The following is a 57,671-nucleotide window of genomic DNA, read 5'->3' on the forward strand; positions in this document are numbered from 1 at the left end:
ACCGCAGACCTCTAGTTTTAGCTGGCATTGAATTGTGGGGAGTCGACAGAAGCACTTGGCGAGGTCGTCAATCACTTGACCAACGGCTTGGCAACATGGAACCTCACCGATCGAGGGCGGCCGGGTCGTGTCGTCTTGCACGGGAGAGTCGCATTGGACCGTCGTACCTTCCTCACCTTGTCCGGCATCGGTGCTGCCGGGTTGCTGCTGCCGCACACGCGCCTGATCGCGGCCGAGCAGTTGCTCGCTCCCAACGATGCCGCGCGCAGCCGGCGCTTGTCCGATACCGCGCTGACCACGGCCAAGGCGGCCGGTGCCAGTTATTGCGATGTGCGCGTGGGCCGTTATCTGCGCCAGTTCGTGATCACCCGCGAGGCGCAGGTGGAGAACGTGGTCAACGCCGAATCCAGCGGGGTGGGCGTGCGCGTGCTGGCCGATGGCGCGTGGGGCTTTGCGGCCACCAACACGCTGACCAGCGATGGCGTGGCCACCGCCACGCGCCACGCGGTGGCGATCGCCAAGGCCAACGCGCGGCTGGGCGGTGCGCCGGTGCGGCTGGCGCCGGTGACGCCGGCCGGGCAGGTCAGCTGGAAGACGCCGATCAGGAAGAACGCGATGGAAGTGCCGCTGCAGGACAAGGTGGCGCTGCTGATGGACGTCAACGCGGCCGCGCTCAATGCCGGCGCCACGTTCGTGGCATCGCGCCTGTTTGCGATCAACGAGCAGAAGTATTTCGCCAGCAGCGACGGCTCCTACATCGATCAGGACGTGCACCGGTTGTGGCTGCCGTTCACCGTCACCGCGGTGGACAAGGCCAGCGGCACGTTCCGCACCCGCGACGGGCTGTCCTCACCGATGGGCATGGGCTACGAATATCTCGACGGCGATGCCGGCCAGAAGCACCAGCTGCCAGGCGGGCTGATCGGCTACGGCCACAGCTACGATGCGCGCGAAGATGCGATCGCCGCCGCCAGGCAGGCGCGCGCCAAACTCACCGCACCGTCGGTGAAGGCCGGCAAATACGATCTGGTGATCGACCCGAGCAATCTGTTCCTCACCATCCACGAGTCGGTCGGTCATCCGCTCGAGCTCGATCGCGTGCTCGGTTACGAGGCCAACTACGCCGGCACCAGTTTCGCCACGCTGGACAAGCGCGATGCCGGTTTCCGCTGGGGCAGCGATGCGGTGACCTTCGTCGCCGACCGCATCCGGCCCGGCAGCCTGGGCGCGGTGGGTTACGACGATGAGGGCGTCAAGAGCACGCAGTGGGAGCTGGTGAAGGACGGCATCCTGGTCGATTACCAATGCACGCGCGATCAGGCGCATCTGCTCGGCAAGACCGCATCCGATGGCTGCAGCTATGCCGACTCGTGGTCCAGCGTGCAGTTCCAGCGCATGCCCAATGTCTCGCTGGCGGCGGGCAAGACGCCGTTGGCCGTTGCCGACATGATCAAGAACGTGGAGCGCGGGTTGTACATCCACGGGCGCGGGTCGTATTCGATCGATCAACAGCGCTACAACGCGCAGTTCGGCGGGCAGTTGTTCTACGAAATCGAGAATGGCCAGGTCACGCGCCTGGTGGAAGACGGCGCCTACCAGATCCGCACGCCGGAATTCTGGAATGCCTGCAGCGCGGTCTGCGATCAACGCGATTTCCGCCTGGGCGGCTCGTTCTTCGATGGCAAAGGCCAACCCAGCCAGGTGTCGGCGGTCTCGCATGGGTCATCCACGGCGCGCTTCGACGGCATCAACGTGATCAACACCGCGCGCGCATTGGGTTGAGAGAAACTGGTCGGTCGAGGGCGCGGTGCCCCAGAGATTGAGCTTGCGCACCAGCATCGAACAGCGCGCATCACGCACTGCTCTTACCGCTCTTAACTGTGCACACCGATCATCTCGACAGGTCCTTGCCCGCCCACCGTCGCGGGACCGTGTGGCGGCATCCATGCCGCCACACGGTCCCGCAATCGGCAAGGACACCGCACCAGACAGTTGATCGGCTGTTTTTTTCGAAAAGCGTGTTGCTCGGCTTGCGGTGCGCAGGCGAGATGTTTGTAGATTGGGTTTTGGGGGCCGGTCTGTCGCTCGGCTTGCGATGGAAAAATGGTGAGAGGTTGAGCGAACGCCCCGTGATCCAACCAGAGCTCGTCATGCACTGCTTGCAAACACACACACCGACCATCCCGACAGGTCCTTGCCCGCTCACCGTCGCGGGACCTTACGCGGCATGGATGCCGCGTAAGAGCCTACAGGGACGTACTTGCAGCGTGTCCCGCGATGGTGGGCGGGCAAGGGCCCTGCAGCAAGCCCGCAGACCATCGCTTCGTTTTTAGCCGCCGTGGGCCATGTGAAACAACGACTGCGCGCGATGGCACACGCGCGTGCATGTCACGATCGCCAGCGCGAAAGGCATGCGTGGCATCGATCGTACTGCGTGGCAACGCGATGACGCAGCAACACACGCAGCCAGCCGCGCTCGCCACATGTGCAGGCCTGTTGTGCCACCGGGTTCATGCACGTGTTGCGTTTGCATGCCTACCCCTGCCGAAAGTCATTTGACGCAGCATTCATCGCCCGGCAAGAATCGACGATACGCGCAGATAGCGATCTGTGCGTCACCACATTACCTGCGCGCCGCGCGGGATCATTGGGGAGTTGCCGTGCAGCGACGTGATTTCCTGGCCCTGACCGGGCTGACCATGGGCGGGCTGATCGTGCCCGCCTACTTCGGCAAGGCCATCGCCGCCGAGCAGTTGGTGACGCAACTGGATGTGGGCCGCAAGAAGCGCCTGGCCGATGCCGGCCTCAACGCCGCGCGCCAGGCCGGTGCGAGCTATTGCGATGTGCGCATCGGCCGCTATCTGCGCCAGTTCGTCATCACCCGCGAGGACAAGGTGCAGAACGTGGTCAACACCGAATCCATCGGTGCGGGCGTGCGCGTCCTGGTGGCCGGCGCCTGGGGCTTTGCCGCCACCAACGCGCTCACCGAACAGGGCGTGGCCAGGGCCGCGGCGCAGGCCGCCGCGATCGCCAAGGCCAATGCCAAGGTGCAGGGCACGCCGGTGCAACTGGCGCCGACGCCGGGCGTGGGCGAGGTCAGCTGGAAGACGCCGATAAGCAAGAACGCAATGGAAGTGCCGATCAAGGACAAGGTGGACCTGCTGCTGGGCGTGAATGCTGCCGCCACCGCTGCCGGCGCCAACTTCGTCAACTCGATGCTGTTCGTGGTCAACGAGCAGAAGTACTTCGCCAGCACCGACGGCTCGTATATCGACCAGGATGTGCACCGCATCTGGGCGCCGCTGAGCGTGACCGCCATCGACAAGGCCAGCGGCAAGTTCCGCACCCGCGACGGCTTGTCCGCGCCGATGGGCCTGGGTTACGAATATCTGGATGGCGCCGCCTCGGGCAAGTTCGTCTCGCCCAACGGCGTGGTCAATTACGGCCTGTCCTACGACATGAAGGAAGACGCGATCGCCGCCGCCAAACAAGCGCAGGAAAAGCTCAAGGCGCCGTCGGTGAAGCCGGGCAAGTACGACCTGGTGCTGGACCCCTCGCACACCTGGCTCACCATCCACGAGTCGGTCGGCCACCCGCTGGAGCTGGACCGCGTGCTTGGCTACGAGGCGAACTACGCCGGCACCAGTTTCGCCACGCTGGACAAGCTCAAGGCCGGCTTCCAGTACGGCAGCGACAAGGTGCATATCCTGGCCGACAAGCTCCAGCCCGGCAGCCTGGGCGCGGTGGGCTACGACGACGAAGGCGTCAAGACCAAGCAGTGGGACCTGATCCGCGACGGCAAGCTGGTGGACTATCAAGCCATTCGCGACCAGGCGCATATCCTCGGCAAGACCGCCTCCGATGGATGCTGCTATGCCGACTCCTGGTCGAGCGTGCAGTTCCAGCGCATGGCCAATGTGTCGCTGGCCGCCGGCAAGACACCGTTGAGCGTGAGCGAGTTGATCAAGAACGTCGAAAACGGCATCTACATCATCGGCGACGGCTCGTTCTCCATCGATCAGCAGCGCTACAACGCACAGTTCGGTGGCCAGCTGTTCTACGAGATCAAGAACGGCGCGATCACCCGCATGCTCGAGGACGTGGCCTACCAGATCCGCACGCCGGAATTCTGGAACGCCTGCAGCGCGGTGGCCGATCAACGCGACTACCGCCTGGGCGGCTCGTTCTTCGACGGTAAGGGCCAGCCGAGCCAGTCCTCGGCAGTCTCGCATGGGTCGTCCACCGCCCGTTTCGACGGCATCAACGTCATCAACACCGCCCGCTCGCTCGGCTGACAGGAGAAACCCACATGAGCATCCTTACCGAAGCGCAGGCCAAGGCCATCCTGGACAAGGTCATCAAACTGTCCAAGGCCGACGAGTGCACCGCCACGCTCAGCGGCTCGATCGACGGCAATATCCGTTTCGCACTCAACAACGTGTCCACCAGCGGCATCGTCGACAACACCGACCTGCAGGTGCAGGTGGCGTTCGGCAAGCGCGTGGGCATCGCCACCATCAACGAGTTCGACGACGCCGCGTTGGAGCGCGTGGTGCGGCGTGCCGAAGACCTGGCGCGGCTGGCACCGGAAAATCCGGAATTCATGCCGGCGGTGGACAAGCAGACCTATAAACCCAGCCCCACCTTCAGCGACTCCACCGCCGCCATCGACCCGGCGTTCCGCGCGCAGGTGGCTGCTGATTCGATCGCGCCGTGCAAGGGCAAGGGATTGATCGCGGCCGGCTTCCTGGAAGATGGCCAGAGCTTTACCGCATTCGCCAACAGCAAGGGCAACTTCGGCTACCAGCGTGGCGCGCGTTTCGACTACACCTGCACCGTGCGCACCGAAGACGGCCGCGGCTCGGGTTGGGTAGGGCGCAACCTGAAGGATGCCGCCGACTTCAAGGCCGAGCAGGACATCCGCATCGCCATGCGCAAGGCCAGCGACTCGTCCGAAGCCAAGGCGCTGGAACCGGGCAAGTACACGGTGATCCTGGAGCCGGCGGCGGCGGCAGGCTTGATTTCCTTCATGATGCGCTACTTCGACGCGCGCATGGCCGACGAGGGCCGCAGCTTCCTGTCCAAGAAGGGCGGCGGCAACAAGCTGGGCGAGCAGGTCTACGACCCGCGCGTGAACATCACCGCCGACCCGTGGGACGCACGCGCAGCAGTGCTGCCGTGGGACGAGGAAGGCCTGCCGCGCGAGAAGATGCCGATCGTGGAAAACGGCAAGATCGCCAACCTGCAGTATTCGCGGTTCTGGGCGCAGAAGAACGGCAAGCGCGCGGTCGGCGAGCCGGGCAACCTGCTGATGGCCGGCGGCGACAAGAACATCGCCGAGCTGGTGCGCGGCACCGAGAAGGGCGTCCTGGTCACGCGGACCTGGTACATCCGCATGGTCGACCCGCAGACCGTGCTGCTGACCGGGCTGACCCGCGACGGCACCTTCTACATCGAGAACGGGCAGATCAAGTACCCGGTGAAGAACTTCCGCTTCAACGAATCGCCGATCATCATGCTCAACAACATCGACGAGTTGGGCAGGCCGGTGCGCGTGGCCGGCGATGAATCCAGCTACGTGATGATGATTCCGCCGATGCGGCTGCGCGACTTTACGTTTACCTCGTTGTCGGATGCGGTGTGAGTCGGAGCCGGGAATCGGGAGTGGGGAATCGGGAATGGGAGAGCGGAGCAAGCTCTTCGCGGCCCGATGGTTTTCCTGCACATCCCGTTCCCGGTCTACACACCCTGGCGGCGCCCGCGACGCGCCGTCATTTCCTTGGATTGCTGCTCGGTAGCGTCGCTGCGTTGGCGTTACCGCGGCGCGCGCGGGCGGCGGGCAACTACGATTTCTGGTTCACCCGGCTGCGTTACGATTCGGGCGATTGGGATGTGGATGCGCGCATGCCGTCCAACCTGATCACCTCGCTGATCGACTACACCCAGCTGCGCGTGGACCCGCAGGAGCACGTGCTGGACCTGGCCGATCCGCGCATGTTGCAGGCACCGTTCTGCTACCTGTCCGGGCACAAGCTGGTGGAGTTCAATCCGGCCGAGCGGCGCAACTTCGAGCGCTATGTGCGCAATGGCGGTTTCGTGTTCGTGGACGATTGCAATCACGATATCGACGGCCTGTTCGCCACCTCGTTCCAGGCGCAGATGGCGGCGATCTTCGGCAAGAGCGCGTTGCAGAAATTGCCCAGCAACCATCGTCTCTACAGCGCGTTGTTCAAATTCCCCGACGGCCCGCCGGCCACCAGTTTCGAGCTCAATGGCTGGGGCGACGATCTGGTACACGATTATCTCAGGGGTATCAGCATCGATGGCCGGCTCGGCGTGTTGTACAGCAACAAGGATTACGGCTGCGAATGGGATTACGACTGGCGCAACAAGCGGTTTCTGGCCGAAGACAACACCCGCTTCGCAGTGAACATCGTGATGTACGCGCTGACCAACTGAAACCGATCCGTAGGAGCGCGCTGGCGCGCGACGAGGCTTTATCGGTAACTCCGCATCGCGCGCCAGCGCGCTCCTACGCCAGCAGTCCCATAACGAGACTTCCCCCATGACTTCCCCCAGCGACGACATCCTTACCCGGCAGCTCTCCCAACTCGGCGCGTTGCGTGCGGCCCTGGCGCAGGCGGTGGTGGGCCAGGACGCGGTGGTGGAGCAACTGCTGATCGGCCTGCTGGCCGGCGGCCACTGCCTGCTGGAAGGCGCGCCCGGCCTGGGCAAGACGCTGCTGGTGCGCTCGCTGGGGCAGGCGCTGGAGCTGCAGTTCCGCCGCGTGCAGTTCACCCCCGACCTGATGCCCAGCGACATTCTCGGCACCGAGTTGCTGGAAGAGGATCACGGCACCGGGCATCGGCAGTTCCGGTTCCAGCAGGGCCCCATCTTCACCAACCTGCTGCTGGCCGACGAGCTCAATCGCACCCCGCCCAAGACCCAGGCCGCGCTGCTGGAGGCGATGAGCGAGCGCACGGTGAGTTATGCCGGCACCACCTATGCGTTGCCGGCGCCGTTCTTCGTGCTGGCCACGCAGAACCCGATCGAACAGGCAGGCACCTATCCGTTGCCGGAAGCGCAGCTGGACCGCTTTCTGCTGCATGTGCGGGTGGATTACCCCAGCGAGCAGGAAGAGCGCGACATCCTCAGCCAGACCACCGGCACCACCACTGCGCAGGTGCCCAAGGTGATGGACGCCGACAGCGTGCTGGCGCTGCAGCAACAGGTGCGGCACGTGCATGTGGGCGCGGATCTGCTGACCTGGATCAATCGCCTGGTGCGCGCCAGCCGCCCCGGCCCGCAGGCCAGCGAGGACGTGCGCCAGTGGATCAAATGGGGCGCCGGCCCGCGCGCCGGGCAATCGCTGGTGCTGGCGGCCAAGGCGCGTGCGTTGCTGCATGGCCGCTTTGCCGCCACCCGCGAGGATGTCACCGCGCTGGCCGCGCCGGTGATGCGCCATCGCCTGTTGCTGTCGTTCGCCGCCGAGGCCGAACAACGCAGCGCCGACGATGTGGTCGCCACGCTACTGCGCGCCGTGCCGTTCCCGGCGTGAGGCACGTAGCGGCGTGAGCGTGGACGTGCCGGCGCTGATTTCCGCCGAGCTGCGCAGCCGCCTGCGCGGCCTGCAGCTGCGTGCGCGGCATGCGCAGGGCGCGCAGGGGATCGGCCAGCACGCCAGCCGCAGCCGCGGCGCCGGGCTGGAATTCTCGCAATACCGCGCTTACGAACCCGGCGATGCATTGCGCCAGATCGACTGGAAGCTCTACGCCCGCTCGGACCGCTTCTTCGTGCGCGAAGCAGAACGCGAGAGTCCGCTGACGCTGTGGTTGTTGCTCGATGCCACCGCCTCCGCCGGCCAGGCCGATCAGGCGCGCCCGCACGACACGCGCCTGCAGGCGATGGCGACCCTGGCCGCGTGCGCAGCCGACGTCGCGCTGCACCAGGGCGACCGGGTCGGCCTGTTCGCCGTGCATGGCGGTGGCCTGGTGGCCGTGCCAGCCGCTGGCGGGCCGCGCCAGCGCGACCGGCTCTGGCTGGCCTTGCACGGGCTGCGCGCCGGTGGGCGCTGGCCGGGCATGGACGCCGTGCGTCCGCTATGGGAACGCATCGCCGCACATGCGCTGGTGCTGTCGATCGGCGATGGCTTCGACGAAGAATTGGTCGGCGCGCTGGAAAAACTCGCCGCCGCACGCCGCGAGGTGATGCAGCTGCAGGTGCTGACCTGCGACGAACGCGATTTCCCTTTCAACGGCGGGCATCGCTTCCGCGACCCGGAAACCGGCGAAGAACTGCTTGGCGATGGCGCCGCGATGCGCGCGGCGTATCTGCAACGCTTCGGCGCGGCCCAGCGCGCGCTGCAGGCGCGCTGGCAGGCCGCCGGCATTGCGCACGCGGTGCATTACCTGGATGCGCCACCGGATGCGGCATTGCGCGCGTTGTTTGCGCACGGTGCGCGGCGATGAGCCGGCGCACCGGCGCGACCGCCGCAGCGGAGGGGGCGCAGCGGTGAACCTGCTCCTGCTGTTCCCCGCCGGCCTGGCCGCGTTGGCCGCGTTGCTGCTGCCGTTGCTGATCCATCTGGCCCGACGCAGCGAACACCGCCCCACCGACTTTGCCGCACTGCGCTGGCTGCGCGCGCTGCCGCGCCCCCGGCACCGCGTTCGATTCGACGAATGGCCGCTGCTGCTGGTGCGCCTGCTGTTGCTGGCCGCCATGGCGCTGCTGCTGGCCGAGCCGGCGTTGCGCGAGCACCGGCAGGCGCGCCCGCGCATCGCGGTGAGCCCTGGGGTGGATCTGGCCGCTGCACGCACCCTCAACCACGCGGCCAACGCGCAATGGGTGTGGCTGGCGCCGGGGTTCCCGCCGGTCGATGCCGATGCGGCGCTTCCAGCTGCCGGCACCGCGCAGCCGGTCGGCAGCCTGCTGCGCGAACTCGATGCCAGCCTGCCGCCGGACACCGCGCTCAGCGTGATCGTGCCGAACCAATGGGGTCCGCTGGATGCGCAACGCCTGCAGCTGTCGCGCGAGGTGCGCTGGCAGGTGTTGCCCGGCCAGTCGCCGGCGGCCGCCGTGGCGGCCGTTCCACCGTTGCGGCTGCAGGCCATCGCCGACGCTCCCGCCGACCCGGCCCTGCGTTATCTGCGCGCCGTCCATGCCGCCTGGGCACTGCCCGGCGCACTGCCGGTGGGCACGCCCGCGGACGCCGCGCCGGCACGCTGGCCGGCCGGCACGGTGGTGGCCTGGCTGTCGCAGCGGCCACCGCCGGCACCGGTCATCGCCTGGGTCGCCGCCGGCGGGCAACTGCTGCTCGCGGCGCAGACGCCGGCCCCGCCCGCACTCGCCAACCCGCTGCAACCGCTGCTGCAGGATGCACACGGCGCCCCGCTGATCGACGCCAGCGCCGTCGGCCGCGGCCGCCTGCTGCGCTGGGCCGCGCCACTGCAACCGCAACAGCTGCCGGCGCTGCTGGATGCCGATTTCCCTACCCGGCTGCACGACGCGCTGCAGCCGACGCCCGCACCACAGCGCGCGCTGGCGCAGACCCAGCAGCCGCAACGCGGCCCCGCCATCCGCCTGGCCAGCGCCCCCTGGTCGCTGGCGCCATGGCTGATCGGCCTGGTGCTGTTGCTGTTTGCGATCGAACGCTGGCTGGCCACCGCGCCCCGCCGGGGCACCGCGGCATGAGCACGCCGGCGCTGCACCGCGCATGGCAGGCCGCGCGGCGACGGCAGGCCGCAGGCGTGCTGCTGTGCGGGCTGCCGCTGGCCGTGCTGCCGGCGCTGCTGGCGTGGCGCGCCGGTGCGCAGCTGGCGATCCTGCCTTTATTGCTTCCGGGCCTGCTGGTGCTGCTCGGCATGGCAGTGCTGGCGGCACGCCGGCTGGACCAGGCCTGGCTGATCCGCCGGCTGGACCGCGATGCGGATCTGGAAGACAGCAGCGACCTGCTGTTCGCCCCGCCCGGGCAGCTCGGCCCGTTGCAGGCCCTGCAACGCCAGCGCCTGCAACAGCGCCTGCGCAGCACGCCGCGCGATCTGCGCCCGGCCTGGCCGTGGCGGCGCGGCTGGCCGTGGGGCCTGCTCGGCCTGCTCGCCTGCGCCGCCGTGCTGCTGTGGCCGCACTCCGCCCACCGGCCCACGGCGGGCAAGGACCGGATCGCCGCCGCCGGTGCCGGCCCCGGTGCCCCCACGCTGGGTCAGGCGCGGCTGCACAGCACCCCGCCCGCCTACACCGGCCTGCCGCCCACCCGCCTGCCCGGCCTGGATGCGCGCGTGCCGGCCGGCACCCGGCTGCACTGGCAGCTGCAGGTCAACCCGGCCCCGCGCAGCGTGGCGCTGCGGCTCAGTGACGGCCGCAGCATCACGCTGGCCCGGCAAGGCAGTACCGATCGATGGCAGGGCCAGTGGGTCGCCGAACGCGCCAGCCTGTACCGCATCCTCATCGACGGCGCGCCGGCCGACCGCCGGCTGCACCGCCTCGACGTGCTGCCGGACCGCCCACCGCAGGTGCGCGTGCTGGCGCCCGAACAGAGCCTGGTGCTGTGGACGCCCGCCAATGGCGGCTGGACGCTGCGCTTCGAGGCCAGCGACGACTACGCGGTGGCCGCCAGCGCCGAGCTGCGCCTGACCCTGGCCCAGGGCAGCGGCGAGAACATCACCTTCACCACCCAGCGCCGCACGCTCAGCGGCAGCGGCCCGGCCCGGCAGCGCGGCTTTTCCACCACGCTGCAGCCGCAGGCGCTGGGCATGGCCGCCGGCGACGACCTGATCGCCCAGTTGATCGTCCACGACACCCGCCAGCCCAGGCCACAGGAAGGCCGCAGCGCCAGCGTGATCCTGCGCTGGCCACCGCCGGAGCAGACCATGGCCGCCGGCCTGGAAGCCAGTGTCAAGCAGACCTTGCCGGCCTACTTCCGCAGCCAGCGCCAGATCATCATCGACGCCGAGGCGCTGCTGAAGGAAAAACCGCGCCTGGACCCGGCCACCTACCTCAAGCGCGCCGACGCCATCGGCGTGGACCAGCGCCTGCTGCGGCTGCGCTACGGCCAGTTCCTGGGCGAAGAGAGCGAAGGCGCGCCCAAGGGCCCGCCGACCGCCGACGCGCCACCGACCAGCGACGCCCCGGCCGATGATCTACCCACCGCCGACATGCCCACCGCGGATGCACCGGCCGCCCCTGCGGCGGCGGCGCCCGCGCCCGCCCGGGACGAACACGGGCATGACGCGCACGACCACGACCACGCCGCCGCATCCGAGGCCGGCGCCGCCGCGCTGGACGACCACGACCATGCGCACGGCGACGGCGGGCCCGAACGCAGCGGCTTCGGCCAGGCGCAGGATGTGCTGTCCGAGTTCGGGCACACCCACGACCATGCCGAAGCCGCCACCTTGCTCGACCCGCAGACCCGCGCGCTGCTGCGCGCCGCGCTGGACCAGATGTGGCAGTCCGAGGGCGAGCTGCGCCAGGGCCACCCCGAGCGTGCCCTGCCGTTTGCCAACAAGGCGCTGGGCTTCATCAAGCAGGTGCAGCAGGCCGAACGCATCTACCTGGCGCGGGTCGGCACGCAACTGCCGCCGATCGACCCCGGCCGCCGCCTGAGCGGCGACCGCGCCGGCCTGGGCGACCGTGCCGCCGGCCTGGACAGCCGCCCGGATCCGGACCCGTCCGCGCTGCAGCTGTGGGACGCCCTCGGCGACCAGACCCCGGTACCGGACGCCACCCTGGCCCGCTACGCGCAGTGGCTGCAGACCCAGCAGGAGCGCCTGCAGGATCCGCTGGGCCTGGCCGCGGCGGTGGAAACCCTGCGTGCCGAACCCGATTGCGCCAGCTGCCGCGCCCAGCTACGCGCCCAGGTCTGGCGCACGCTCATCGCCCCACCGGCCCCGCTGCACCGCCGCGCCGCGCCGGACGCGCGCGGCCAGCGCTATCTGGATGCTCTGCGCCGGGAGCCGCAGCCATGATGCTGTTACTGCCCCGGCAGACGACAGTCGCCGTTGCCTGGCGCACCGTCGCGCCAACTCCAGCGCGCCCTGGATGTGGCGTACCTGGAGCCAGGCCATGAACCTCTCGCCACTTTTGCACGCCGGCAAGGCCCTGCGGTTGCCGCTGGCGATGGAGTGCTTGTGGCGGCCGGGTAGGCACGCCGCGCCGCCGCGTTGGGGTGGCCAGCGCTCTGCGGATGCACGTCGCCAGGAGCCGCAGCCATGACGCTCTCGCTGTCCTGGCTGGTCGGCAGTGTTTTGCTGCTGGTCGTGATGGTGAGCTGGTGGCGGCTGCTGCGCGCGCACGCGCGGCAACCCCATGCGCGCTTGCGCCTGTGGCTGTTGCTCGCCGCCCAGCCGCTGCTCGCCGGCCTGCTCTACCCGGTGCTGCTGCCACCGCCACGCGCCGGCAGTGCGAGCGAGCTGCATGTCGCGACCGCCGGCACCAGGGCCGGTCAGATCCCGGTGGAGGCCGCGCAGTGGGTCGCCTTGCCCGAAGCGCCCGCCTTGCCGGGCGTGACACGCATGCCGGACCTGGCCACCGCGTTGCGGCGTGCGCCCGGCACCACCGCGCTGGTCGTGCATGGCAGCGGCCTGCCCGCACGCGACCGCGACACCCTGCGCATCCCGGTACGGCTGGCGCTGACCCCGGCGCCGGCCGGCCTGGTCGCCGTCGCCACGCCGCCCCCGGTCGCGCCAGGCGAACGCATCGCGATCACCGCCCGCGTACAGGGCCTGCCGGGCGCGCGGGTGGAGTTGCTGGATCCGGCCGGGCAGGTGGTCGACACCGCCGCCGCCGATGCGGCCGGCCAGGTGCGTCTGCGTGGCCTGGCGCGCGCACCCGGGCAGGTGCTGTTCGCGCTGCGCCTGCGCGATGGCGCAGGCGCAGAACGCAGCCGCGTGCAGGTGCCGGTGCTGATCGCCGCAGCGCCGTCCGCACGCGTGCTGATGCTGGCCGGCGCCCCGCAGCCGGACCTGAAATACCTGCGCCGCTGGGCCAGCGATGCCGGCATACAGGTGCGCAGCCAGATCGCCGTCGGCCCCGGCATGCAGCTGGGCGAGGCGGCCGCGTTGGACGCGGCCAGCCTGGACACGCTGGACCTGCTGGTCATCGACCAGCGCCGCCTGCTGACCCTGGGCAACGCGCAGCGCCAGGGCCTGCGCGCTGCGATCGGCCGCGGCCTGGGCGTACTGGTCCGCACCGACGGCCCCCTGGATGCTGCCACTCGCGCCGCGCTCGGCGCGCTGGGCCTGGCGGTGACAGGCGGCAGCAGCAGCGCCGCGGTCGCCGCGCCACTGGCGCTGGCAGCGCCCGGCTCCACCAATCCCGCCGCAGCGCCAGCCGGCGCCACGCCACTGCCGGCCCTGCAACGCCGCGACCTGCAACCGCAGGACGCCGACGCCGTGATCGCCGCACGCGCAGACGACGGCAGCGCGTTGGGCTGGTGGCGCCAGCAAGGCCGCGGTCGCATCGGCATCGGCCTGGTCGAAGACAGCTTCGCCCTGGTCCTGGCCGGCCGCGGCGACCTGCATGCCGCGCTGTGGGCGCAGCTGTTCGGTGCGGTCGCCCGCGCCGGCGGCACGGCGCCCGCTGCGGTGCAGACAGGCTGGTCGCACCAACGCATGGCGCTGTGCGGTGTCGCCGCAGACGCACATGTCACCGACCCCACCGGTCACTCCCAGGCGCTGCTGATCGATCCCGCCAGCGGCGCCCGGGCCTGCGCCGCCTACTGGCCGACCAGCGCAGGCTGGCATCGTCTGCAGACCGGCACCGAACACCGCTGGCTCTATATCCGCGCGCCCGGCGATGCCTCCGCGCTGTACACCCAGCAAACCCGCGACGCCACCGTTGCGATGGCCGCCATCGACGCGCGTGCAAGCGTCGGCACGCCCACATCGCTACCCGGTACCCGCTGGCCCTGGCTGCTGGCCTGGCTCACGCTGGCCGCAGCACTGTGGTGGCTGGAACGACGCAGGCGCTGACTGCCGCAGCGCACGGCCATTTCATCAGCGCAGGCCCGCGTGTGGCGCGCTTTCCAGGGCCTTTGCACTCCACTGGAAACAGCGGCGCTGCAATATCAGCAATCTCTCGGCGACACATTCAACGCGACTGACGCGACCACACCCGGCAACAGTTGTTCGCCGGCAACGCCACGTCGTCGAGCAACTGCAAGCCCACCGACGCCGCCAACGCATCCACCGCTTCGGCATCGCGAATCCCCGATGCAGGGTCGCGCTCGCGCAACATCGCATCGAATGCGCGATTGCTCTGGCTGGTGAATTGGCCCTCGCGGTTGAACGGCCCGTACACCACCAGCAGCGCATCCGGCGCCATCACCGCCGGCAGCCCGGCAAACAACGCCTGCACCTGCGGCCAGCCCATGATGTGCAAGGTATTGGCACTGTAGACGGCGTCATAGCCGGCAGGCTCGCCTGCCTGCGCGGGCGGCAATGGCGGCGTGGGCGCCAGGCCCGTTGTCGGCGTCAACACTGCCTGCAATGCAATCGGTGGCGGCGTATTCGGCAGTGCCGCCTCGTCCAGCCACTGCGTCATTCCCGGCAGATGATCGGCATGATCGCTGGCCTGCCAGCGCAACCACGGCATTGCGGCCGCAAAATGCACCGCGTGCTGCCCGGTCCCCGCACCGATTTCCAGCACGTGATGTCGACCGGCAAGGTGTCTGCGCAGCACCTCCAGGATCGGGTCACGGTTGCGCGCAGAGGCTGGCGAAAAGGGTTTGGTCATGGAGAGTTCAACGCGCCGCAGGCAATGCCTCATACGCACGTCGCACCGCATCTTCGCCATAACGCCGCTCCAGCCGACGCACGATGAAGTGCCCGCGCGCCATCGCCTGGAAGTGGCGCATGAACACCGTATTGAGCGTTGCGCCGCTCACCGCACCGACCAGCGGCACCGCCTGCACGGCGAGTTTTTCGCCGACATTGACCGAGAACTTGGCCGCAACGCGCGACACCAGCGACACCAGCACCGGTGCGCCCTTGCTGGCAAACCCGTGCGCGGCAACGTAATGCGCCGCAGCGCTGAGTTGTTGCGCCATCGCGGCGCGGACCGCGAAGTAGCCCGATTCGGCGCCGTCGTCGCCGACGCTGCGCCCGCCATGCGCCAGCACTTCCAGACAGGCCAGTGCGGTTTCCGGATCGTGCAGCGATTCGCCCTCGGAACGGGCGATATCGGCGATGGAGCGCAGCATCACCGTGGTGGTCACCGGCAGTTCCACCACCAGCCCAGGCAGGCCGAAGAATCCGCCCGCGCCACCGGCCACAGCCACCGCCATGGTGTGGCGTGCGGTGGACGCGGGCTGCTGCAGATCGGTCTTGCCGCGCAGGCTCAGTAACGCCGATTTCATCGCCACCTGCAGCGCGCGGCGGGTGACACCGTCGATGCTGCGGGTGACCAGTGTCGGCAGCCGCCGGGTCATCAGGTTCTCGATCGGCGCGCCCAGCGCATTGGCCAGTCGGGCCGCCACGCCGGGGTTTTCCAACAGCGCGTGCGCGGTGGCCAGATCGCGTTGCGCGGCAACGTCCATCACCGGGATCGGAAGCGTCGTCATGCCTGTTCTTCGTCGTTGGGGGCTTGCGCCGATGGTACCCAGCGCCATGTGAGCGCCGGACGAGCGAACCCGGCAGTCAAAAAAAATCATTCTGCAACTGGCTGGCAAAATGGGCCATCATCGGGATTCACGTCGCCAATGCCGGTCAGATGAATCGTGCGATCCACCACAGCATCGTCATCGCGGCCGCGCCGGAAGTGGTCTGCGCCGCGTTGTCCGAGCCCTTGCAGCTGGCTTGCTGGTGGACGCGCGAGGTGAGCCTGGTCGAGGACCGGGTGCAGCTGGACTGGAGCCGGCAGGGCTGGCGGGTGGAGTTGAGCATCGACGACGGTGCCGACTACCGCCTGGTGCGCTGGCGCTGCCACGCCTCCAACATGCTCGATACCGACGCCTGGAAGGGCACGGTGATGCGCTTCGATCTGCATTCCACCAGCCAGGGCACGCAGGTGGAGTTCGAACACTCCGGCTATCGCGACTCGCCCTGCAAGGACGTCTGCGCGCGCGGCTGGCGCTTCTTCCTGGGCAGCAGCCTCAAACGCTATGTGGAAACCGGCGAAGGCATGCCCTCGGCCGACATGCGCAGCCCCGAGCGGTCCGACGGCGGCGGTGGCGTGCTGCGCTAGCGGCGGCAACTGCAGGTACGCATTGGCATTGCGGCGTGCACGGTCGCCACCGCTGTCTCGGACTCGCGGCCTTGCGCGCCGTCCGCCCCGGCGGAGCGTCGATGGCCCGGTCGCGCGCGCCGAGCCCGCTTACGCTGTCCGTGCCTGGCCGATGGACGGCGCCGTGCTGCCGGGCAGCTGCGCATCCACCGTCACCGGGCTGTCGGCGCGCAGCAGGGCGCGTGCCTCGGCATCGCTGGCCACCGCCGGCGGCGAGCCGCGCAGCGGCAGGCCGGCAGTTTCGCGCACGAACAGCATGGTCACCAGGCCGATCGCCGCCGCACCCATCAGGTAGTAGGCCGGCACCAGCGGGTCGCCGCTGCGCTCCACCAACCAGGCGGTGACCAGCGGCGTGGTGCCGCCGAACAACGACACCGACACGTTGAAGGCGATCGACAACGCGCTGTAGCGCACCGGGGTGTAGAACAGCGCCGGCAACGTGGACGGCATCGAACTGGTGAAGCACACCAGCGCCAGACCGAGCAGCATCAGGCCGGCGAAGATCAGCCCGTCATGGCCGCTGCCGATCAGCAGCAGGCAGGGGATGGCCAGCGCGAACAACGCGATGCAGGCGCCGATGATCATCGGCCGGCGTCCCAGCCTGTCGCTGAACAGGCCGCCGACGATGTTGAGCGGCATCATCACCAGCATCACCAGGATGATCAGCAACAGGCCCTTGCTCTCCGCATAGCCCATGGTGACGCTGAGATAGCTGGGCATGTAGGTCAGCAGCATGTAGTCGGTGACGTTGAAGACCAGCACCAGACCCACGCACTTGAGCAATTGCGGCCAATGCAGGCGCAGCATGGTCAGCAGGCCCTGCGCGGCGGTTGCGCGTTCGCGTTGTTCGGATTGCTCGGTATAGGCGCGAAATGCGGGGGTTTCTTCCAGTTTCATGCGCATGTACAGGCCCAGCAGCCCCAACGGGCCGGCAATCAGGAACGGCACCCGCCAGCCCCAATCGAGCATCTGTGCCTGGGTCACCGTCATGTGCAGCGCCGTCACCGTGGCGGCGCCGGCGATGTAGCCGCCCAGGGTGCCAAATTCCAGCCAGCTGCCCATCAATCCGCGATTGCGGTCGGTGGCGTATTCGGCAATGAAGGTCGCCGCGCCGCCGTATTCGCCGCCGGTGGAGAACCCCTGCAACAGCCGCGCCAGCAACAGCAGCGCCGGTGCCCACAGACCGATCCTGGCGTAGGACGGAATCAGGCCGATGCTGAAGGTGCCCAGCGCCATCAGGATCATGGTCGCCGCCAGCACCTTCTGCCGCCCATAGCGGTCGCCGAGCGGGCCGAACACCAGCCCGCCGATCGGCCGCACCAGAAACGCAACGGTGAAGGTGGCAAAAGTGGCGATCAGCTGCGCGGTGGGATTACTGGCCGGGAAGAACACCTGCCCCAGGGTCACCGCCAGATAGCCGTACACGCCGAAGTCGAACCACTCCATCGCATTACCCAATGCGGCGGCGCCCACGGCCTTGCGCAGCATGCCGCGATCCACCACGGTGACCTCGGCCAGTTGCAGTTGGCGGCGGCGCTTGAACCAACCGAAGTGCGAGGCAATCGCGCGGGTATCGTGCATGTGTTTCGTCTCCGTGTGCGGCCATCGCTGCCCGCTCGCCCTGGCAACGCACAGGACACGGCGCATCAGGCAGGCATGGCAATGGCACATGCACCGAGATGACGCCGGAGGCATTCCCGGACGGCCGCGTGGACTCAGCGACGCTGCGGGACAGACAACCAAGGGATGGGCAATGCCCAAGGGCTTGATCAGCCCGTTATGTTACTACAGCGCGCAGATCGCTGCAGCCGCGATACGGCGGCACTGCGAAAAACCGCTTGTTTCAAGGCATGTGGAGCATTCGGCGCGCACATCGCGCCCTCGGTGCACCGCACATTTGCCTGCCGCCTTGCGCGCCATCGATCAGGTGCGGTGCATGCTCACACCAGTTCCTCACCCAGCTGCGACAGCAGCGGTTGCAGATCCTCGCGCGTCTGCGGGCGCACTGCGCGCGCAACTTCCACACCGTCGCGCAGCAGGATGATGGTCGGCCACAACTTGACACGAAAAGAGCGGCCCAAGGGCCGCCCTTTTCCATCTTCGACCTTGCGGTAGTCGAGCGCCGCAACGCCACCCAGCAATTTCTGCAACAGCGGCTGGGCGGCGATGCAGTGGCCGCACCAGTCGGTACCGAACTCCAGCACCTGCAGACCGGCCTGTGCATCCACATCGCTACGTTCGGGCGCCTGGGTGGCGTAGTCGCGAACAAACCCCATCGTCTGACCGCTCCGTTGTGCTTACGACAATGCGCGCTGGATCTCTTCCAGCGGCAGGTTGGTCAGATCCTTGGCCAGATCGCCGACCAGGCGTTGTTGCGTTTCCTTGTGCAGCAACGGGCGAACGCGGCCCAGCGTGGTCGGGTCGGCCACCAGCACCAGATGCGTGTACTCGTGCTTCAGCGCACCATCGTTCAATGCATGCGACAGCTGCTTGGCAAAGGTCATTTCGTCCATGTCCGCCTCGCTGAGATCCTGCGGCGCCTTGCCGGCCGGGCCATCGTCGTCGACGTTCTGCACGTCGGTGCGCGCGTGCTGGCGCAGCACCACCTTGGCTTCGTTACCGGTGTTGGTGAACCAGCGCGCTTCACCGCCATCGGCCACCACCACCAACGCACCCTGAGGAATTTGCAGACTCATTCGATTCTCCTGATCAACAGCGGCGTTGCATGTGCAACGCCAGTCGGCCTCAACCTAGGTCAGAGGATGTAAGCGCCGCGCCTAGCCGGTGTCAGCGTGGCGTTAGCGTGGTGCAGCCAGCGGCGGCGGCGGCAGGCCCAGGTGCTTGCTGAAGAAACGCGCGGCCACCCGCAGCGCCTGCTGGCTCTCCGGCAGTGCGCTGGTGAGGTGGAAGGCGTGCCCCAGCCCATCCCACACATGCAGATCCGATTCACGGCCCAGATCCACCAGGCGCGCATGCGTGTACGCGGCATTGCTCAGCTCGGCCGCGCGCGTGGCGGTCAGAAACAGCGTCGGCGGGAACTGCCGCAGCACCGCATCGGAAAATACCGGCGACACCAGCGGATCGTGGAAGTCCACGTTGTCGCCGTAGTACAGGTCTTCCCAGATCGGCAACGCACCGGCCTTGTCCGGCAACAAGGCATCGTTGACTGCCGCCACCACGATGCGCGAATCGCCGCGGTAGCGCGCATCGCCTGCGGCGCAGAACAGCCCGGCCGCCGCCGGCATCGGCAACGTCTCCTTGGCGAACCACGCCAGCGATTCACCGGTGAGCACGCCGCCGGCCGAACAGCCGAACAGGCCGATGCGCTCTGGCGCATAGGTCTTGAGCGCGGCGCGATACACCGCCGCCACGTCCTCGCTGGCAGCCGGGAAATGGTGCTCGGGCCCCATCCGGTAATCCACCGCGACCACGGTCATGCCGGTCATCGCCGCCAGCGGAATGGCTTCCATCAACCCGAACGAGGCCGCGCTGCCCATCACGAAGCTACCGCCATGCAGTTCGATCAACAGGCGCCTGGCCTGCTCGGGCGTGCGCGTGCGCGGCTCCACCCGCAGCACCGGCACGCCGTTCCAGGTCTCGGGCGTGATCTCCACCGCGTAGCGCGTGCGCAGCTGCGCAATCACGCCTTCGGCCCAACGCTCGGTGTCGGCGCGGATGCTTGGCAATTGCTTGAGCAAGGTGGCGTTGTCGGCCTTGTCCAGCGGATCGACGCGGGCCACCCCGGCAGCCACATGCGCACGCGCAGCCGGGCTCAGATACTCCGACACCGGCAGGTCGAATGCGGGCACATGACGGATGCCATCGGGGGCGGATGCGGTGGCCGGTGTTGCCGGCTCGGCGGCGGTTGCGTGCATGCTGCACGCGGTGCAGGCCAACGTGAGCGCTAGCGTTTTGTTCAACCAATGACGTGTCATGCAGTGCCCTCCCAGGCAAGTCGAACCGGCGAGGATAGCGCCAGCGGACGGCGCAGATGATGTGCAGGAAGTCGTGCAGACACGCGCGTTGCATGTAACGACGCGATGTAACGCAAATGCTGCAACTACGCACACCGCAGCGTGCAATCAGGCCATCGCATCAAGCGTACGCAAGCGGTCGGCATCGCAGGCAGCGCATGTGTCGCTGTGCATCCGCGCGAACATCGCGGTCCCGCAAGCATCAGCACCGACACGGGGCGGTGCATCGCCGCCGGCACCTAGTCCAGCAGCATTGATGCATCGCACTCAGGCGGCAGGTGACGACGCCGCAGTTGGCAGGTGCTGCAACGCCTGCAACGTAGAGGTGGTCAGCGGCGACGGCAGCGCGTCCAGCGCGAACCAGCCGATGTCGGCAATCGCTTCGGGCTCGCGCCGCACGGCGTGCTCGCTGCCCTGGATCGCGGCCAGATACACCGGCGCGACCCAATGCTGCGGCGGCGTCAGGTCCGGCTCGAAGTAGCTGACGATGCACAGCACAGCCTGCAGTTGCACGTGCAGGCCGGTTTCTTCCAGCACTTCGCGCACCACCGCGTGTTCCACCGTTTCCATCCAGTCCACCTTGCCGCCGGGCAGGCCCCAATGACCTTGCTCGGGCGCACGCCCGCGCTGCACCAGCAGCAGGCGGCCATCGGCGCGGCGAATGAACGCGCCGCATCCAACGCGTGGACGAAGGTCGGTATCGATTGCGCTGGACATGGGCATCCCGAAGGTGTGGCGCCGTAGTGTCCCAGATGTGCGGCAGATAGGCGCCATCCCGGTGATCGGCAACGGGCTGACCGAATGGAGCATGGACGACGATCCGCGTTGCATCTGCGCCTTGTACGCCGGTAGCGACGGCCGACGATGCCGGCGCCGCTGCTCGATGCCGCTTGATCGATGCAGTGCATCGCCTGCGGGTTGTCGCGTAATGCGCAGGGCGATCGCGATCACGCTGCACTGCGTGCGTCACAAACCCATCGCATCCGGACATCCACGCACCGCATGCCGGGAAGCAACGTTTGGCCATGCGCCTGCGCGTCCGATAACGCTGCCTTAGCGCCCTGTTGGCGAGGATGCGTGCAGTCCGCGCCGCCACGGCGCGCCGTCTTGGAGGTGGGGATGTCTCGTATCGTGTTGATCGGCGGCCATGGCAAGGTCGCACGCCTGCTCACGCCCTTGCTGGTGCGTGGCGGGCATTCGGTAACCGCGCTGTTTCGCAATCCTGCGCACGCAGACGATGTGATTGCCGACGGCGCCACCCCGCAGCTGTTCGATATCGAACATGCCGACACCGCCGCGATCGCCGCGCAACTGGCCGGCCACGATGCGGTGGTGTGGTCGGCCGGCGCCGGGGGCGGCGATGCGGCGCGCACCTACGCGGTGGACCGCGATGCGGCGATCCGCTCGATGCATGCCGCCGAGCAGGCACGCGTGCGCCGCTACGTGATGGTGTCCTATCTCGGTGCCGGGCTGGAACACGGCATCGGCCCGGACGATGCATTCTTCGCCTACGCGCAGGCCAAGGCCGCGGCCGATGCGCACCTGCGCAACACCACGCTGGACTGGACCGTGCTGGGGCCGGGGCGCCTCACGCAAGAGCCGCCAACCGGCCGCATCACCCGCGACCCGGGCAGCGATGCCGACGGCGGCGTGTCGCGTGCCAACGTGGCACAGGTCATTGCAGCGGCATTGGCCACGCCGGCCACCATCGGCAAGACGGTGGGTTTCATCGACGGGCAGATGCCGATCCAGCAGGCCGTGTCGTCGCTGGAATGAACGCCAGGCCTATCGCAATGCGTGCGCGGAGCGCACAGTGGGCCGGTCTAACAAATTCCTAAAGGCAGCCTCGGCATAGTCGGGGACGCAGCCCATTGTGGAGGTCGCTCATGTCTGCATTTGTCACGCCACGCCGTGCCGGCATCCTGCCGCCGTACCTGCTGGACCATGTGGCCCAGGCGGCCCCCGAGCGTGCGCGTCAGTGCGCGCGGTCGTCGCGGCAGATCACCGCGCAGCTGCGGCAGCAGCGCGCGCTCGGCCTGCTCGCACGCGCCCGGACGCTGGCCGCCGATGCTGCAGGCACATCCACCGCGCAGGCGGTGCAGCGGCAGATCTACGACGCGCAGCAAGGCACCGCGCTGCCCGGCACCCTGGTCCGCGCCGAGGGCGCCGCCGCCACCGACGATGTGGCAGTGACCGAGGCCTACGATTATCTCGGCGCCACGCACGACTTCTTCCAGACGGTGTACGCGCGCAATTCCATCGACGGCGACGGCATGCCGTTGCTCGGCACCGTGCACTACGAGCGCGGCTACGACAACGCCTTCTGGAACGGCGAGCAGATGGTGTTCGGCGATGGCGATGGCGAGGTCTTCAACCGCTTCACCATCGCCATCGACGTGGTGGGCCACGAGCTGACCCACGGCGTGACCGAGCGCACCGCCAACCTGATCTACCAGGGCCAGTCCGGTGCCCTGAACGAGTCGATGTCGGATGTGTTCGGCGTGTTGATCAAGCAGTACACGTTGCGGCAGCAGGCAGGCGAAGCGGACTGGATCATCGGTGCCGGCTTGTTGATGCCCGGCATCAACGGCGTGGGCCTGCGCTCCATGCAGGCGCCCGGCACGGCGTACGACGACCCGGCCCTGGGCAAGGATCCGCAACCGGCCAGCATGGCCGGCTATGTCGACACGCAGGAGGACGATGGCGGCGTGCATTACAACTCCGGCATTCCCAACCACGCGTTCTATCGCGCGGCCGTGGCGATCGGTGGCTACGCCTGGGAGAAGACCGGCCGCATCTGGTACCGCGCGCTCACCGGCGGCGAGCTGGCCGCCAGTGCGGACTTCGCCACCTTTGCCGCGCTCACCGTCAGCATCGCCGGTACGGACTACGGCACCGGCAGTGCCGAGGCAACCGCGGTGCAACAGGCCTGGCGCGACGTAGGCGTGCTCGCATGAGTGCACAGCGTCCGCCGGTGGAGGCAGGCGTGACCTTGCGGCTGGCGCGCGAAGGCGGGGTGGCCGCCTTCCCCGCCATGCGGCGCGAACGGCAGCTGGTGATGGACGACCTGGACGATGCGCAGCGCCTGCAGCTGCGCACCCTGCTGGACCAGTGCCTGGTGCATGCCTTGCCGCGCCCGCAGGCCGGTGGTGGCGACCGCCGTTATTTCAGCATCGCCTGGGACGGTGCCAGCGAACCGCTGCGCATCCCCGAAGAACATGCGCCGGCCGCGATCGTGCGGCTGTGGAAGCAGGGCACGCTATAGCGCGGTCGCACTGCGATGCCGCCGCCCACGCCACAGCACGCGTGCCCATCGCCATCCACAAACGAAGACACCGCGCGATGCGCGGTGTCTGTCGATCGAAAGTGGTCCAACTGCGGATGCCTGCACCCTTTAAGCTGCCTAGATGCTCTAGGGCTGCACAGCTGGTGACGCATAGTGCAGTCCCCTGCGTTAGCGCCACGTGCAGCGCATTGGTCAACTTGAAGACACGCCGCTCGTCGCCGCAGTGCAGCACGTCGTTGTCGGTGCCCGGGGTTGACGGGCGGGTTTGGCCGGCAGCGCCGCGCCGCACGCCTGCATTGCCGTCAACACCGGCTTCGCGGATAGTCGCTGCACCGATCAGACGACTCCTGGACCTCCGTGATTGTGTTGCTGCTTGCTGCCGGACTCCTTGCCGGCTTGATACTCGCCGGTGTCGTTGCCTGGCTGCTGCTGCGCCATCGTGCGCAAACGACCGGCGCACCTGCCACGTCTGCCGCCGCCGGCTCCGGTGCGCATGCCGCACCAGCGGCGCGCGTCCCGGAGCCGGCGGCTGTGCACACGCAGTCGCACCAGCAGGCACAAGCGCATACCGCCGCTGCTGCACCACACCCGTTGCCGTCCGGGCCACCACCGATGCAGCCGCTGCTGCGCCGCATGTATGCCGCGGTGATGGACACCCCGTCGCTGGCCGAAGGCCACCTGCCGACCGACCCGGCCCAGGCCGCGGTGCTGGCTGCGGTCGGCAACGCGCTCGATCACGTGGATCTGCGCCCGCAGCTGTTGCCGCGCCGCCCGCAGTTGTTGCCGCAGCTGATGCGCGCGGTCAACGACCCGGACGCCTCCGGCCGCGGCATCGCCGCGATCATCGCGCAGGATCCGGCGCTGGCCGCCAACCTGTTGCGCATCGCCAACAGCGCGCTGTACCGCCCGCAGGGCGGCCCGCTGGAAAGCCTGGAGCGGGCAGTGGCGCATATCGGCACCGAGGGCGTGCGCCAGATCGTCGCCGCCGCCGTCATGCAACCGGTGCTGAGCCTGGAGGGCGGCCTGTACGCGCGGCTGCCGGCCGCCGTGTGGGACTACGCGCTGCGTACCGCCACCGCCGCGGCTGCCTACATGCGCGAGCGCGCCGGCGACACCCTGGCCGCGCAGCTGGCCGGCCTGCTGCAGGGCCTGGGCGCAGTGGTGATCCTGCGCGTGCTGCGCGATACCTATGCCGAGCGCCCCGGCGTGCCGTACAGCCTGGAAGTGGCCGCCGCGCTGGTCGAGCGCCATACCGCCAGTGTGGCCAAGACCATTGCCGGCACCTGGGAGCTGCCCATGCTGCTGAGCACCGCGCTGGACGAACAACGCCACGACCACGACGCCACCCTGCTGGCCTCCCCGCTTGGCTGCGCACTGCGCTACGGCAGGCTGGCCGCCGCCCTGTCCATGCTCGCCCGTCATGGCGCCGAGCATCAGGCGCATGCCCTGGACGTGTTATCCACGCTGGAACCGGACCACGAGGCCAACGCCGCGCTCTGGCAACGCCTGGTCGCCTCCAGCGTGGACTGAATCCGGCAGCCCTACCGCCGTCCTCAAGCACGCGTGCACTGCAGTGGGCGATCCACCCGCCAGCGCGGCCGGCGCCGGCACGCTACAGCTTGCGCGCAGGTCGCGCCTTGCACCGATGACGGCCGAGGCCGCAGTGCCCGAAGCCGGTCGTTCTGCCGCGCCTGCACCATGCCGGCCACGCGCAACGGCAGCGCAGTCGAATCCGTCACAACTCCGCACACCGACGCGGGACATCGCGCTGACCGCTTCGTAGAAGGTGTGCTGGCTTCGCCTGCCGGTGTCTGGCCGGTCGGCTGCGTGCTCAACACTGCGCGCTGGTCTGACCCGCTTGCTGCGTCGACACCTCACGATTGCACGCACATCGCAGTGCACGCCCGCAGTGGCGTCGTGCGGCCAGGCCTGTGCCGTCGTCACCGCACACGCAGCGCATCCCATTCGACACAGGTGCACCATGGCCCAGCGCAACGCCGGTATCGCACGACACCCACTGCTCTTGCTGTTTGGACTGCTTCTGGTTGTCCCACCCATCGCCAGCGCCCAGCAGACGCTGCCCTCGGCTGCCCGCAACGCGCCATACATCGACCGTATCGCCTATTCGTCCAGGCCCGAGGCAGGCCTGGACGCCGCCACCGCCAACGAGCGCTCCGCGCTGATGCACTACGTGTGGCGTGGCACGCGACAGACGCTGGCCTACAGCGTGCGCACCGGTCATCTGATCGCCAAGGATGCGGCCGGCCAACCGCAGGCCAGCATGTCGTATGTGGCCTATACCGTGCCCGCGCCTGCAGGCAAACCGCGGCCGGTGACGTTCTTCTACAACGGCGGCCCCGGTGCATCGGCGGCCCTGCTGCACCTGGCCTCGTTCGCACCCAAGCGCCTGGCCACCGCCGCCCCCAGCTTCGGCAACTGGCCCAACTACCCGATGGTCGACAATGCCGAAAGCCTGATCGCCAGCACCGACATGGTGTTCATCGATCCACCCGGCACCGGCTTGTCGCAGGCGATCCTGCCCAAGACCAACGCCAGTTTCTGGAGCAGCGATGCGGATGTGCAGGTGATGGGCGACTTCATCCAGCGCTATCTGCAGGTCAATCGACGCGCCGGTGCGCCGCTGTACCTGTTTGGCGAATCGTATGGCACCGCCCGCTCCACCATGCTGGCGCTGGCGCTGGAATCGGCCGGCGTGCCGCTCACCGGCATCATCCTGCAATCGTCGATCCTCAACTACTACGCCGACGCGCTGTTCTCCGGCGGAATGTATTACCCCGATTATGCAAAAGGCATGAAGTACAGCGGCGACACCATCGGCGGCTACTTTCCCAGCTACGCCGCGGTGGCCGCGTATCACAAGCAGACCGAGGTCAGCGCGAGCGACGCGTTCTACGCACTGCAGATGCGCGCCTTCGTCAGCGTGGTGCATGACGAGTTTCAGCGTTATGGACCGAGCTGGGTGCTGAGCCAGTACGGTTTCCCCAACCTGCTGGGTAAACCGGTGGCGCCCGGCGCCAAGGTGCTGGCGCGTTGGCAGCCGCTGTCCGGGCTCAGCACGCAGGCCTTGCAGGGCTATTTCGCGCCGGAGCCCTTCAACACGGCGTTGTTGGCCGATCGCACCATCGGCCACTACGACGGCCGTGTGAACCTGCCCGACAGCGATCCACGCCTGAAGAACGACAACGACCCGTCCGATATCCTGATCGAACAACCGTTGACGAACGCGGTGGCCCGTCAGTTCCCCGCGTATCTGGGTTACAGCGCGCCCAACGCGACCTATGTGTATCTCAATGAAGACATCGTCAATGCCTGGGACTTCCGCCACGCGGGCAGGCTCGCGCCCGACACGCTTCCCGACCTGCTCGGCGCACTGCGGTTGAATCCCGCACTCAAGGTGCTTGCGCTCAGCGGTTACCACGACCTCGTAACGCCGTTCTACAGCACGGAAAAACAGTTGGCGCGGCTACGCACCCTGCGCGATCTCACACCCGATATCCGCGTGCTCACCTATGCCGGCGGCCACATGATCTATCTGGACGACACCTCACGGCCGAAGATGCAGGCCGACCTCACCGCGTACTACGCCAATGCGCCGATCGCCGATGCCGTGCCGCTGGCGCTGCTGGATGCACCATGGCCTGACAACCGCGGCCTGCGTGCGGCCACGCCCGCCACCACCACGCCATGACCACGCCGCGCCCGCCCCTTGCGAGGAGGTATCCCATGCACCGTTCCACATTCCTCCAAGCATTACGTTACTGCACGCCGCTGTTCGCCTTGCTGGCTAGCGCTGTCGGTGCGCAATCGCTTCCCATGCAGAGCGTTTCGGCCGTCGGTCACAGCAACGGTGGCGGCGTCGACGGCCCATTCCGTCCGAAGTCCCAGCCCACCAGCGCCCCGCCCACCGCAGACAGCGTCGGCGACACGCTGGAGGCGCAGGCCCAGCAACGCATCGCCAGCAGCCTCGGCGCCAACGGCGCGCTGGCACAGCACAAGGCCATCACCAAGCAGGAGGCACAGGCGAACGGCCTGGGATTCGTTGCCACGCACTTCGAGCAGATCGATCTCACCCACAGCGGCCGGGTCACGTTGGACGACGTCAAGGCCTATGTGCAGCAGCGCCAGCGCTGAACCCGGCGGACGGCTGCGTTGCCCGCCACGGCCATCGCCGGTGGCGGGAATGCTGGCCGATGCCCACCACCGATCGCGATCGCGCCGCGCATGACGCAAGCGGTGTGGATCGAAATCCACAATCGCCACCACTAGACCTCGATCGCGATCATCTCCTTGACCCGCGCCGCCAGCAGGCTGACGCTGAACGGCTTGGCCAGCACCGCCATGCCCGGCTCCAGGTGACGGTCGTTCAACTGCGCGTGTTCGGCAAAGCCGGTGATGAACAGCACCTTGAGCCTGGGGCGGCCGACGCGCGCGGCATCGGCCATCTGCCGGCCGTTCATGCCGCCGGGCAGGCCCACATCGCTGATCAGCAGGTCGATCCGCACCGGCGACTGCAGGATGCCCAGCCCGGTGGCGCTGTCGCCAGCTTCCAGCACGGTGTAGCCCAGCTCTTCCAGCACCTCGGTGAACAGCAGGCGGATGGACGGTTCGTCGTCGACGATCAACACGGTTTCGCCGGCCAGCGAGGGCGCAAGTTCCAGCGTGGCGGTGCCGCTGTCGCTGCTGTCGTCGGCACCGGCATGCCGCGGCAGGTAGATGCACACCGTCGAGCCCTTGCCCACTTCCGAATGGATGCGCACCTGCCCACCGGATTGCTTGGCAAACCCATAGATCATCGACAGGCCCAGGCCGGTGCCTTCGCCGATCGGTTTGGTGGTGAAGAACGGATCGAACGCGCGCGCCACTACCTCCGGCGGCATGCCGGTGCCGGTATCGCTCACGCACAGCGACAGGTAATGGCCCTCGGGCATGCCCAGCTGCTGGCCCATCTCGCGGTCGATCCGGCGGTTGCTGGTCTGCACGCGCAGGCGCCCGTCGTCGGGCATCGCATCGCGCGCGTTGATGCACAGGTTGAGCAGCGCGTTCTCCAGCTGCGGCGCATCCACCAGGGCCAGCCACAGCTCGGCCGCGGCGATGTTCTCCACACATATGCCCGGCCCCACCGTGCGCTGGATCAGCTCCAGCATGTCGACCACCAGCCGGTTGACGTTGGTCGGCTTGGGCAACAGCGTCTGCCGCCGCGCAAACGCCAGCAAGCGGTGCGTCAGCGCCGCCGCGCGCGTGGTGGCGCCCTGCGCGGTGGCCACGTAACGCTCCAGCTCGCGGAAGCGGCCTTGCTCGATGCGCAGGCTCATCAGCTCCAACGCGCCGGAAATGCCCGCCAACAGGTTGTTGAAGTCGTGCGCCAGCCCGCCGGTGAGCTGCCCCACCGCTTCCATCTTCTGCGATTGGCGCAGCGCTTCTTCCACCGTCATCAGCTCGCGGGTGCGCTCGGTGACCCGCTGCTCCAGCGTGTCGCTCAACTCGCGCAAGGCCGTCAACGCGCGGTCGCGCTCTTCCGACAGCGCGTGGCGCGCCTCGATGTCGAGCAGCACGCCGGGAAACCGCAGCGGCGTGCCATCGGCGGCTTTTTCGACCCGGCCATTGGCTTCGAGCCAGTAGTACTTTCCGTCGCGCCGTTTGACCCGGTACTGGTGCGCGTAGGCACCGCCGCGGGCAATGGCTTCGCCAATGGCCGCACGTAGCCCCTCACGGTCGTCCGGGTGCACCGTCCGGATCACCTGCTCCAGCGTCAGGCCGGTACGGCTGGTGGACGGATCGAAGCCGAAGTTCTGCGCAAATGCCTCATCCACCGAAAACGCGTCGGTCGGCAGGTCCCAGATCCAGGTGCCGATGATCGCCCCGGCCGCCAGCGCCAGCTGCACGCGCTCGGCATTGCGGCGCGCCACGGTTTCGGCCTCGAGCGCACGATCGCGCTCGCTGGTGCGGTTGACCACCTCATGCACCAGATGGGTGTTCTCGTTGCTCAACATCGCATGCTGGATATCGCGGTTGCGATCGGCCGCCACCTGCGCGGTGGTTTCGATGGCGATATTCATCAGCCCCACGATGCTGCCGTCTTCGCCGCGGATCGGCGAGGCGGTGGCATTCCAGTAGGTCATCTCGCTGACGCCGTTGCGCAGCATCGGCAATGTAATCACTTGCTGCCCGAAGCCCTCACCGGTCTGCATCACCCGAGCGAATGCCTGCGCGATCGGTGCATAGGTTTCCTTCCACACCTCGGTCACCGGCTGGCCCAGCGCCTGCGGATGACGGTCGCCCATCGACTGCACGTACACGTCGTTGTAGAGCAGGCGCAGCTCCGGCCCCCACAGCACCGCACCGAGCAGGGTGGAATTGAGCACCACCGACAACGACGAGCGCAGCGACTGCGGCCAGGTCTCCGGCGCGCCCAGCGGCGTGGCGGCCCAATCGTGTGCGCGCATCAACGCGCCCATCTGGCCTCCCCCCGCAAGAAACTCCAGACCGACGGGCTCGATGGCGGGGGGCGCTGTGCTCACGTGACGGCATTGCCTGGCAAAAAGTGCGCGCATTGTGGCACGCAGCGGCCTCAGCAAGATGTGCAGGCGCGTGCGTGCGCCGCGGCCGCGCTGCGCGCGCGGCAGCTGTGCGTGCTGACGCGGGGATGACGGCATGCCCACGTCGCACTCACGTCCTGCGGGTACAGACTGGGCCGCAACATCCCCAACCGTACGAGGCATCACCGTGGACAAGAACCGTATCGAAGGTACCGCCAAGCAGGTCAAGGGCTCCATCAAGGAAACCGTTGGCCGCGTCACCGGCGACAAGAGCACCGAGCTGGAAGGTGCCGCCGAAAAGAACGTCGGCAAGGTGCAGAACAAGGCTGGTCAGGTCGCCGACAAAGTGCGCGACGCCTCCAAGTAAGTAAATCGAAGGAGTCAACTTCGATTGCATTGCAGGCGAGCGTCATGCCCGCCGCGCTGAAGCAGTGGTTTGGCCATCAGCGGTAACGCACAATGGCGCAGACGGTAAGGCCCACTTCGGCGAGAGATCGCACCAACGCCCCGACACGATCGGGGCGTTGGCGTTTGTGGGGGGTTTGATAAATTCGACTGTCTACCGACATCGCGGCGAGGCGAGTGAATCTCCGGTCGTCTGCGTCCCCGACCTTTATACGTTCCACTGCAAAGCGCAGCGGTGAGGTTCTGCCCAAACTAGCGACGCAGCTGAGATGAGCACGGCCCCCCGGACCAGCGACGTACTCACCGCCAACAGCTGAGGCCTGCACGATCAGCGCCGCCTTTTGTAGTCAGCCGCACTTCCTGTGATGATCCGCGAGCCGATATAGGTGCTACCTCAGGGTAATTGGATGAAGCGTCTCACGCTACTCGCCGCCGCACTTCTTTTCTGGACAGCCATGAGCTGGTCCATGCCGCCCTCACCGATCACAACACCAGCGCAAATCTTCAATCGCTGGCTCACCGCCTTCAATCAGGGCAACAAGCAAGAGTTGCGGACAGTCATTTCCACTTACAAGATCGACCGCAACGCGCAGCGCGATGTCGACCTGCATGCTTCCATGGGCAACTTCAATGTGCTGACCGTGAAATCAAGCAACCCGAAGAAAGTCGAAGTGATCGTGCAGGTACAGCCGAGCGAACGCGCGCTGCTGGTGACCGTTGAGCTGGATCAGACCGATCCGTCCGATGTGCGCCTTTTTCAGATCGAAGGCGTGGACATACCAGCCGAATATCGGCCCAAGCGTGTGCAGATTCCCGCGCTTGCGCAAATGGCAACACAGCGACTGAATGCACTGGTCGCCGCTGACACCTTGTCCGGCGCATTGGTCGTAGCCAAAGACGGCAAGCTGCTCTTGCAATGGCAGGGCGGATTGGCAGATCGATCGGCCGCGCTGGCAGTTACGCCGGAAACACGGTTCAGGCTTGCATCGTTGAACAAGATGTTCACCGCCGTGGCCGTTCTGCAATTGGTGGATGCCGGCAAGCTAACGCTTGACGGCACCATCAACGACTATCTCCGTGATTATCCTGATCAAGCCATCGCCCGCTCCATTACATTGCGCCAACTGCTCAACCACACCAGTGGCCTGGGTGAGATCTTCGGCGACGATTTCAGCAGCTATTCGCAGACCCTGAAAACGCATGCCGATTACATCAAACGGTACGGCGCCACGCCGCCAGAGCAGGTGCCAGGCAGTCAGGACGGCTATTCCAACTATGGCTACATCGTGCTTGGCGCGATCATCGAGGCGGTCAGTGGACAGTCCTATTACGACTATGTGGACCAACACATCTACCGCGTGGCAGGCATGGCATCGACAGGGTCGGAGCCGGAGTCGACGTCAATCTCAGGCCGGGCCATCGCATATACAAAACGAGAAGGTGCCTGGCAGGTAGAAACGGCGTCGCTGCCCTGGCGTGGAACAGCAGCCGGTGGTGGCTACAGCACGGTAGGCGACATGCTCAAATTCGGCGAAGCGCTACGCACGGGCAAGATCCTGTCGCCTGCATTACTGGAAGCGGCCACCTCGCCACAGAACCATAAGCACTGGTACGGCTATGGTTTCATGGTCAGTGGCCAGGGCGAAGAGAAACAATATGGGCACGAGGGCGGCGCGCTGGGCGCGAACGCCGCATTCGTAGTGCTACGCTCCAACGGCTACGTGGTGGTGGGTTTGAGCAACACCGATCCCGATACGATGGAGAACGTGGTGAACTACATTGCGCGGCGGCTGCCGCTGCAAGCGCAGCAACCTTGAAAGCACGCTGGCACCCATCATGGTGGTCTGGCATAAAGCCCGCGACAGTCGCCTTGGCACGCGCTCACACTGGCCGATAGGTCCGCGCCATGAACCCGCTCGGAAAGACCTTCGAGCCGATCAAGGTCAGTGGCACTAGCGTGGGCAGGTCGCTGAAAATCGGTGCGCCTCTGCCTAGCAATGCTGGTGCACCACGTCCATTGCACAGCGGCCAATGTCGCCGATGTGACGGTGATGCACACGTTGCTGCATGGCAAAGAAGACAGCGTGTTCGGCGACAGCGGCTACACCGGCGCGGACAAACGCGAAGAACTGCAGGTGTGCAAGGCTGCGTTCTTCATCGCCGTCAGGCCCTCGACGATGCAAGCCATCGGCAACAAACGCGAGCGTGCTCGGGAACAGCGTTGGGAGCACTTCAAGGCCAGCGTGCGCGCGCGAAAGTGGAGCATCCATTCCGGTGTGATCAAGCGCCAGCTCGGTTACACCGAGGTCCGCTATCGCGGCCTGGCCGAGAACACCGCACAAGTGCTGACCTCGTTTGCGCTGTCAAACCTGTGGATGAAGCGAAAGCAGTTACTGCCTGCTATGGGGAACGTGCGCCTTTAACCGGGGAATTCTCACGGAAAGCGCCGGAAATGGCGAAACTCCAAAGATCCAAACGCGACTCTCCGGAACGACGCGACATCCCACACTCTTAGGCCTCGTTGTTCAGACCTTCCCTAAGATTGAATTCAATTAAAATTTAAATTTAAATAGTAGAACTTGTAGGATTGAGCATTTCGTACCGCGAGATCGCGATTACCAGCCAGCGCCTTTGTTCCAGCATATGTGTAACCTGAAGGGGCATCAATCGTCCCGTCTACGATTTCGTCTGAAAAATGCGTGATTTCATGCAAAAATGTTCCCACTTGAGAAGATTCATCGTAAACCGTTGGAAATAGGGGCGACTCAAAGAAACGTGGGCATAGATTAACTTGATATACCATTCCAGGTGAGACCCAAGCTAAAGCATTCGGAGAAATGTTATTTTCCACTGGGTCGCATTGGCAAGTAATAGAAACCGGCGGCTTAGGGTTCGCTGAATCACTGGTTAATCTATACCATGTGGCGAATACCATATTATCGTTATATTGGTCGTCTGGAAGGTAGTCATCAGGATCCCCATGGACGCCAAACCAAGTCGTAAATCGCGCAGTCGGTTCAAACCACCTATCAACATATGGAGGTACATCGAAGGTCTGAACTTTCGTCTGCTGCCCGTATTCAGTAAGAGTTTCGTAAGCAATTGCGGTCGATTGCGGTATTACGTTTTGTTCCACATGCTGGACCTGAGCTGCGCTACAGGATGCGAATTCCGACTCAATCGTCTTGCGAAGACGTTTCTCCGGCGATGTCAATCCAGCATCTAGCTGCTTGCCAGCAAAAATCCTAACGTCATTTGAGGACGCTTCAAGCCACGATGCCCGAAGTGAGTCCCGAGATGCGTTCTTAAAAGCCTGTTTAGGTCTATTTAAATAAAGAGAGGGACTTCTCAAGCTGACCGTGTAATGCTCCCCTGGTTTGAGACGATAATTCAATTGAATATTTACGTCCACCGCCTTTTTCTGCTTTTGACCCACTTTGACATATACATCTTCTGGCGCGCCTTCCATGTTGACATAGATGCCAAAATAGGGGGCTTCGCTTCCGTCATCTGCCAAGACACGGAAAACATTGTTCATCAAAAGACCACTTTTATTGGTCTTTGGAAAAGACTGGTCTAAGACTTCAATGTCCTGATCACCCAGATTGGTAGCAACAACTCGTATACCCGTTTCACCCTGCTCATTACTTACTGCCTTATCGCGATTAACAGATTTAACTGCCTGTTCAATTTTAACATTCAACCGCCCCGCAGCCGATGCCGAGTGAGAGAAGATTGCTAATCCCACTACTGCCATTACTCTCCATGCACGCATTGCCGGCTCCTTGTTAGTAAGAAAGCTTTGTCGATTATTTATAATGTTGCGACGGTGCTTGAGCATAAAAGCATAGGTATAGCGCAGCGTCAACGGAGCCCGATTTATCCAGACACGATTTTAGATGGCCCGTGGATGGAGACGGTAGAATTCTCTGCTACCTCGTGGATGACAACGGTTCTCCTCGTGGTCAGGCTGGCCGGTGTGATCGCCCAGTGAATTCATCGAACTGGCCGTGATGCACCGCCAACCTGCGCAGCGCAGTGCGTTACTCACCCACCGCCGCGCGGCAGGCGGCCAGGGCGCGGCTGATGTGTTTTTCCACCATCTTGACCGAGATGCCCATGACGGCGGCGACTTGCGGGTAGGTGAGGCCGTCGAAGCGGTTGAGCATGAAGGCCTGGCGGCATTTGGGCGGCAGCGCGGGTAGCGTGTGGGTGTGCAGGTGCTGCAGGGTGCGGCGGGCGTCCACCAGCTGGTCCACCGCCGTGCCGGCGGCGGCGAGCGGTTCGCTGCCCTCCAGCGGCACATGGCGGGAGGCGTGCCTGCGGTGGCGCGTGCGCCAGTGCTCCAGCACCACGTTGTGGGCGATGCGGTACAGCAGCAGCTTGTAGCTGTGGATGTCTGGCGTGTTGCGGTAGGCCAGCAGGCGCAGCAGCGTTTCCTGGGCGAGGTCGGCGGCGGTGTGCGGGTCGCGCAGGCGCCGCCGCATGTAGGTGAGCAGCTCGGCCTGCAGCTGCACCACGGCCTGGTCGAAGCGTTCCCTGGGCGGCGCGCGCTCCTCGCGCACGTGCCAGCGCGTGGTGACGCGGCCAAGCGTGTAGATACCCGCCGCGGGCGCGCGGACCGGCAGCGCGCGCATGACGTAGGCGCTGCGGTGGCGCCACGGGCGGCTGCCGTAGCGCTCACCCGGCACCGCGCTTGCGGCGTGCGTGCGTGCCGCGACCGCCTGGCCGATGACACCGTGGCGGTCTGCACGCGACGCGCCGGTCATGCCCTCACTCATCATGCGACGTCTCCAGCAACGGGCCGGGCACATGCGGTGCGCGCATGCGCTGCGGCGTGATCAGCGAGGGTTTACAACGCTGATGACCAGCTCGCCATCGCGCTGGCGGATGTGCAGCTTGCTGCCGATGGCAAAGCCCAATTGTTCCAGCCAGCGGCCGCGCAGGCGCAGGGTGGGAATACGCTGGTGACTGTCGGGATAGTACCCATAGCCCACGGTGCACTGCTGCGGCGCACGCGGCCGGCCGGGCCGCCGCGGTGTGCGGGGTTCGGCGCGGGGTTCGGGGATGGGCGTACGCTCGAGGTAGCGCCGCGGCTGGATCGAGGGATCCAGCGAGCGCCAGACGACTTCGGTAGGCGGCGGCACCGTGGCGCGCTTGCGCGATGGCTTGGGACTGGACGTGGATCGACGCATGGCAAAGCCCTCCTTGACGAACAGGCCCCGTCGCACGACGCAACGGGATGTCGGGAGGCTAGAAACCGCACACAGACGGCAGGCGTTCTTCCCAAAGGGATGCGCATTCGCCGCTTTCCGACGCAAGTGTCACGCCGCTTACGCCTGCAAGAAACTGCAGGCACAAAAAACCCACCGGTCTGACGGAGGTGGGTGCCGCTGTGTGAGGAGTTTCTAGGCTCCTTGCAGCGAGATTGCTACGCGTTGGGTGGTGTGTCAACTGGTTGCAGCGACTCATTGGAGTGCTGCGCTTAGCCGGAAAATTCTTTTATGTAGGCGGCTTCTCCGCATCGGGACAGTCACCTCAACTTGACCCTGCCCTGCGCCACCCGCACACTTCCAGCCGGAGCCTAGAAACTCCCCACACAGCGGTACCCACCTCCGATTTCTGGTGGGTTTTTTGTGCTCGGCCATCTGGCCTGGCACTGCTCGGCGTTCTTGCGCCGGGAGGGCGGCGAATACAACACCCGCAAGGGGAATAAGCCCGCCGGCTGTGTGCGGTTTCTAGCCTCCCGGCATCCCGCTGCGTTGTGCAGCGGGAGCTGCCTCACGGCAAGGAGAGCGGCATGCACGACGAACCCGGCTACTGGATGTCCGAAGGCACGCAATACCACCTGCTACGCGTACGCGACCAACTACGCCTGCTCGCGACCCTGGCCACACCACGTACCCGCGACGAAGCCACGCTGGGGACGCCAACAATTCCACTGCAGCAATGGGCCCATTGCCTGCAGCACCTGGCCGAGCAGGTGGATGATGTGCTTGGAGATCTGGGCAGCTCACCCTAGCGACATGCCCGCGCGGACACAGCGCACGCGTCCGCATCTCGAAATGGGAATTACCACCGCTAGGTCCTGGCACGCCTGAGTTAAAACCAACCCTTGGAGTACATTTGGCCTGAATGCATTGCTAAGCGGGCGCGCGGCATTTGAAGTGAACATGCTCATCGACCGTTGTCGACATGAAGCTTCCTACGGGCGCGAACTGTGGGTCGGAATGCGTAAACGGGGTTGAGGCTAGCCACTCCACGAAGATCGATGTCGAAGCCAAGATAGCGTCACCTAACACCCATTTGACGAAACCAGGGTCTATGTCTAGGTGCTCTTTAGTGTCGCCGAGCATGACGACACGGGCTTGCTTTTCTCCATCCGGCGACGGAACGCTGACCACATCCCCGAGCCTTACTTCCGAGCCATCGTGATATCTCATGCTGCCGCCTAACTCCTAAAATAACTCGATCCAGGAACTAAGCTGAGTCTAGATGAACGCTACGCTGTTGTCTCAATTGGCTGCTGAAAATTCTCTCGGACTTCGCGCTGTCAAACTACCGGCGATACTCCTACAGGAGCTTCGCTAGGTAGCATATGCGGCCAGGATTTTAGCCTTTCTGCAGCAAGCTTTTCTTCCAAGTCCCGGAGCTCTTTGAGCCGCTCTCGCATGTAGGATTCTGGATTCCACTCTTTCGCTGGCCGGGTGGGCACACCGGTCGCAAGGCGGAGCTGTTTAGCAAGATCAGCGACCAAAACTCCTAATTCCGCGAAGCGAAGTTGTCGCTCAGCTATATAGCGGTCATAAGGCGGGTCATCGTACTCATTGACACCCTGAAGATGGTCTTTTACCTCATCGAGCTCAAGCGGAATGGAAAGAATCGTATACATCAGTAGTGGGTCGATCGACTTCCAATCGACTTTTACTTCATCCCATGAGAGTTCAGGAGTTTTAGTTTGCGTGAAATAGTATTCTTCGCCTGCATCAGTACGACCCGCTGGTCTACCGTACGCCGTTCCGTCGTCGCCCGCTACGCTCGCGCAGCCATGTATCAGACGTTCAAGCTGAATCAGCACAGTTGCTGCGAGGTAGGCAGCATCAGCCTTTCTTTCGCGCCTACGCTTCCAAATGTCTCCGAGTTGCGCGAGCAGCCAACCCATAACCACGCCGCCGATAATTTTTCCTAAAGCGTCCAAATTGCCCTCATTATCGTTATTTTATCGATGCCCATCACGGCCAGATTTATAAAGCATAAAGCAGGCCTTCTCTTCCATCAGCCCTAATCAGCTTCAACTTATATTTTGATATTGAATTATATTAGAGGATGCGGCTATTTGATGTTTGCCATTTTCTTATAGTGGCTTTCGTATCCGCAAATAGTAAATAACACCTTCAGCCCCTCCTTGAAAATTTCAAAATCGAACTCTTTGATATCAAATATATTTTGTCCCAGAGAGTGAGATTCACGATTCATATATCTGTTGAAAGCCTGGAATTTAGGGATGGACAGCTCCGACTTCTGAAAGACATTTCCGAAGCTACTTTTCTCAACAAATCCAAAAAAGTATTCAATGATGTTTCTCATGCAATTAGCGAGCAAGGCAGGGTGGTGGGAGGGATCATTTATTATCTGCCAATATGCATGGTAATCATTTTGGAGCTCCTCATATTTCATAGTCGATATCTGACTTCCAGTTCCGCTTTTGGTGACCCGGAATAAAGCTTGGTTGGCATCCCTGCCTTCCTTATGGATGTCCGTCAACTCGTAAAAAAAATAAAGGCTGTGCGTGAGTACAAATATTTGCTTAATTGCATTTGATTTGAACAGCCGATGAATTATAAGACGTCCAATATTAAAAATAAAAATGTGCGAAAGACTAGAGACTGGATCATCAAGGATAACGATCCTATCTCTAACTGTTTCGTCGGGAGATTCGATCCCCACTACTAGCTCGCAAAAATACAGAAAGGCAATGATTGTTTTTTCCCCTTCACTTAGCGTCTTAAATTCGCAGTTCGGGTGCCCTTCGCGAGCAAGTCTGTACAAGTGCTGCTCATGTTTTTGCAAAGAGAAATCAACTATTCCTATATTCACCAGCTCGCCATTAATCTTAGTGATTGCGTCGTCGATATTAACCGTCGACTTGCGCGCCTCTCTAATTTTCTCTGAGTTCTCAGCCAATTGGGAATTTAATAAAGAAGAGCTCTTATTATATGCCGCTAACACTTTATCTCTTTTTTCGTCGAACCCTTTAATGAGAGCGACGCCATGGTCGTATTCCCACCTCATTAAATTCCAAAATTTCTGGTTGATCTTGGTGAACTCTGCTTTCCGGTTCCCTAGCTTTTCATTCAATGCACTGACCCTCGCATTGACACTACCAACCAATATGTTTATTTCTTCAGCTAATTTGCTTGTTTCATACAACTCGACTGTTTCAGATGGGTTTTCTATTTTTTTATCAATCAGAATTATATTTTTCTCAATCTCAGCAACTATACTTTGATGCACTTTATCAATGCTTTGATCATAAAACTTGTTGCTTCTAAACGCAGAGTAATTTTGAATCGCTGCTACAGCGTCTCGATAACGAACGCTCACATCTTTCAGAACAGAGATTTTGTTTTCAAATGTCTTATCGAAACAAGCATTTAAATTCTCTAAAAATTTTGAGTCAATGGTTTTTTCTTGACAAAATGGACATGATGAAGGAGATGCACTTTTTTTATCGATGTATCGCTCGCCCTCTCTGACCCAGTCTGAATGTTTTAGCTTATTTATAAATTCGCCAAATTCGCCAGTTAACACTCCTAAAATTGGAATTTTGAAAGCCTCATGATTTTCCAGTTCCGCAACATTGAGTACAAACTTAGGTAGCAGCTCTTCTCGAGCTTCGGAATCAGCGCTTAGTAATCGGGCCTCTCCCTGTAGATCTTTGACGGTGTACTCTGGCGGCCGCCCTGAAAAATTAAATGATGATAATCGGTCGTACAATTTATCTTTATTTGTAAGCACACCCTCCAAACAGTAGTCCAGCACTCTATCTCCACCCGAGTACTTCCGCTTGATGTCGAATATCTTATCTATCGCTGTCTCTCTTTCCTTTTTAATTTTTGACAGATCCTCCATTTTCCTAAGATCATCAGCTGAAATTTTCCGAGATATATCGTCTATTGCCTCGGATGCGTTAGCTATGATCCTTTCAGCTTCCGAATTTTTCTTTGATAGGCTAAATATTCCCGGCACGCTTGATGATTCAAAGAAGTTTTCCCTTATGAAGTCTTCGTTAAAAACGATGAATTTTGCCCCCACCGCTCCTTGGAGTGAGCATTTTCTATAAATTACATCTTGGGGATTTCTTAGAAATCTACCAATGGTTGATTTTCCGGAACCATTTAGGCCGTAAACTAAGTTTACTTTTTTATCAGTAGTCAGAGAAGCTTCTTCCTTGAAAGAAGCGATTGAACTAAGCGAAACTTTTGTCAACATTTTTTAATCCCACCTTGGATTTTAAGATTAAAATGTGGTCGCGCTGCGCTCCGTATTAGGAAGAACATGCGTACCGCACGCCGTGTACGGCGAGTAAACTGAGCGAATGATCTCCGATAGCTGCGGATCATTAATCACAATACTGGTGCCGGGCCGCGGTTTCTTACCATTTTTGCATTGCACCAGAATCAGCGACCGTTTTTAGGCAGGATCTACAGTGGGTACCGCCCAAGCCGGTTTTTTCTAAGGCATAGCTTCGGTGGCGGACGGCTTCGCCCACCAGTGTTTCGAATTGGCGCCAGGCTTTGGCTACGAAGCCCCTTAGCCTGCTGCGCATGTCCAGCAATTTCCGGCGCTGGAACCCGCCGACAGATAAAGCGAGCGCGGCCAGGCAACACACGACCAATATCATATTTACGATGGATGTGACCGCTGCGTTGGTGCCCAAATTGAAACCTTGTGCAATTCGGCCGCTTTGTTGCGACACCAGCCATGGCACGCCGTCACTGGTGGTGAGAAAAGCGCTGACTCCCACAGCGAGCCCAAGCGTCCATGATAATGACCGCCCAGCAGTAAACTCGATACTTCCCCGGTTGCATCCCATGCATGAAACCCCCGTTCCAGTCTGCACCCTACCGTTATGTAGGGGTTTTGTCAGCGGGGTATCCGACATTTTGTGCCAGTGGTGTCATCCGCCGTGATTGCACGCACTGAAATCACTTGGGTAAGAGGCGCTCGTGCTTAGTCGAGCGCCTCCACCGATTTAATGCAGCGCTCGCTTATTTATTGCAGTGCTCGCTTGATTACTTCTTTTTCTTGTCCGGCGCTTGACTTAAAGCAGACGCGGCCGCTGTTTTTGAGTCCTTGCCGGTGCTGCCACTTTTCAGGACCTTGCTAGCCGCCTTTGCCGCCTTGGGGCCGGTTTTCTCGTTGGTCGCCATGCTGTGACCTCCTCGCCACCCGAATGGTGGCCAGGCGACGCTAGGCCGATTAAGTTGGCCGCACAAGTCTGGTTACAGCGCGCGATGCGGCAGATACAGCAAGACCATCAGCTTCAACCGCTTGCCGGTGTCTTCCGCAGACATCCGTAAAACGGGTTAGCCGTCCATTCGGACCTGCGGCCTTGGCGTTGCCATTTCCGCTTTCCTGAAATGAAAAAACCCGCGCAAGGCCGGCTGTTTCTGTCTGACTGCTACGGTGCAAGCCCGTAGCAATGAGGGTCAGTTGGTTGGGCAGGCATGCGATTGCGGCCAATCCTTCATGGGGCCGTTGGCTGCTTACGCTGGCACACGCACCGCGTCTGCCAGCAGAGCGCGCTGCTTGTGCAGATGCTGCCGGAAGCAACTCGCGTAGTCCTGCGCCACCGCGCCGATGACGCTGGGCCGGGCGGCCAGGGCGGCGCGCCATGCGCCGATGCGCGGCAGCCCTTCAAAGATGGGTGCACAGACCTGCGCAGGCAGCAGGCCGAAGTAGCGCAGCAGCGGGGCGAACACCACATCGACCATGCCGAACGTGGGGCCGGCGAAATACGGGCCCTGGCCCAGGGCCTGTTCGCGCTTTTGCAGCTTGCTGCGGAAGGCGGCGCTGGCGGTGTCGGCGCTGGCCTGGTCGCTGGCATTGAGGAATTGCCAGGCGTCGGCAAAGGTGGGCGCGGCGAACTCGATCCAGGCGCGTTGCTGCGCACGTCGAGGTAGTCGCAGAGCTGGGCGCGGTACGCGTCCGCGATGCCGAGCTTGTCGTACAGCGGGGTTTCCACCGGGCCGGGGCCGACCGCGAGGAGGCGGATGCCGCGCGCCAGCAGTTCGCTGCAAAGTGTCTTGGCCATGCTCAGCTACGCCGCCTTGGTGGCCGCATAGGCCGATGAGCGGGCCGTGCCCACATGCGCATTGATGGAGGTATTGAGCACCACCGAGGCGGGGTTGGCGAACACCGGCAGCAGCGGCTGGATGGAGAAGTCCGGGCCTTTGACGTTGATAGAGGTTATTCCAGCGGTCGTGGCGAGGGACGTTGGTACCTGGAAAACGTCTTGTGCAGTGACGCGGCACGCTCGTCGGCAACGACGTTTTCGATACCGCTCAACCCACGCGATGCGATGACGGCCGAGGCTTTTGCATCGCCCAGCAGGTAGGCCAGGCGCAGGTAGGCAAGGCTGTCGACCAGGTTCTTGTTTGCGGTGTCGCTGACGTACACGTCCGACAGCCCGTAGTACGCATACAGGTTCCCCGCCACTGCGGCCCGCCGCAGGATGCCGATGCCCTGATGGAAACGGCCCGCCAGTGCGGTCTTTTTGCCGTAGATCACCGTTGCGGCCTGGTTGCCTGCCTGGGACTCGGCCTTGAGCTGGTCCAGGCCCAGCGTTTCCAACCGGGCCAGTTCGTGTGCCGTCGGGTAGCCGTGGCGCAACAGCCACTGCGCTTCAGCATCCGAATTGGCGATCAACGGCCCACCGGCCGGGCAGGCATTGGGGCCCTGCGGGCAGAGATAGCGCCTTGCCTGCTGGCTTACCGAAGGTGGCTTGTTGGTGGCCGCCTGGTCGGGCGGCAGTGCGGCGGCGTTGCCTTGGGCAGTGGCGGGGCTGGATGCCGCCAGCGCAGATGTCGGCGTCTCATCGGTTTGCGCGGGTTGGTCTGTTTTTCCGCAGGCGGCAAGCGCAAGGCACAGCGCTGCCAGGGACAGGATCTTCTTGACGTGCATGGGCCATCCGTTGCGGGCTGCAGTGGTATCGCTTGATGTTGCTCGATCCTGGGCCGCGATGCGACTGCGTGCCTTGGTTGCGAGCCTGCGCTGGCATTCAACGCATAACGCCTGGCCTCGTCACCTGTCCCAATCGCGATGGAGCGCGTGCGCCGCCACCTGAATCCCATGGCCTCGGCCTGCGGCTCGGACCGGCGGTCTGCACGGCGCTTGCGGAAGCGGCAACCGGCCGTGGATGCGCGCCCTGGCCTGCGCGCAGTGCAGCAAAGCGGACGCGACAGCGGCCTTCAACCCCGCCTTTCGGCCCGGGAGCGCCCTGATCTTTGCGAAATCGGTCCGCTTGAGACGTTTCGCAACCCTCATCTTACTTTTCCAGTATATCGTGACTGGAGTCACACTTATTTGTGACCTGTGTCTCACTTGACTAAGAGAAGAAGGATCTGGCGATGGCCGACAACAGGATGGGGCTGCAGGCGCAGCAGCTGGGAGCGACCGCTGCGGTAGGTGAGCCCTGGGCTGCGCTGATTCCGGCGTTGACAAGGTTTGCAGGCGACGCGCGCCCGGCCGCGTTGCCTGGCGCAACTGCGCCAGCCACCGACGCCGTCAGCCTCAAGCGCCTGCTGCGCAAGGGTGCGCGCGGCCTGCTGCGCACCCTGCCCTGGCGGCACCAGGACCGGCTGTATTACCTGCATACGTTCGGGCGGCTGCCGGACCTGTATGCGCCCAAGTGCTTCAACGAGAAGATCCTCTACCGCAAGTGCGTGCACGGCGATTACCCGCTGTACCAGCGGCTGGCGGACAAGTTTGCGGTGCGCCCGTATGTGGCGGCCAGGATCGGTGAGGCGCATCTGATCCCGCTGTTGCTGGACTGCACCGACCCGCAGGAGCTGTTGGGTCTGCCGCAGTGGGGACAGACCGTGATCAAGGCCAACCACGGCGCGGCGATGGTGGAGGTGGTGCGCGATGAGCCGGATGCACAGCAGAAGCGCCGCATCATCGAGCGCTGCGGCCAGTGGCTGCGCACCGACTTCTCCGACATGGTGCGCGAGATCCATTACCGCGGTATTCCGCCGCGGATCCTGGTGGAGCGGTACATCGGCGATGCGCAGCAGGTGCCGGTGGACTACAAGTTCCACATGTTCCGGCAGGTGGACGGCAGTTTTCAGTACGTGCTGCAGGTGATCTACGGGCGCTTCGACACGCCGAAGCTGGGCATGACCTTCTTTGTCGGCAACCTGCACGAGGCCTTTCACCGCATCCGCGACGACGGGCGCGCACCGCCCTGCGCGCCGGCGTTGCTGGAACAGGCGCTGGAACTGAGCAAGCTGCTGGCAAGCGACTTCGATTACGTGCGGGTGGACTGGTATATCCAGCACGGGCAGATCTATTTCGGCGAGCTGACCTTTACCCCGGGTGCGGGGCTGGTCACCGGCCTGGACCGCGGGCTGGACCGGATGATGGGCGACATGTGGGTGCAGCGGCGTGCGCCGGTGCAGGCGGGGTTTCCCACGCAGGGCTTCGGGGCCGGGATGCAGTCGCCGGTGCGGTGAGTACAGTCATCGCACCATTGCCTGCGCGCCAAGACGCGCATGACCGACGTGCACGGGCAAGCGTTACATGCGCACGGCGGTTGCGGCCTGCCGCGCGCAGGCGCCATGCATCGCTTGCCAGGGTGTGATCGCGCCCACGCGATAATCCGCACCGACACCTGCACAGGCCGCCCGGTAACAACGTGAGCGCGCGCGCGTCGCCACGCTGCCGCACATCGGCCGGCCGCACCGCGCCTGGTGCGATGCGGCAAGGCAGCGGATACTCCACGCCCGCCGCCTGCGCTCACATGCGGCGTGGCCACGCGCCACGCGCACCTTTTTCCCCTACAAGGACGTCACCGTTGTCGTACGTTTCCCTACGCACCTTCCTGCCGCTCACACTGCTGGGCCTGCTGTCTGCCTGCGATGGCGGTGGCACGGCCACCCCCAGCGCACCGCGCCCGGAGTCCGAGCACTTCACCCTTGCCGATCTGCAGCAGCTTGGCTGCACGGTCGCCGCCACGCCCAAGCGCAACGTCCGCAAGATTCCCTTGATGGGCGAGGTCGATGGCTATGGCGTGACCAGCACCAGCGCGTGCGCGACCCAGCTGGTCAGCCTGCTGCAGCCGATCACCTACGAGGACGCGGTGTGGGAGGGCGCACGTACCGCCGCCGGCAACGTTGCCGACGAGCGCGGGTTCGAGCGCGAAAGTTACGAAGGCCGGCTCGGCGAGTACAGCGAGATCGAGGTGTTCAGCCACAATGGCAAGCCGGTGGGCTTCGAATACAACGTGCAGGCCCGGGGCACGCTGCATTCGGTGATCGTGCTCTCCGACAGCATCGCGCCGGACGCGGCGTTCGAGGCGGTGTTGAAGACCAAGTTGTAGGGCGTGAGCCTGACTGACAACCCTTAACTGGCGCCCCTAATCAATGATAAATTGGCTTCCACCTAATCATTAATTGGATAGCGTCGTGACGAATCTGGTCAAGCTGGCGACCGCACGCGCCCTGGTCGACGCCAGTGCGGTCAGGCAGGCATCAGTCATCGGGGAAGCCGGTGCCTGGACCGTGCGGTTGCAGACCCATAACCAGACCCGTGTGCTGGCCACCAAGGCGAATGCGCCGCGCCGGTTTGGCAGCTTCGAAAGTGCGTTGAAGGTATTGCGCGAGATGGGCATGCCATTGGACGTGCTTCACGTGGACGCTGCGCAGTGGGACGCCGAGGGCGGCAATGCGAAGCGCCGGCCTGACCGCTCCGAGGCGATGAAGGTCAAGGAGTTGGACGCACGCTATGCGGTGTCGCTACGCACCCAGACCGAGCATGCCCTGGCCGACCCCCGCCCCGCGCTCTCCAGCGCGCAGGCCAGGCAGCAGATGGAGACGCTCAAAACGCAACAACGTGCGGCGCTTGAGGCAGCCCTGGCTGTAAAGGACACGCGTGCGTGAGCGTGGCCTGGAAGCAGAGCGCGCTGGATGCGCGCACCGCATTGCTCGCCTCAGCATTGGCGCGCGCGATCGAAATCTCCGACCCGCAGATTTATTTTGCCGCATGTGAACAGGACGACCGGATCGAAACCGAGGGCGACGCGCTGGATGGTGCCGCCACCTATCACTCTGGGCCACTGCCGGGAACGCGTTTGTACACCTGCCAGGACGGCAGATATCTCTTGATCTACACACGCGACGGCGACGAGGTGCTGATCCTTGCCCTCGTACCTGCGCGCTCTGATTGGAAGCCGACGTCGCCAGGCGATCAATAGATCCATGACGTGTCGATGCTACCGAGCTAGGGCATACGCGACGGCGCAACGACATCGACAGCGCGCTACACCCCACCCAACGGCCGCAGGCACAACCAGATGGCGCACCAGTGCGACAATGCGCCGCCCAGCACGTGGGCGTGCCAGATGGCGCGGTTGTAGACCAGCGACTTGCGCACGTAGAAGGCGACGCCCACGGTGTAGAACGCGCCGCCGGCGGCGATCAGCCAGAGTACGGTGCTGTCCAGGCCGGCGACCAGCGGCTTGATCACCACGATGCCGGCCCAGCCCAGCAGCAGGTAGATCACGACCCAGAAGCCCTTGGCGATGCCGGGCAGGAACAGCTTGGCGAACACGCCGAACAGGGCCACGCCCCACACGCCCAGGATCATCGCCCAGCGCCAGGTGCCGTCCAGGGCGACCAGCAGGAACGGCGTGTAGGAGCCGGCAATCATCACGAAGATGCCGGCGTGGTCGAACTTGCGCAGCATCGGCTGGCGCTGCGGCGGGGCGAAGTTGTAGGCGGCCGAGCAGCCGAACATCACCAGCAGGCCCAGCGCGTACACGCAGGTGGCCAGCAGCATGGTCTGGCTGGCATGGGCGCGCCAGACCATCCAGGCGCCGCCGACAATGGCCAGGAACAGGCCGGCCGCATGCACGATCACATCGGCACGGCGGGCGGAGCGGGTCTTGTAGTGCGGAGCGGTGAGGCTGGGGGACACGGGCACGGCGGTTCTTCGAGAGGGGAGTGGGGCCGCGGCGTGCAGGGCAACGGCGACGCGGCGGGGGCAACAGAATACCCGGCTTGCTGAATCCGCTCAGTGACGCAGGCTCGCCGGTTCGGCGCTGGTCTCATACCCTGAGACACCTCCCCTGTCTCATGCCCCTCTTTGGGAGCCGCCGTATGCCTCCGTTCGCCCTCGCTCCCCGCACCGAAACCGCCGAACGCGCGCTGGCCACCACCGATGGCCGGCCCAGCCGCGATGGCGCATTGCTCACCGAGCGCCTGGAACGGCGTTACCACGACCGCATCACCGGCAGCTTCACCCTGCCCGGGCGCGAGGGCCGCTATGCGCCGATTCCCGCCGACGTGCCGGCCGCGCTGGCCGACGCCTTGCGCGCGCGCGGCATCGACCGGCTCTACAGCCACCAGGCCGACGCCTGGGCGGCCACCCAGCGCGGCGAGCATGTGGCGATCGTGACGCCCACCGCCTCGGGCAAGTCGCTGTGCTACACGTTGCCGGTGGTGAGCGCGGCGATGACCTCCGGCGCCAAGGCGCTGTACCTGTTCCCGACCAAGGCGCTGGCGCAGGACCAGGTGGCCGAGTTGCTGGAGTTGAACCGCGCCGGCGCGCTGGGGGTGAAGGCCTTCACCTTCGACGGCGACACGCCGGGCGATGCGCGCCAGGCGATCCGCCTGCATGGCGACATCGTGGTGAGCAACCCGGACATGCTGCACCAGGCGATCCTGCCGCATCACACCAAGTGGGCGCAGTTCTTCGAGAACCTGCGCTATGTGGTGATCGACGAGATCCACACCTACCGCGGGGTGTTCGGCAGCCACGTCACCAACGTGCTGCGCCGGCTCAAGCGCATCTGCGCGTTCTATGGTGCCAACCCGCAGTTCATCCTGTGCTCGGCCACCATCGGCAACCCGCATGCGCACGCGCAGGCCTTGATCGAGGAACAGGTGCATGCGATCACCGAGTCCGGCGCGCCCACCGGCGACAAGCACGTGCTGCTGTGGAACCCGCCGGTGGTCAATGCGGACCTGGGCCTGCGCGCGTCGGCACGCTCGCAGAGCAACCGCATCGCGCGCATCGCGATCAAGAGCGGGCTGAAGACGCTGGTGTTCGCGCAGACGCGGCTGATGGTGGAAGTGCTGACCAAGTACCTGAAGGACATCTTCGACCACGACCCGCGCAAGCCGCCACGCATCCGTGCGTACCGCGGCGGCTACCTGCCCACCGAGCGGCGCGAGGTGGAGCGCGCGATGCGCGCGGGCAACATCGACGGCATCGTCTCCACCTCGGCGCTGGAGCTGGGCGTGGATATCGGCGCGCTGGATGTGGTGATCCTCAACGGCTACCCCGGCAGCGTGGCGGCGACCTGGCAGCGCTTCGGCCGCGCCGGGCGGCGCCAGCAGCCGGCGCTGGGCGTGCTGGTGGCCAGCTCGCAGCCGCTGGACCAGTACGTGGTGCGGCATCCGGATTTCTTTGCCGATGCCTCGCCCGAGCACGCGCGCATCGCGCCGGACCAGCCGCTGATCCTGTTCGACCACATCCGCTGCGCGGCGTTTGAGCTGCCGTTCATTGCCAGCGAGCCGTTCGGGCCGATCGACCCGCTGGTGTTCCTGGAAGCATTGGCCGAGAGCGAGGTGATCCACCAGGAAGGCGACCGCTGGGAGTGGATCGCCGACAGCTACCCGGCCAATGCGGTGAGCCTGCGCTCGGTGGCCGACGGCAACTTCGTGGTGGTGGACAAGAGCGACGGCAAGCAGCAGATCATTGCCGAGGTGGATTACTCGGCCGCTGCGCTGACCTTGTACGAAGGCGCCATCCACATGGTGCAGAGCACGCCGTACCAGGTGGAGCGGCTGGACTGGGAAGGCCGCAAGGCCTATGTCACCCGCACCCACGTGGACTACTACACCGACAGCATCGACTACACCAAGCTCAAGGTGCTGGACCGCTTCGACGGCGGCGTGGCCGGGCGCGGCGATTCGCACCATGGCGAGGTGCATGTGGTGCGGCGCGTGTCCGGCTACAAGAAGATCCGCTACTACACGCACGAGAACATCGGCTACGGCCCGGTCAACCTGCCCGACCAGGAACTGCACACCACCGCGGTGTGGTGGCAGCTGCCGCAGGCCACGCTGGGCAAGGCGTTCGCGTCCAAACAGGATGCGCTGGATGGTTTCCTGGGTGCGGCCTACGCCTTGCACGTGGTGGCCACGGTGGCGGTGATGGCCGATGCGCGCGACCTGCAAAAGGCGGTGGGCAATGGCGACGGCGCCTGGTTTGCGGTAGCCGACCAGACCGGGCGCGGGCAACTGCGTGGCGTGGACGAAGGCGAAGAAGGTGCGGTGGAATTGCAGCAGGCGTTCGTGCCCACCGTGTACCTGTACGACAACTTCCCCGGCGGCGTGGGCCTGAGCGAGCCGCTGTGGCTGCGCCAGGCCGAGCTGCTGCAGCGCGCCGACGAGCTGGTGCGGCGGTGCGACTGCAGCGCCGGCTGCCCGGCCTGCGTGGGCCCGGTGCTGGCCGCGCATGAAGAAGGCAAGGGCGAGTCGCCCAAGTCATTGGCGTTGACCGTGCTGGCGCTGCTGTTCGATGCGGATGCGCCGTTGCGCCACGCCACCCAGGTGGACGAGGACCTGGCGCTGGACGTGCTTGCATGAGTGTGAGTGCGGACCGGCTGCGGCTGTTGCGGCGCCAGGCCGGGCACGCCGAGGTGCGAGCGCCGGTGGCGGCTGCGCAGGGCGTGGAGCCGCTGCCTGCGATGGATGCGGGTGGCGACGGTGTGGGCGGCGTGTCGCCATCGCACCCCGGTGCCGGCGCGCGTGGCGCGCCGCAGGCGACGGCACGGCAAGGCGCGCAGCGCGTTCCTGCCGAGGATGCCGCGCCGGCGGGAATGGGTGCATCGCGGTTGCAGGGTGCAGGGCGCAGCGGCCTCGCGCCGCCCTGCGCTGCACCGACAAGCGCGCGCGGCGGCCTGGACGATGAAGCCTCCGCGGTGGCGAGCGACGACGCCGCGCGTTCGTCTGCGCAGCCGCTGCGCTCCGCGGTGGTCACGCGTAGGCCGGGTGATGCGGTCAGCGTGAGCACCGTTGCAGGCAGCGCGCGCACGGGCGCCACCACCGCGATGGCTGCAGCGGCAGCGCCGCCGCAAGACCCGGCAACGCCAGTGCCTGCCAACGGCCCTGGCGTCAGCGCAGAACGCCTGCGCTTGCTGCGTCGTCAGGTGGGTGGCATGACACCTGCGCCGCGCAAGGACGATGCGGTGATGCCCACGCGGGCGCAACGTCAGCCTGCGCCGGGTGCCGCCTCGCCCGGCTGGCGCCCGGCAGTGCGCGCCGACACTGCACGGCATGTACAGGCAGCCGCCGCAGACACGGCGCAGGCCCCGCACACGCAGGACATCGCACCGGCCATGACGCGCCGCGCCTTGCAGGCGCCGGTTGCGGCACCGCCTGCGCGCGATACCTCGGCGTTTGCCTGGGTGGACCACGATGTGCGCCATAAGCCGGCCGACGCGGCAGCGCGCGTGCCGGCAGTACCCGCGACACCTGCTGTCCCCGCCTCCATCCCGGCACCGCAGCGACGCACCGATATTGCCGGCCTGCGCAAGATGATCGGTTTGCGCGAGCGTGCGGTGTCGGCGCATGTGCCCGTGCGTGCTGCCTCCACCGATCGGCATCTACCGGGCAACGAGATCGCGCCCGGCCTGCATCTGATCGAAGCCTTTCTGCCGCAGCCGATTCCGCACGAAGCCTTGTCATTGGCGTTCGCCAAACGCGAGGACGCGGTGGACCCGATGGATCTGCTGTTCTTCGACACCGAAACCACCGGCCTGGCCGGCGGCACCGGCACGCGCGCCTTCATGATCGGCGTGGCCGATTGGCACATCGACGATGCGCAGGGCAGCGGGCTGCGCGTGCGCCAGCTGATGATGTCCACGATGGCGGCCGAAAGCGCGATGCTGGACCTGTTCCGCAGCTGGCTGTCGCCGCAGACGGTATTGTCCAGCTACAACGGCCGCTGCTACGACGCGCCGTTGTTGAAGACGCGCTACCGGCTGGCGCGCCGTGGCGACCCGATCTCCGCGCTGGACCATGTGGACCTGCTGTTCCCCACCCGTCGCCGCTATCGCGGTACCTGGGAGAACTGCAAGCTGGCCACCATCGAACGGCAACTGCTGCGCGTGGTGCGCGAGGACGACCTGCCCGGCTCCGAAGCCCCGGCCGCCTGGTTGAGTTACCTGCGCGGCGGCAGCGCGCGCAACCTGCGCCGCGTGGCCGAGCACAATCATCAGGACGTGGTGACCCTGTCGCTGCTGATGCAGCGCCTGGTGGCGGTGGACGCGCAGGACCGCGAGGTGATTCCGCTGCTGGAGACGCCCTGATACACAGGCCGTCATCGATGGTGGCGCGGCCGCGCGATCATGGAGCGATGCCGATGGGGCGCAGCCTGCCCTCCTGACGACTGCGCGCTGCGTGTCGTTGACCGATGCGGCCACCCTGCGCTCGGGGAGGTCTGACGGCTTGACCGGCGATGCCTGCTGCAACGCGGTGGCGCAGCCACCCTGCAACACGACCGCCTTCGTCTGGCGAGTGAGTACCTGGCGCTGCGCAGCGGCTGATCGCCGCTCTGCTTCAGAGACGGCAGTCGTCATCCGCCAGGCTGCCACACGACACCACCGCCCGATACGTCATCGCCTGCTCGCCGCCTGCACGTGCTGCACAACCTCGGCGAGCAGCGGCCTGCGGCGATCAGCCGTCGATCTGCGTGGCCAGCCCCTGTGCGATCGCCTCGCGCATGATGCGTTGGGCTTCCTTGTCGGCACGGACGCTGGCGGCGGCCTGCTGGCTGGCCAGATCTGCCTGCTCGGTGGCGAGCGCCGCCTGCTGCCTGGCCAGCGCCTGCATCCGCTGTTGGGCGCCGCTGCGCTGCATGGCCTGTTCGGCCTGACGTACTGCGCGTTCTGCTTCCCGCGCCGCACGCTCGGCGGCCTGCTGTGTGCGCGCATCCGTGTCGAGCAAGGATGCATTGACGTGCTTTGCGGCCGCGTCGGCAGCACGTGCACCCAGCTCACCCATCTGCGCACCCAACTCGCCCTGCTGCTCGCCGAGCTCGCCCTGGCGCTCGCCCAGCGCGCCCTGCGCCTGGCCCAATTTGGTGATGGGCGCATACACCGCATTCAGGCGCTTGAAGGTGTCGGGATCGCGCACGACGTACTGCTTGCCATCCTTGCGGAACCACATCAGCTGGCCATCCTTGCCGGCCAGACGACGCACATGCTTGAGATCGTCCACCGAACCATTCATGACGCTGTCGTTGCCCTGCAGCAGCACGTAGGCATCGCGGTCGGGGTCATGCGACAGGTTGATCTGGCCGTGCGTGGAGGTGGTGGTGAACGTCTGGCTGGTGGATGACGCCGCTGCAGCCGGTGTGGCGGCGTTTGCCGGTGCGGCTGCAGCGGCGGCGGTGGCCGGTGCCACGGTGCTGGACACGCCGGTAGCTGGCTTGGCGGGTGCGGCCGCTGATGCGGCAGCAGCAGCCGGCGCGGCGGGCATCGCCACCAGGCGCAGCGGCAGCACGCCGGTGATGGCCACCGCGCCCAGGATCAGGGCCGCGCCAAACCGCGGGAACGAGGTCGGGTTCTGCAACATGAGCAATCTCCGTTTGAGGCTGAGGAAGGACGGCGAGGCGCTGGCCACGCCGCCATGCGGGCGCGGTGCCACGCCCAGTTGCAGCAACAGCTGGCCATAGTCGTGGCGGCAATGACGGTGGCCTGCGACCACCGCGGCATCGCAGGCGGCCTCGCGGGCAGTGGCGTATTCGCGCGCTGCCAGATGCACCAGCGGGTGGAAGAAGAACAGGTGCTGGGCCAGCGACGGCAGCAAGCCCCACCACAGATCGCGCCGACGCAGGTGGATCAGTTCATGCGTCAGCGCCATGTCCAGATCGTCGTCGGCCATGTGCGGCAGGCGTGCGGCGGGCAGCAGCAACACCGGTCGCCAGGGGCCGATCAACTGCGGCGAGGCGATCTGCTGCGACAGCCGTATGTCCGGCGGCTGCGACAGGCCATGTGCCTCTGCGGCCATGCGCAGTGCGGCGACCAGCGCACGATCGGTACACGGTGCGGCAGCGCGGACCAGGGCGCGGCTGCGTCGGTATGCGCGCAGTGTGCCGAGCGACATCACGGCAACGCCGGCAACCCACAGCGCGGCCAGCCACAGCGCCCAGGACGGGCCGGTTGCTCCCTGCAGCACGTCTGCGGCGCCCGCGCTGGCCACCGCGCTGGCACCGGATGCAGTGGCATTGGCCATCACCATCGGCGCAAGGCTATTGCCGGCAATCAAGGCAGGCGTGGACGTGGATGCGGGCAACACCGGCAACTGCAGCGGCGCGTTCCACAGCAGGCCGACCACCGCCTGCACTCCCACCAGCCACCACAGCCAGGTCTGCGTGGTGGCGGGCAGTCGCCGCACGCTGCGGCACAGCGCCCACACCGCCAACGCCAGCACCGCGGTCTGCACGCTGGTGGCGCCAAGTTTCCATAACAGCGATTCGATCAGTGGAGACATGGCTTAATCCTCCTTGCGCTGCGATTGCAGCTTGGCGACCAGTGCTTCGAGCTCGGCCAGTTCGCTATCGCTGACCTCGGCGCGCTGCGACATCCACGCCACGAACGGCGACACCGAGCCCTGCAAGGTCTTCTCCACGAACTGCCCCACCGCGCCACGCACCACGTCGTCCTGGCCGGCGGTGGCGCTGTAGCGGTACATGCCATCCACCTGCTTACGGCGCAAAAAACCCTTGGCGCGCAGCCGCTCCATCATGGTCAGCACGGTCGAGCGCGCCAGCCCGCGCGGCTCACCGAACGCGGCCGCCACTTCGCCAACGCTCGTGTGCCGTTGTTCTTCGATGTGTTGCAGCAGGGCCAGCTCCTGGTCCCCGATGGTCTTGCCACGCATGCCGCTCTCCTTGACTACAGTTGTCGCTACCGTAAGCGTGACGACAGCTGTAGTCAATAGGTCGGATGGCAGGGGACCAGTACGGATGAAGGACTGGGCGGCGGAGTTAACGACTGCTATCGGCTTCAGGCATCGTTTCCCGGACTTCGTCGCCCCCCAGCTCACTTCGTCAGATCGCGTGCCCTCTCGTGCGCCTGCTCAGCTATCTTGTGGCGGGATCTACAAACGCGTTGCAGATGGGCCCCAGATCAAGACCTACAAGGAAGTGCGGGTACATGAAACGCTGGCTGTTTGTCGCTTTGCTCACCCTTTCGTTCGCGGCGCAGGGCGTTGTCGTCCGTGCCGATGTTGACGACTCAAAATATCGAATCGATCAATCGGCGTTTCCGGCTCTGGCGGACATGCCAGGCGAGGGGCATGGCGTCCTCATCGCGCCAAAGTGGGTCATCACCGCCGCACACGCGGCTCCCATGGAAGGCATGGACGCGGAGGTGGCCATCAACGGGAATGCCTACAAAGTTGCTCGGGTATTCGTCCACCCCGGCTACAAGCGCATGCCCGACGCATTGGGCCAAGAAGCGTTGAAGTCGGGCGACCCGTCAAGAATTCACGCCTTTCTGGCAAGTTCGGATGACATCGCGTTGATCGCGTTGGACGCGCCTGTCGAGCAAGTTGCACCGGTCGCTCTCTATCGAGGCAGCGATGAGGTCACGGAAGTCGCCATGTTTGTAGGAAAGGGGGCGACCGGCAATGGCATTGAAGGGCAGATTCCCAACTCTCCACATCGTGGCGCGCTGAGGCGGGCGTACAACGCCATTACTGGCGCCAACGACCGCTATCTCTGGTATCGATTCGATCCCCCCGCACAAGGCCTGCCACTCGAAGGTGTGTTGGGAAGCGGTGACAGCGGCGGCCCCCTCGTTGTGCAAGGTCGGGGCGCTTGGCGACTCATCGGGCTGGGATCGTGGATCACGGCCGTTCCGGAACACGCGCTAGAGGCTGGCTTCTATGGGCAAATGGTCTACAACGTGCGCATCTCGCGATATGTCACCTGGATCGATGACGTGATGTGCGCGACAGATGGAGCCTCCTGTGCGGGGAACTAGCCAACGCGGCTGCCCTTAGCGCGTGCCAGGAAGAAACCATAGCGACGAAGCCGCCTGCCTTCACATGCGCCACCGGGCCAGCGCGCATGATCACAACCTCTAGCGGCGCATATGCTGCACAGGTCACGTCTCGATGCCGCCACAGCGGAAGGCTTCTGCGTTCTCCCTCTGGTGGCAGTCGATTACGCAGCCAGCAGCCACACTGCACCAGTCTCCGGTCGATCCAGCGCCACAAGGCGCGGCCCTGTTCGGCGACGAACAGATGCAAGCGCTGGGACAGGCCCTGGCGCAGGCACATGTGCTGCATACCGGGCCCACGCGCGAACTGCTGCTGGCGCAACTCAAATCCAACCAACGCTCGCTTGGCAGCACTGCCGCGCGATTGACCGAGATGGCCGCCGACGGGGTGCAATTGCACCCGGCCGGCGAATGGTTGCTGGACAATTATTATCTGGTCGAAGAACAGATGCGCCTGGCGCGTCAGCATCTTCCGCCCGGTTACAGCCGGCAATTGCCACGCTTGCGCACGCCCACCTCGGTGGGCCTGCCGCGCGTCTATGAGCTGGGCCTGCAGGTGGTGGCGCATGGCGACGGGCGCGTGGATGTCGTCACGCTGAGCCGTTTCATCGCCGCCTACCAACAGGTGGCACCGCTCAAGCTCGGCGAGTTGTGGGCGATTCCGATCATGTTGCGGCTGGCGCTGATCGACAACCTGCGCCGCATTGCCGACGACATCATGCACGATGGACGCGACAGCAGCCTGGCAGCGCATTGGGCGGCATTGCTCAACGACACTGCCGCCACCCAGCCCAAGGATGTGGTGGTGGTGGTGGCCGACCTGGCGCGCTCGCAGCCGCCGGCGACCGGTGCATTCGTGGCCGAGCTGACGCGCGGCATCCAGGGCCGTGGGCCGGTGTTGTCGATGGCCAGCGCCTGGGTGGAGCAATGGCTGGCAAGCCAGGGCCACAGTGTGGAAGCGCTGGTGCACGCCGAAAGCCAGCGCCAGGCAGCCGAGCAGGTCTCGATCAGCAACAGCATCGGTAGCCTGCGGTTCCTGGATGAAATGGATTGGCGCGACTTCGTCGAGGCCATGAGCGTGGTCGAGCAGCGCTTGCGCAAGGATCCGGCCGACGTCTACGCACGCATGGATTTCCACACCCGCGATAGCTACCGGCATGTGGTGGAACAGCTGGCGCAGCGCCTGGAGCGCGACGAGCCGGCCGTGGCCGAGGCGGTACTGCAGTTGGCGGCGCACGCCGATGCCGCGACGCCGGTAGCCAGCCACGTGGGCTATTACCTGGTGGATGCGGGATTGCCGCGGCTGCGTGCCGCGCTGCGCGACCCAGCCGCGTCAGGTCTGCCGACACCACCTCGCCCACGCGCGCGTCGCGTTGCGCTGCCGGTCTACCTGTTGCCGATCGCCGCGATCGCATTGCTGTGGACCGGCGTGCTGCTGCAGGGCGTGAGCGCAGTGCCGCCAACGCTGTGGTGGATCACCGCCGGCATCGCACTGCTGGCCGCCAGCGAGCTGGGCATTGCGCTGGTCAACTGGGTGGCAACGCTGTGGGTGCGCCCACGGCCGTTGCCGCGCATGGATCTGCGTGCCGGCATCACGCCCGATTGCCGCACGCTGGTGGTGATGCCGAGCATGCTGGCCAGTCACGAGGCCATCGACGAGCTGGTCGGTGCGCTGGAGGTGCATTACCTGGCCAACCGCGACGCACAGCTGTACTTCGCGCTGCTCACCGATTTCCTCGATGCCGGGCAGGCAGTGCTGCCTGCGGACATGGCGCTGGTGGCGCATGCGGCGCAGCACATCGACCGGCTCAACGCGGCCTATGCCGATGCGCACGGCGATCGTTTCTTCCTGCTGCACCGCGCACGCCAGTGGAACGCTGGCGAGGGCTGCTGGATGGGTGCAGAGCGCAAGCGCGGCAAGCTCGAAGCACTCAACCGCCTGCTCTGCGCCGACGACGTGCGGCAGCAGGCAGCCAGTGAATTCCTGCAGGTGCATGGCGATGTGGCCGCGCTGGTGCAGGTGCGCTATGTGATCACGCTCGACAGCGACACCCACCTGCCACGGGATGCGGCACGCGCACTGGTCGGGGCGATGTCGCATCCGTTGAATGTGCCACGCATGGATGCATCCGGGCAGATCGTCGAGGCCGGTTACGGCATTCTGCAGCCCGGCCTGGGCACCGGCATGAGCGAGGGCGGCGAATCGCGGTTTGCACGCATGTTCGGCATCGAGCCGGGCATCGACCCGTACACCCGCGTGGTGTCGGACGTGTATCAGGATCTGTTCGGCGAAGGCTCCTTCATCGGCAAGGGCATCTATGCGGTGGCCACCTTCGAGCAGGTGCTGGCCGGCCGCTTCCCCGACAATCGCGTGCTCAGCCATGACCTGCTGGAAGGCTGTTATGTGCGTGCCGGGTTGCTCAGCGACGTGCGGTTGTACGAACGGCATCCGCAACGCTATGCCACCGATGCCAAGCGGCGCGCACGCTGGGTGCGTGGCGACTGGCAGTTGTTGCCATGGCTGTTGCCGTGGGTGCCCGACCGTGGCGGCCGACGCGCGCGCAATCCGCTGTCGTGGTTGTCGCGCGGCAAGTTGCTGGACAACCTGCGCCGCAGCCTGGTGGCACCGGCCGCCTTGGGTTTGTTGTTGATCGGCTGGCTGTGCTCGCCCACCCCCGTGCGCTGGACGCTATGGCTGCTGGTGCTGTGGCTGCTGCCGGGGTTGTGTTCGGCACTGTATGCGCTGGCGCATCCGCCCGAGGGCCTGGGACTGCGCCATCACGCGCGCCAGGTCGGGATGGGGCTGCGTCAGCACCTGCTGCGCACCGGCGTGGTGCTGGCCTGCCTGCCATTCGAAGCGGGGCTGCAGCTGTCGGCGATCGCCCGCACGCTGGTGCGAATGGCGATCACCCGGCGCCACCTGTTGCAGTGGG

Annotated in this window: 47 protein-coding genes (1 of these 47 running past the window's edge); 28 read left to right on the forward strand and 19 right to left on the reverse strand. The window is 65.2% G+C overall.

The genetic code is table 11. The features are described 5' to 3' along the window. Positions 1 to 153: 153 nt before the first annotated feature. From XaplCFBP3123_RS18085 to XaplCFBP3123_RS18130, 9 genes are all read left to right on the forward strand, one after another. Positions 154 to 1,782, forward strand: a complete 1,629-nt coding sequence (locus XaplCFBP3123_RS18085; protein WP_172453354.1) for a TldD/PmbA family protein — start codon at positions 154 to 156, stop codon at positions 1,780 to 1,782. Between the two features lie 878 nt (positions 1,783 to 2,660). Continuing rightward, the gene (locus XaplCFBP3123_RS18095) at positions 2,661 to 4,295 is read left to right on the forward strand and encodes a TldD/PmbA family protein (RefSeq protein ID WP_172453355.1); all 1,635 of its coding nucleotides are present in this window, start codon (positions 2,661 to 2,663) and stop codon (positions 4,293 to 4,295) included. A 14-nt stretch (positions 4,296 to 4,309) separates the two neighbouring features. Then, on the forward strand, positions 4,310 to 5,644 hold the full coding sequence (locus XaplCFBP3123_RS18100) for a TldD/PmbA family protein (protein WP_104535296.1): 1,335 nt from the start codon (positions 4,310 to 4,312) through the stop codon (positions 5,642 to 5,644). Continuing rightward, positions 5,641 to 6,459, forward strand: a complete 819-nt coding sequence (locus XaplCFBP3123_RS18105) for a DUF4159 domain-containing protein (RefSeq protein WP_104535297.1) — start codon at positions 5,641 to 5,643, stop codon at positions 6,457 to 6,459. The genes XaplCFBP3123_RS18100 and XaplCFBP3123_RS18105 overlap by 4 nt, the downstream gene beginning before the upstream one ends. A gap of 106 nt (positions 6,460 to 6,565) precedes the next feature. Continuing rightward, positions 6,566 to 7,558 (forward strand): AAA family ATPase, encoded by a 993-nt coding sequence (locus XaplCFBP3123_RS18110; protein ID WP_104535298.1) that lies wholly within the window; start codon positions 6,566 to 6,568, stop codon positions 7,556 to 7,558. A gap of 13 nt (positions 7,559 to 7,571) precedes the next feature. Next, positions 7,572 to 8,468: a DUF58 domain-containing protein gene (locus XaplCFBP3123_RS18115; protein ID WP_104535299.1), complete on the forward strand. Its 897-nt coding sequence runs from the start codon at positions 7,572 to 7,574 to the stop codon at positions 8,466 to 8,468. Positions 8,469 to 8,511: 43 nt separating this feature from the next. Further along, positions 8,512 to 9,690, forward strand: coding sequence for a BatA domain-containing protein (locus tag XaplCFBP3123_RS18120; RefSeq protein WP_172453356.1), 1,179 nt, complete (start codon positions 8,512 to 8,514; stop codon positions 9,688 to 9,690). Further along, entirely contained in the window at positions 9,687 to 11,963 is a 2,277-nt protein-coding gene (locus XaplCFBP3123_RS18125; protein WP_172453357.1) for a hypothetical protein, read from the forward strand. The genes XaplCFBP3123_RS18120 and XaplCFBP3123_RS18125 overlap by 4 nt, the downstream gene beginning before the upstream one ends. Before the next feature lie 243 nt (positions 11,964 to 12,206). Then, positions 12,207 to 13,967 (forward strand): hypothetical protein, encoded by a 1,761-nt coding sequence (locus XaplCFBP3123_RS18130; protein ID WP_104535301.1) that lies wholly within the window; start codon positions 12,207 to 12,209, stop codon positions 13,965 to 13,967. Positions 13,968 to 14,085: 118 nt separating this feature from the next. Here XaplCFBP3123_RS18130 and XaplCFBP3123_RS18135 read toward each other — a convergent pair whose 3' ends face one another. Both XaplCFBP3123_RS18135 and XaplCFBP3123_RS18140 read right to left on the reverse strand, forming a co-directional pair. Further along, entirely contained in the window at positions 14,086 to 14,730 is a 645-nt protein-coding gene (locus XaplCFBP3123_RS18135) for a DUF938 domain-containing protein (protein WP_104535302.1), read from the reverse strand. A gap of 7 nt (positions 14,731 to 14,737) precedes the next feature. Continuing rightward, positions 14,738 to 15,532, reverse strand: coding sequence for an EcsC family protein (locus XaplCFBP3123_RS18140; protein WP_104535408.1), 795 nt, complete (start codon positions 15,530 to 15,532; stop codon positions 14,738 to 14,740). A 173-nt stretch (positions 15,533 to 15,705) separates the two neighbouring features. On the opposite strand from XaplCFBP3123_RS18140, the gene XaplCFBP3123_RS18145 reads away from it, so the two are divergent. Next, on the forward strand, positions 15,706 to 16,179 hold the full coding sequence (locus XaplCFBP3123_RS18145; protein ID WP_104535303.1) for an SRPBCC family protein: 474 nt from the start codon (positions 15,706 to 15,708) through the stop codon (positions 16,177 to 16,179). A 129-nt stretch (positions 16,180 to 16,308) separates the two neighbouring features. Here the strand turns inward: XaplCFBP3123_RS18145 and proP are convergent, their stop codons facing one another. The 5 genes from proP to XaplCFBP3123_RS18170 form a co-directional block, all read right to left on the reverse strand. Further along, positions 16,309 to 17,799, reverse strand: a complete 1,491-nt coding sequence (proP, locus tag XaplCFBP3123_RS18150; protein ID WP_104535304.1) for a glycine betaine/L-proline transporter ProP — start codon at positions 17,797 to 17,799, stop codon at positions 16,309 to 16,311. A 359-nt stretch (positions 17,800 to 18,158) separates the two neighbouring features. After that, positions 18,159 to 18,494 carry a thioredoxin family protein gene (locus XaplCFBP3123_RS18155; protein ID WP_016902953.1) on the reverse strand — a complete coding sequence of 112 codons (336 nt, stop codon included), beginning with the start codon at positions 18,492 to 18,494 and terminating at the stop codon, positions 18,159 to 18,161. Positions 18,495 to 18,515: 21 nt separating this feature from the next. Continuing rightward, on the reverse strand, positions 18,516 to 18,914 hold the full coding sequence (locus XaplCFBP3123_RS18160) for a host attachment family protein (RefSeq protein ID WP_016902952.1): 399 nt from the start codon (positions 18,912 to 18,914) through the stop codon (positions 18,516 to 18,518). Positions 18,915 to 19,016: 102 nt separating this feature from the next. Continuing rightward, positions 19,017 to 20,093: an alpha/beta hydrolase gene (locus tag XaplCFBP3123_RS18165; RefSeq protein WP_253254249.1), complete on the reverse strand. Its 1,077-nt coding sequence runs from the start codon at positions 20,091 to 20,093 to the stop codon at positions 19,017 to 19,019. A gap of 366 nt (positions 20,094 to 20,459) precedes the next feature. After that, positions 20,460 to 20,915 carry an NUDIX hydrolase gene (locus XaplCFBP3123_RS18170; RefSeq protein ID WP_104535305.1) on the reverse strand — a complete coding sequence of 152 codons (456 nt, stop codon included), beginning with the start codon at positions 20,913 to 20,915 and terminating at the stop codon, positions 20,460 to 20,462. 396 nt (positions 20,916 to 21,311) lie between these two features. Between XaplCFBP3123_RS18170 and XaplCFBP3123_RS18175 the strand changes: the two genes are divergently transcribed. From XaplCFBP3123_RS18175 to XaplCFBP3123_RS18200, 6 genes are all read left to right on the forward strand, one after another. Beyond that, positions 21,312 to 21,968: an SDR family oxidoreductase gene (locus XaplCFBP3123_RS18175; RefSeq protein ID WP_104535306.1), complete on the forward strand. Its 657-nt coding sequence runs from the start codon at positions 21,312 to 21,314 to the stop codon at positions 21,966 to 21,968. A gap of 110 nt (positions 21,969 to 22,078) precedes the next feature. After that, positions 22,079 to 23,149: a M4 family metallopeptidase gene (locus XaplCFBP3123_RS18180; protein ID WP_104535307.1), complete on the forward strand. Its 1,071-nt coding sequence runs from the start codon at positions 22,079 to 22,081 to the stop codon at positions 23,147 to 23,149. Beyond that, positions 23,146 to 23,457, forward strand: a complete 312-nt coding sequence (locus XaplCFBP3123_RS18185) for a protealysin inhibitor emfourin (protein ID WP_104535308.1) — start codon at positions 23,146 to 23,148, stop codon at positions 23,455 to 23,457. The genes XaplCFBP3123_RS18180 and XaplCFBP3123_RS18185 overlap by 4 nt, the downstream gene beginning before the upstream one ends. A 378-nt stretch (positions 23,458 to 23,835) precedes the next feature. Next, entirely contained in the window at positions 23,836 to 25,008 is a 1,173-nt protein-coding gene (locus tag XaplCFBP3123_RS18190; RefSeq protein WP_104535309.1) for an HDOD domain-containing protein, read from the forward strand. A gap of 451 nt (positions 25,009 to 25,459) precedes the next feature. After that, positions 25,460 to 27,187 carry a S10 family serine carboxypeptidase-like protein gene (locus XaplCFBP3123_RS18195; protein ID WP_104535310.1) on the forward strand — a complete coding sequence of 576 codons (1,728 nt, stop codon included), beginning with the start codon at positions 25,460 to 25,462 and terminating at the stop codon, positions 27,185 to 27,187. 35 nt (positions 27,188 to 27,222) lie between these two features. After that, positions 27,223 to 27,630: a 2-oxoglutarate dehydrogenase gene (locus XaplCFBP3123_RS18200; protein ID WP_104535311.1), complete on the forward strand. Its 408-nt coding sequence runs from the start codon at positions 27,223 to 27,225 to the stop codon at positions 27,628 to 27,630. A gap of 131 nt (positions 27,631 to 27,761) precedes the next feature. Here the strand turns inward: XaplCFBP3123_RS18200 and XaplCFBP3123_RS18205 are convergent, their stop codons facing one another. Next, the gene (locus tag XaplCFBP3123_RS18205; RefSeq protein ID WP_104535410.1) at positions 27,762 to 30,017 is read right to left on the reverse strand and encodes an ATP-binding protein; all 2,256 of its coding nucleotides are present in this window, start codon (positions 30,015 to 30,017) and stop codon (positions 27,762 to 27,764) included. Positions 30,018 to 30,222: 205 nt separating this feature from the next. On the opposite strand from XaplCFBP3123_RS18205, the gene XaplCFBP3123_RS18210 reads away from it, so the two are divergent. The 3 genes from XaplCFBP3123_RS18210 (at position 30,223) to XaplCFBP3123_RS18225 (ending at position 32,863) form a co-directional block, all read left to right on the forward strand. Continuing rightward, complete coding sequence (locus XaplCFBP3123_RS18210; protein WP_104535312.1) at positions 30,223 to 30,402, forward strand: CsbD family protein; 180 nt, start codon at positions 30,223 to 30,225, stop codon at positions 30,400 to 30,402. Positions 30,403 to 30,847: 445 nt separating this feature from the next. Then, positions 30,848 to 32,257: a serine hydrolase domain-containing protein gene (locus tag XaplCFBP3123_RS18215; RefSeq protein WP_104535313.1), complete on the forward strand. Its 1,410-nt coding sequence runs from the start codon at positions 30,848 to 30,850 to the stop codon at positions 32,255 to 32,257. A 234-nt stretch (positions 32,258 to 32,491) separates the two neighbouring features. Continuing rightward, positions 32,492 to 32,863, forward strand: a complete 372-nt coding sequence (locus XaplCFBP3123_RS18225; protein ID WP_429001640.1) for a transposase — start codon at positions 32,492 to 32,494, stop codon at positions 32,861 to 32,863. A gap of 125 nt (positions 32,864 to 32,988) precedes the next feature. Here the strand turns inward: XaplCFBP3123_RS18225 and XaplCFBP3123_RS18230 are convergent, their stop codons facing one another. The 3 genes from XaplCFBP3123_RS18230 to XaplCFBP3123_RS18245 form a co-directional block, all read right to left on the reverse strand. Further along, complete coding sequence (locus XaplCFBP3123_RS18230) at positions 32,989 to 34,308, reverse strand: M35 family metallo-endopeptidase (protein ID WP_146091385.1); 1,320 nt, start codon at positions 34,306 to 34,308, stop codon at positions 32,989 to 32,991. Positions 34,309 to 34,483: 175 nt separating this feature from the next. Then, complete coding sequence (locus tag XaplCFBP3123_RS18240; RefSeq protein ID WP_253254250.1) at positions 34,484 to 35,221, reverse strand: RNA polymerase sigma factor; 738 nt, start codon at positions 35,219 to 35,221, stop codon at positions 34,484 to 34,486. Between the two features lie 60 nt (positions 35,222 to 35,281). Next, a complete protein-coding gene (locus tag XaplCFBP3123_RS18245; RefSeq protein WP_104535411.1) occupies positions 35,282 to 35,635 on the reverse strand; it encodes a SymE family type I addiction module toxin in 354 nt (117 codons plus the stop codon). Positions 35,636 to 36,240: 605 nt separating this feature from the next. On the opposite strand from XaplCFBP3123_RS18245, the gene XaplCFBP3123_RS18250 reads away from it, so the two are divergent. Then, on the forward strand, positions 36,241 to 36,462 hold the full coding sequence (locus XaplCFBP3123_RS18250; RefSeq protein ID WP_172453359.1) for an XAC0095 family protein: 222 nt from the start codon (positions 36,241 to 36,243) through the stop codon (positions 36,460 to 36,462). 531 nt (positions 36,463 to 36,993) lie between these two features. On the opposite strand, the gene XaplCFBP3123_RS21300 is transcribed toward XaplCFBP3123_RS18250, so the two are convergent. The 5 genes from XaplCFBP3123_RS21300 to XaplCFBP3123_RS18275 form a co-directional block, all read right to left on the reverse strand. Then, on the reverse strand, positions 36,994 to 37,638 hold the full coding sequence (locus tag XaplCFBP3123_RS21300; RefSeq protein ID WP_146091386.1) for a hypothetical protein: 645 nt from the start codon (positions 37,636 to 37,638) through the stop codon (positions 36,994 to 36,996). Positions 37,639 to 37,772: 134 nt separating this feature from the next. After that, entirely contained in the window at positions 37,773 to 39,932 is a 2,160-nt protein-coding gene (locus XaplCFBP3123_RS18260) for an AAA family ATPase (protein WP_104535319.1), read from the reverse strand. Between the two features lie 803 nt (positions 39,933 to 40,735). Then, positions 40,736 to 40,873 (reverse strand): hypothetical protein, encoded by a 138-nt coding sequence (locus XaplCFBP3123_RS21560; protein ID WP_172453360.1) that lies wholly within the window; start codon positions 40,871 to 40,873, stop codon positions 40,736 to 40,738. A 336-nt stretch (positions 40,874 to 41,209) separates the two neighbouring features. Continuing rightward, positions 41,210 to 41,743 carry a glutathione S-transferase family protein gene (locus tag XaplCFBP3123_RS18265; protein ID WP_104535320.1) on the reverse strand — a complete coding sequence of 178 codons (534 nt, stop codon included), beginning with the start codon at positions 41,741 to 41,743 and terminating at the stop codon, positions 41,210 to 41,212. A gap of 169 nt (positions 41,744 to 41,912) precedes the next feature. Next, a complete protein-coding gene (locus XaplCFBP3123_RS18275; protein WP_104535321.1) occupies positions 41,913 to 42,626 on the reverse strand; it encodes a hypothetical protein in 714 nt (237 codons plus the stop codon). 461 nt (positions 42,627 to 43,087) lie between these two features. Between XaplCFBP3123_RS18275 and XaplCFBP3123_RS18285 the strand changes: the two genes are divergently transcribed. The 4 genes from XaplCFBP3123_RS18285 to XaplCFBP3123_RS18300 all read left to right on the forward strand — a co-directional run bounded on the left by XaplCFBP3123_RS18285 (position 43,088) and on the right by XaplCFBP3123_RS18300 (position 45,915). Continuing rightward, positions 43,088 to 44,176 (forward strand): ATP-grasp fold amidoligase family protein, encoded by a 1,089-nt coding sequence (locus XaplCFBP3123_RS18285; protein WP_104535412.1) that lies wholly within the window; start codon positions 43,088 to 43,090, stop codon positions 44,174 to 44,176. A 341-nt stretch (positions 44,177 to 44,517) separates the two neighbouring features. Further along, positions 44,518 to 45,042 (forward strand): hypothetical protein, encoded by a 525-nt coding sequence (locus XaplCFBP3123_RS18290; RefSeq protein ID WP_104535323.1) that lies wholly within the window; start codon positions 44,518 to 44,520, stop codon positions 45,040 to 45,042. Positions 45,043 to 45,127: 85 nt separating this feature from the next. Next, positions 45,128 to 45,601 (forward strand): hypothetical protein, encoded by a 474-nt coding sequence (locus XaplCFBP3123_RS18295; RefSeq protein WP_253254251.1) that lies wholly within the window; start codon positions 45,128 to 45,130, stop codon positions 45,599 to 45,601. Further along, positions 45,598 to 45,915 carry a plasmid stabilization protein gene (locus XaplCFBP3123_RS18300; protein WP_104535324.1) on the forward strand — a complete coding sequence of 106 codons (318 nt, stop codon included), beginning with the start codon at positions 45,598 to 45,600 and terminating at the stop codon, positions 45,913 to 45,915. The genes XaplCFBP3123_RS18295 and XaplCFBP3123_RS18300 overlap by 4 nt, the downstream gene beginning before the upstream one ends. Before the next feature lie 65 nt (positions 45,916 to 45,980). Here the strand turns inward: XaplCFBP3123_RS18300 and trhA are convergent, their stop codons facing one another. Then, positions 45,981 to 46,643 (reverse strand): PAQR family membrane homeostasis protein TrhA, encoded by a 663-nt coding sequence (gene trhA / locus XaplCFBP3123_RS18305; RefSeq protein ID WP_172453361.1) that lies wholly within the window; start codon positions 46,641 to 46,643, stop codon positions 45,981 to 45,983. Between the two features lie 176 nt (positions 46,644 to 46,819). Between trhA and XaplCFBP3123_RS18310 the strand changes: the two genes are divergently transcribed. Together XaplCFBP3123_RS18310 and XaplCFBP3123_RS18315 are read left to right on the forward strand one after the other, a co-directional pair. After that, positions 46,820 to 49,315: a DEAD/DEAH box helicase gene (locus XaplCFBP3123_RS18310; RefSeq protein ID WP_172453362.1), complete on the forward strand. Its 2,496-nt coding sequence runs from the start codon at positions 46,820 to 46,822 to the stop codon at positions 49,313 to 49,315. 233 nt (positions 49,316 to 49,548) lie between these two features. Further along, positions 49,549 to 51,039: a ribonuclease H-like domain-containing protein gene (locus XaplCFBP3123_RS18315; protein WP_104535415.1), complete on the forward strand. Its 1,491-nt coding sequence runs from the start codon at positions 49,549 to 49,551 to the stop codon at positions 51,037 to 51,039. Between the two features lie 367 nt (positions 51,040 to 51,406). On the opposite strand, the gene XaplCFBP3123_RS18320 is transcribed toward XaplCFBP3123_RS18315, so the two are convergent. After that, on the reverse strand, positions 51,407 to 53,224 hold the full coding sequence (locus XaplCFBP3123_RS18320) for a M56 family metallopeptidase (RefSeq protein WP_104535326.1): 1,818 nt from the start codon (positions 53,222 to 53,224) through the stop codon (positions 51,407 to 51,409). 3 nt (positions 53,225 to 53,227) lie between these two features. Continuing rightward, the gene (locus XaplCFBP3123_RS18325) at positions 53,228 to 53,614 is read right to left on the reverse strand and encodes a BlaI/MecI/CopY family transcriptional regulator (RefSeq protein ID WP_104535327.1); all 387 of its coding nucleotides are present in this window, start codon (positions 53,612 to 53,614) and stop codon (positions 53,228 to 53,230) included. Positions 53,615 to 53,889: 275 nt separating this feature from the next. Here XaplCFBP3123_RS18325 and XaplCFBP3123_RS18330 point away from each other — a divergent pair, with 275 nt between their 5' ends. Beyond that, the gene (locus XaplCFBP3123_RS18330) at positions 53,890 to 54,720 is read left to right on the forward strand and encodes a S1 family peptidase (RefSeq protein ID WP_104535328.1); all 831 of its coding nucleotides are present in this window, start codon (positions 53,890 to 53,892) and stop codon (positions 54,718 to 54,720) included. Between the two features lie 133 nt (positions 54,721 to 54,853). Next, a protein-coding gene (locus XaplCFBP3123_RS18335) for a glycoside hydrolase family 94 protein (protein ID WP_104535329.1) crosses the window boundary here: on the forward strand, positions 54,854 to 57,671 show its start. Its footprint extends 5,840 nt past the window's final position; 2,818 of the gene's 8,658 nt are visible here — the first part of the coding sequence; it begins with the start codon at positions 54,854 to 54,856; the stop codon falls past the right edge of the window.

Source organism: Xanthomonas arboricola pv. populi (assembly GCF_002939945.1).
GTDB lineage: Bacteria > Pseudomonadota > Gammaproteobacteria > Xanthomonadales > Xanthomonadaceae > Xanthomonas > Xanthomonas arboricola_A.

Bases quoted from the DNA above. Each gene is read 5' to 3' on its own strand.
- XaplCFBP3123_RS18100 (WP_104535296.1), top strand. From the start codon at position 4,310: ATGAGCATCCTTACCGAAGCGCAGGCCAAGGCCATCCTGGACAAGGTC.
- XaplCFBP3123_RS18110 (WP_104535298.1), top strand. From the start codon at position 6,566: ATGACTTCCCCCAGCGACGACATCCTTACCCGGCAGCTCTCCCAACTC.
- XaplCFBP3123_RS18125 (WP_172453357.1), top strand. From the start codon at position 9,687: ATGAGCACGCCGGCGCTGCACCGCGCATGGCAGGCCGCGCGGCGACGG.
- XaplCFBP3123_RS18130 (WP_104535301.1), top strand. From the start codon at position 12,207: ATGACGCTCTCGCTGTCCTGGCTGGTCGGCAGTGTTTTGCTGCTGGTC.
- XaplCFBP3123_RS18135 (WP_104535302.1), bottom strand. From the start codon at position 14,730: ATGACCAAACCCTTTTCGCCAGCCTCTGCGCGCAACCGTGACCCGATC.
- XaplCFBP3123_RS18140 (WP_104535408.1), bottom strand. From the start codon at position 15,532: ATGGACGTTGCCGCGCAACGCGATCTGGCCACCGCGCACGCGCTGTTG.
- XaplCFBP3123_RS18145 (WP_104535303.1), top strand. From the start codon at position 15,706: ATGAATCGTGCGATCCACCACAGCATCGTCATCGCGGCCGCGCCGGAA.
- proP (WP_104535304.1), bottom strand. From the start codon at position 17,799: ATGCACGATACCCGCGCGATTGCCTCGCACTTCGGTTGGTTCAAGCGC.
- XaplCFBP3123_RS18155 (WP_016902953.1), bottom strand. From the start codon at position 18,494: ATGGGGTTTGTTCGCGACTACGCCACCCAGGCGCCCGAACGTAGCGAT.
- XaplCFBP3123_RS18160 (WP_016902952.1), bottom strand. From the start codon at position 18,914: ATGAGTCTGCAAATTCCTCAGGGTGCGTTGGTGGTGGTGGCCGATGGC.
- XaplCFBP3123_RS18165 (WP_253254249.1), bottom strand. From the start codon at position 20,093: ATGCACGCAACCGCCGCCGAGCCGGCAACACCGGCCACCGCATCCGCC.
- XaplCFBP3123_RS18170 (WP_104535305.1), bottom strand. From the start codon at position 20,915: ATGCCCATGTCCAGCGCAATCGATACCGACCTTCGTCCACGCGTTGGA.
- XaplCFBP3123_RS18175 (WP_104535306.1), top strand. From the start codon at position 21,312: ATGTCTCGTATCGTGTTGATCGGCGGCCATGGCAAGGTCGCACGCCTG.
- XaplCFBP3123_RS18180 (WP_104535307.1), top strand. From the start codon at position 22,079: ATGTCTGCATTTGTCACGCCACGCCGTGCCGGCATCCTGCCGCCGTAC.
- XaplCFBP3123_RS18185 (WP_104535308.1), top strand. From the start codon at position 23,146: ATGAGTGCACAGCGTCCGCCGGTGGAGGCAGGCGTGACCTTGCGGCTG.
- XaplCFBP3123_RS18195 (WP_104535310.1), top strand. From the start codon at position 25,460: ATGGCCCAGCGCAACGCCGGTATCGCACGACACCCACTGCTCTTGCTG.
- XaplCFBP3123_RS18200 (WP_104535311.1), top strand. From the start codon at position 27,223: ATGCACCGTTCCACATTCCTCCAAGCATTACGTTACTGCACGCCGCTG.
- XaplCFBP3123_RS18215 (WP_104535313.1), top strand. From the start codon at position 30,848: ATGAAGCGTCTCACGCTACTCGCCGCCGCACTTCTTTTCTGGACAGCC.
- XaplCFBP3123_RS18225 (WP_429001640.1), top strand. From the start codon at position 32,492: ATGCACACGTTGCTGCATGGCAAAGAAGACAGCGTGTTCGGCGACAGC.
- XaplCFBP3123_RS18240 (WP_253254250.1), bottom strand. From the start codon at position 35,221: ATGAGTGAGGGCATGACCGGCGCGTCGCGTGCAGACCGCCACGGTGTC.
- XaplCFBP3123_RS18245 (WP_104535411.1), bottom strand. From the start codon at position 35,635: ATGCGTCGATCCACGTCCAGTCCCAAGCCATCGCGCAAGCGCGCCACG.
- XaplCFBP3123_RS18250 (WP_172453359.1), top strand. From the start codon at position 36,241: ATGCACGACGAACCCGGCTACTGGATGTCCGAAGGCACGCAATACCAC.
- XaplCFBP3123_RS18260 (WP_104535319.1), bottom strand. From the start codon at position 39,932: ATGTTGACAAAAGTTTCGCTTAGTTCAATCGCTTCTTTCAAGGAAGAA.
- XaplCFBP3123_RS21560 (WP_172453360.1), bottom strand. From the start codon at position 40,873: ATGGCGACCAACGAGAAAACCGGCCCCAAGGCGGCAAAGGCGGCTAGC.
- XaplCFBP3123_RS18275 (WP_104535321.1), bottom strand. From the start codon at position 42,626: ATGCACGTCAAGAAGATCCTGTCCCTGGCAGCGCTGTGCCTTGCGCTT.
- XaplCFBP3123_RS18285 (WP_104535412.1), top strand. From the start codon at position 43,088: ATGGGGCTGCAGGCGCAGCAGCTGGGAGCGACCGCTGCGGTAGGTGAG.
- XaplCFBP3123_RS18310 (WP_172453362.1), top strand. From the start codon at position 46,820: ATGCCTCCGTTCGCCCTCGCTCCCCGCACCGAAACCGCCGAACGCGCG.
- XaplCFBP3123_RS18315 (WP_104535415.1), top strand. From the start codon at position 49,549: ATGGGTGCATCGCGGTTGCAGGGTGCAGGGCGCAGCGGCCTCGCGCCG.
- XaplCFBP3123_RS18320 (WP_104535326.1), bottom strand. From the start codon at position 53,224: ATGTCTCCACTGATCGAATCGCTGTTATGGAAACTTGGCGCCACCAGC.
- XaplCFBP3123_RS18325 (WP_104535327.1), bottom strand. From the start codon at position 53,614: ATGCGTGGCAAGACCATCGGGGACCAGGAGCTGGCCCTGCTGCAACAC.
- XaplCFBP3123_RS18330 (WP_104535328.1), top strand. From the start codon at position 53,890: ATGAAACGCTGGCTGTTTGTCGCTTTGCTCACCCTTTCGTTCGCGGCG.